56 protein-coding genes, 2 tRNA genes and 1 riboswitch (1 of these 59 running past the window's edge) are annotated in these 57,671 nt (G+C 27.1%); of the genes, 51 read left to right on the top strand and 7 right to left on the bottom strand.

The genetic code is table 11. The features are described 5' to 3' along the window. From QZ321_RS10805 to prfB, 6 genes are all read left to right on the top strand, one after another. Positions 1–439, top strand: partial view of an ATP-dependent RecD-like DNA helicase gene (locus QZ321_RS10805; RefSeq protein ID WP_291748124.1) — the 3' portion only. The gene continues 1,790 nt to the left of window position 1, outside the view; the window shows 439 of its 2,229 coding nt (coding positions 1,791–2,229); its start codon lies off the left edge, out of view; it ends in the stop codon at positions 437–439. Between the two features lie 21 nt (positions 440–460). Continuing rightward, positions 461–1,438 carry a hypothetical protein gene (locus tag QZ321_RS10800; protein ID WP_291742445.1) on the top strand — a complete coding sequence of 326 codons (978 nt, stop codon included), beginning with the start codon at positions 461–463 and terminating at the stop codon, positions 1,436–1,438. Continuing rightward, complete coding sequence (locus QZ321_RS10795; RefSeq protein WP_291742448.1) at positions 1,426–2,100, top strand: ComF family protein; 675 nt, start codon at positions 1,426–1,428, stop codon at positions 2,098–2,100. Before QZ321_RS10800 ends, QZ321_RS10795 begins: the two co-directional genes overlap by 13 nt. 434 nt (positions 2,101–2,534) lie before the next feature. After that, on the top strand, positions 2,535–3,062 hold the full coding sequence (raiA, locus tag QZ321_RS10790) for a ribosome-associated translation inhibitor RaiA (protein ID WP_291742450.1): 528 nt from the start codon (positions 2,535–2,537) through the stop codon (positions 3,060–3,062). A 302-nt stretch (positions 3,063–3,364) separates the two neighbouring features. After that, positions 3,365–5,878: a preprotein translocase subunit SecA gene (secA, locus tag QZ321_RS10785; RefSeq protein ID WP_291747418.1), complete on the top strand. Its 2,514-nt coding sequence runs from the start codon at positions 3,365–3,367 to the stop codon at positions 5,876–5,878. Between the two features lie 51 nt (positions 5,879–5,929). After that, positions 5,930–7,031 (top strand): peptide chain release factor 2 gene (gene prfB / locus QZ321_RS10780; protein ID WP_291747415.1). Its coding sequence is split into 2 segments (ribosomal slippage): positions 5,930–6,007 and positions 6,009–7,031, totalling 1,101 coding nucleotides; the frame shifts between segments, so codons are not numbered across the junction. A gap of 21 nt (positions 7,032–7,052) precedes the next feature. Here the strand turns inward: prfB and QZ321_RS10775 are convergent. Together QZ321_RS10775 and QZ321_RS10770 are read right to left on the bottom strand one after the other, a co-directional pair. Beyond that, on the bottom strand, positions 7,053–8,570 hold the full coding sequence (locus tag QZ321_RS10775) for a M28 family metallopeptidase (protein ID WP_291747412.1): 1,518 nt from the start codon (positions 8,568–8,570) through the stop codon (positions 7,053–7,055). Positions 8,571–8,639: 69 nt separating this feature from the next. Further along, positions 8,640–8,972: a hypothetical protein gene (locus QZ321_RS10770; protein ID WP_291747409.1), complete on the bottom strand. Its 333-nt coding sequence runs from the start codon at positions 8,970–8,972 to the stop codon at positions 8,640–8,642. Between the two features lie 143 nt (positions 8,973–9,115). Between QZ321_RS10770 and QZ321_RS10765 the strand changes: the two genes are divergently transcribed. Both QZ321_RS10765 and QZ321_RS10760 read left to right on the top strand, forming a co-directional pair. Then, a complete protein-coding gene (locus QZ321_RS10765; RefSeq protein WP_291747407.1) occupies positions 9,116–11,278 on the top strand; it encodes a Tex family protein in 2,163 nt (720 codons plus the stop codon). Between the two features lie 90 nt (positions 11,279–11,368). Continuing rightward, a riboswitch (FMN riboswitch) is annotated at positions 11,369–11,483 on the top strand. A 220-nt stretch (positions 11,484–11,703) separates the two neighbouring features. Further along, positions 11,704–12,288, top strand: coding sequence for an ECF transporter S component (locus QZ321_RS10760; protein WP_291747404.1), 585 nt, complete (start codon positions 11,704–11,706; stop codon positions 12,286–12,288). 22 nt (positions 12,289–12,310) lie between these two features. Here the strand turns inward: QZ321_RS10760 and rimI are convergent, their stop codons facing one another. From rimI to tsaE, 3 genes are read right to left on the bottom strand one after another with little or no spacing between them, the layout of a single operon-like run. After that, complete coding sequence (rimI, locus tag QZ321_RS10755; RefSeq protein WP_291747400.1) at positions 12,311–12,757, bottom strand: ribosomal protein S18-alanine N-acetyltransferase; 447 nt, start codon at positions 12,755–12,757, stop codon at positions 12,311–12,313. Next, positions 12,741–13,457 carry a tRNA (adenosine(37)-N6)-threonylcarbamoyltransferase complex dimerization subunit type 1 TsaB gene (tsaB, locus tag QZ321_RS10750; RefSeq protein ID WP_291747397.1) on the bottom strand — a complete coding sequence of 239 codons (717 nt, stop codon included), beginning with the start codon at positions 13,455–13,457 and terminating at the stop codon, positions 12,741–12,743. The genes rimI and tsaB overlap by 17 nt, the downstream gene beginning before the upstream one ends. Further along, positions 13,454–13,915 carry a tRNA (adenosine(37)-N6)-threonylcarbamoyltransferase complex ATPase subunit type 1 TsaE gene (gene tsaE, locus QZ321_RS10745; RefSeq protein ID WP_291747394.1) on the bottom strand — a complete coding sequence of 154 codons (462 nt, stop codon included), beginning with the start codon at positions 13,913–13,915 and terminating at the stop codon, positions 13,454–13,456. The genes tsaB and tsaE overlap by 4 nt, the downstream gene beginning before the upstream one ends. A gap of 133 nt (positions 13,916–14,048) precedes the next feature. Here tsaE and QZ321_RS10740 point away from each other — a divergent pair. The 4 genes from QZ321_RS10740 to licT all read left to right on the top strand — a co-directional run bounded on the left by QZ321_RS10740 (position 14,049) and on the right by licT (position 17,591). Continuing rightward, a tRNA-Trp gene (locus QZ321_RS10740) sits at positions 14,049–14,122 on the top strand. A gap of 156 nt (positions 14,123–14,278) precedes the next feature. Then, positions 14,279–16,423 (top strand): DNA helicase RecQ, encoded by a 2,145-nt coding sequence (gene recQ / locus QZ321_RS10735; protein ID WP_291747391.1) that lies wholly within the window; start codon positions 14,279–14,281, stop codon positions 16,421–16,423. 67 nt (positions 16,424–16,490) lie between these two features. Beyond that, positions 16,491–16,564: transfer RNA gene (locus QZ321_RS10730), tRNA-Trp, on the top strand. Between the two features lie 154 nt (positions 16,565–16,718). After that, positions 16,719–17,591, top strand: a complete 873-nt coding sequence (gene licT, locus QZ321_RS10725) for a BglG family transcription antiterminator LicT (RefSeq protein WP_291747388.1) — start codon at positions 16,719–16,721, stop codon at positions 17,589–17,591. A 22-nt stretch (positions 17,592–17,613) separates the two neighbouring features. Here the strand turns inward: licT and QZ321_RS10720 are convergent, their stop codons facing one another. Beyond that, the gene (locus tag QZ321_RS10720; RefSeq protein ID WP_291747385.1) at positions 17,614–18,459 is read right to left on the bottom strand and encodes a phosphatase; all 846 of its coding nucleotides are present in this window, start codon (positions 18,457–18,459) and stop codon (positions 17,614–17,616) included. 144 nt (positions 18,460–18,603) lie between these two features. On the opposite strand from QZ321_RS10720, the gene QZ321_RS10715 reads away from it, so the two are divergent. The 33 genes from QZ321_RS10715 (at position 18,604) to QZ321_RS10555 (ending at position 50,125) form a co-directional block, all read left to right on the top strand. Then, a complete protein-coding gene (locus QZ321_RS10715) occupies positions 18,604–19,554 on the top strand; it encodes a PD-(D/E)XK nuclease family protein (protein ID WP_291747382.1) in 951 nt (316 codons plus the stop codon). A 67-nt stretch (positions 19,555–19,621) separates the two neighbouring features. Beyond that, on the top strand, positions 19,622–19,876 hold the full coding sequence (locus QZ321_RS10710) for a hypothetical protein (RefSeq protein ID WP_291747379.1): 255 nt from the start codon (positions 19,622–19,624) through the stop codon (positions 19,874–19,876). Positions 19,877–20,027: 151 nt separating this feature from the next. Next, a complete protein-coding gene (locus tag QZ321_RS10705; RefSeq protein ID WP_195986300.1) occupies positions 20,028–20,210 on the top strand; it encodes an alpha/beta-type small acid-soluble spore protein in 183 nt (60 codons plus the stop codon). A gap of 462 nt (positions 20,211–20,672) precedes the next feature. Beyond that, complete coding sequence (locus QZ321_RS10700; protein WP_294196797.1) at positions 20,673–22,469, top strand: DNA mismatch repair protein MutS; 1,797 nt, start codon at positions 20,673–20,675, stop codon at positions 22,467–22,469. Positions 22,470–22,520: 51 nt separating this feature from the next. Further along, a complete protein-coding gene (locus QZ321_RS10695; protein WP_291743707.1) occupies positions 22,521–23,426 on the top strand; it encodes a 3'-5' exonuclease in 906 nt (301 codons plus the stop codon). 106 nt (positions 23,427–23,532) lie between these two features. Continuing rightward, complete coding sequence (locus tag QZ321_RS10690) at positions 23,533–23,952, top strand: CBS domain-containing protein (RefSeq protein WP_291743709.1); 420 nt, start codon at positions 23,533–23,535, stop codon at positions 23,950–23,952. A gap of 111 nt (positions 23,953–24,063) precedes the next feature. Further along, positions 24,064–25,206 (top strand): 30S ribosomal protein S1, encoded by a 1,143-nt coding sequence (rpsA, locus tag QZ321_RS10685; RefSeq protein ID WP_291743712.1) that lies wholly within the window; start codon positions 24,064–24,066, stop codon positions 25,204–25,206. A gap of 69 nt (positions 25,207–25,275) precedes the next feature. After that, complete coding sequence (locus QZ321_RS10680; RefSeq protein WP_291743714.1) at positions 25,276–26,727, top strand: aminoacyl-histidine dipeptidase; 1,452 nt, start codon at positions 25,276–25,278, stop codon at positions 26,725–26,727. A 367-nt stretch (positions 26,728–27,094) separates the two neighbouring features. Next, a complete protein-coding gene (locus QZ321_RS10675; RefSeq protein ID WP_291747373.1) occupies positions 27,095–27,892 on the top strand; it encodes a hypothetical protein in 798 nt (265 codons plus the stop codon). A gap of 268 nt (positions 27,893–28,160) precedes the next feature. Further along, positions 28,161–28,727 (top strand): Maf-like protein, encoded by a 567-nt coding sequence (locus tag QZ321_RS10670; protein WP_291742401.1) that lies wholly within the window; start codon positions 28,161–28,163, stop codon positions 28,725–28,727. Positions 28,728–28,763: 36 nt separating this feature from the next. After that, positions 28,764–29,453 (top strand): DNA repair protein RadC, encoded by a 690-nt coding sequence (gene radC / locus QZ321_RS10665; protein ID WP_291742398.1) that lies wholly within the window; start codon positions 28,764–28,766, stop codon positions 29,451–29,453. Positions 29,454–29,470: 17 nt separating this feature from the next. Further along, positions 29,471–30,490 (top strand): rod shape-determining protein, encoded by a 1,020-nt coding sequence (locus tag QZ321_RS10660; RefSeq protein ID WP_291742395.1) that lies wholly within the window; start codon positions 29,471–29,473, stop codon positions 30,488–30,490. Next, positions 30,490–31,332, top strand: a complete 843-nt coding sequence (gene mreC / locus QZ321_RS10655) for a rod shape-determining protein MreC (RefSeq protein WP_291742392.1) — start codon at positions 30,490–30,492, stop codon at positions 31,330–31,332. The genes QZ321_RS10660 and mreC overlap by 1 nt, the downstream gene beginning before the upstream one ends. Positions 31,333–31,336: 4 nt before the next feature. Beyond that, positions 31,337–31,828, top strand: a complete 492-nt coding sequence (gene mreD / locus QZ321_RS10650; protein WP_291747370.1) for a rod shape-determining protein MreD — start codon at positions 31,337–31,339, stop codon at positions 31,826–31,828. Beyond that, positions 31,825–34,731 (top strand): penicillin-binding transpeptidase domain-containing protein, encoded by a 2,907-nt coding sequence (locus QZ321_RS10645; protein ID WP_294196794.1) that lies wholly within the window; start codon positions 31,825–31,827, stop codon positions 34,729–34,731. The genes mreD and QZ321_RS10645 overlap by 4 nt, the downstream gene beginning before the upstream one ends. Before the next feature lie 258 nt (positions 34,732–34,989). Beyond that, the gene (minC, locus tag QZ321_RS10640) at positions 34,990–35,637 is read left to right on the top strand and encodes a septum site-determining protein MinC (RefSeq protein ID WP_291742383.1); all 648 of its coding nucleotides are present in this window, start codon (positions 34,990–34,992) and stop codon (positions 35,635–35,637) included. Positions 35,638–35,652: 15 nt separating this feature from the next. Continuing rightward, positions 35,653–36,450, top strand: a complete 798-nt coding sequence (minD, locus tag QZ321_RS10635) for a septum site-determining protein MinD (protein ID WP_291747366.1) — start codon at positions 35,653–35,655, stop codon at positions 36,448–36,450. Between the two features lie 14 nt (positions 36,451–36,464). Further along, entirely contained in the window at positions 36,465–36,734 is a 270-nt protein-coding gene (minE, locus tag QZ321_RS10630) for a cell division topological specificity factor MinE (RefSeq protein WP_291742377.1), read from the top strand. Positions 36,735–36,896: 162 nt separating this feature from the next. Then, positions 36,897–38,033, top strand: coding sequence for a rod shape-determining protein RodA (gene rodA, locus QZ321_RS10625; RefSeq protein WP_291742374.1), 1,137 nt, complete (start codon positions 36,897–36,899; stop codon positions 38,031–38,033). A gap of 96 nt (positions 38,034–38,129) precedes the next feature. Continuing rightward, positions 38,130–38,519 carry a hypothetical protein gene (locus tag QZ321_RS10620; RefSeq protein ID WP_291747363.1) on the top strand — a complete coding sequence of 130 codons (390 nt, stop codon included), beginning with the start codon at positions 38,130–38,132 and terminating at the stop codon, positions 38,517–38,519. A gap of 51 nt (positions 38,520–38,570) precedes the next feature. Further along, a complete protein-coding gene (locus QZ321_RS10615) occupies positions 38,571–39,434 on the top strand; it encodes a site-2 protease family protein (protein ID WP_291747360.1) in 864 nt (287 codons plus the stop codon). Between the two features lie 149 nt (positions 39,435–39,583). Further along, the gene (locus QZ321_RS10610; RefSeq protein ID WP_291747358.1) at positions 39,584–41,443 is read left to right on the top strand and encodes a TIGR03960 family B12-binding radical SAM protein; all 1,860 of its coding nucleotides are present in this window, start codon (positions 39,584–39,586) and stop codon (positions 41,441–41,443) included. Then, the gene (locus QZ321_RS10605) at positions 41,427–42,128 is read left to right on the top strand and encodes a TIGR03936 family radical SAM-associated protein (protein WP_291747423.1); all 702 of its coding nucleotides are present in this window, start codon (positions 41,427–41,429) and stop codon (positions 42,126–42,128) included. The genes QZ321_RS10610 and QZ321_RS10605 overlap by 17 nt, the downstream gene beginning before the upstream one ends. Positions 42,129–42,140: 12 nt before the next feature. Then, positions 42,141–43,586, top strand: coding sequence for a ribonuclease E/G (locus QZ321_RS10600; RefSeq protein WP_291739674.1), 1,446 nt, complete (start codon positions 42,141–42,143; stop codon positions 43,584–43,586). A gap of 128 nt (positions 43,587–43,714) precedes the next feature. Beyond that, on the top strand, positions 43,715–44,026 hold the full coding sequence (rplU, locus tag QZ321_RS10595) for a 50S ribosomal protein L21 (protein WP_133014022.1): 312 nt from the start codon (positions 43,715–43,717) through the stop codon (positions 44,024–44,026). A gap of 9 nt (positions 44,027–44,035) precedes the next feature. Beyond that, entirely contained in the window at positions 44,036–44,410 is a 375-nt protein-coding gene (locus QZ321_RS10590; protein ID WP_291739676.1) for a ribosomal-processing cysteine protease Prp, read from the top strand. Between the two features lie 5 nt (positions 44,411–44,415). Then, a complete protein-coding gene (gene rpmA / locus QZ321_RS10585) occupies positions 44,416–44,715 on the top strand; it encodes a 50S ribosomal protein L27 (protein WP_042399852.1) in 300 nt (99 codons plus the stop codon). 155 nt (positions 44,716–44,870) lie between these two features. Next, positions 44,871–46,157, top strand: coding sequence for a GTPase ObgE (gene obgE / locus QZ321_RS10580; protein ID WP_291747356.1), 1,287 nt, complete (start codon positions 44,871–44,873; stop codon positions 46,155–46,157). Positions 46,158–46,171: 14 nt separating this feature from the next. Then, positions 46,172–46,477, top strand: coding sequence for a ribosome assembly RNA-binding protein YhbY (yhbY, locus tag QZ321_RS10575; protein WP_291739678.1), 306 nt, complete (start codon positions 46,172–46,174; stop codon positions 46,475–46,477). Between the two features lie 2 nt (positions 46,478–46,479). Further along, entirely contained in the window at positions 46,480–47,088 is a 609-nt protein-coding gene (gene nadD / locus QZ321_RS10570) for a nicotinate-nucleotide adenylyltransferase (protein WP_291739679.1), read from the top strand. Position 47,089: 1 nt separating this feature from the next. Then, positions 47,090–47,665: a bis(5'-nucleosyl)-tetraphosphatase (symmetrical) YqeK gene (gene yqeK, locus QZ321_RS10565; RefSeq protein WP_291739681.1), complete on the top strand. Its 576-nt coding sequence runs from the start codon at positions 47,090–47,092 to the stop codon at positions 47,663–47,665. A gap of 52 nt (positions 47,666–47,717) precedes the next feature. Next, positions 47,718–49,073 carry an LCP family protein gene (locus QZ321_RS10560; RefSeq protein ID WP_291747353.1) on the top strand — a complete coding sequence of 452 codons (1,356 nt, stop codon included), beginning with the start codon at positions 47,718–47,720 and terminating at the stop codon, positions 49,071–49,073. A gap of 152 nt (positions 49,074–49,225) precedes the next feature. Continuing rightward, complete coding sequence (locus QZ321_RS10555; RefSeq protein ID WP_291747350.1) at positions 49,226–50,125, top strand: RluA family pseudouridine synthase; 900 nt, start codon at positions 49,226–49,228, stop codon at positions 50,123–50,125. Between the two features lie 51 nt (positions 50,126–50,176). Here QZ321_RS10555 and QZ321_RS10550 read toward each other — a convergent pair whose 3' ends face one another. Beyond that, positions 50,177–51,487 carry a D-alanyl-D-alanine carboxypeptidase gene (locus QZ321_RS10550; protein ID WP_291747347.1) on the bottom strand — a complete coding sequence of 437 codons (1,311 nt, stop codon included), beginning with the start codon at positions 51,485–51,487 and terminating at the stop codon, positions 50,177–50,179. Between the two features lie 152 nt (positions 51,488–51,639). Here QZ321_RS10550 and QZ321_RS10545 point away from each other — a divergent pair, with 152 nt between their 5' ends. From QZ321_RS10545 to QZ321_RS10520, 6 genes are all read left to right on the top strand, one after another. After that, the gene (locus QZ321_RS10545) at positions 51,640–52,350 is read left to right on the top strand and encodes a helix-hairpin-helix domain-containing protein (protein ID WP_291747345.1); all 711 of its coding nucleotides are present in this window, start codon (positions 51,640–51,642) and stop codon (positions 52,348–52,350) included. Between the two features lie 125 nt (positions 52,351–52,475). Then, positions 52,476–53,147, top strand: coding sequence for a hypothetical protein (locus QZ321_RS10540; protein WP_291747344.1), 672 nt, complete (start codon positions 52,476–52,478; stop codon positions 53,145–53,147). 43 nt (positions 53,148–53,190) lie between these two features. After that, a complete protein-coding gene (locus QZ321_RS10535) occupies positions 53,191–53,472 on the top strand; it encodes an RDD family protein (protein ID WP_291739694.1) in 282 nt (93 codons plus the stop codon). Positions 53,473–53,624: 152 nt separating this feature from the next. Further along, entirely contained in the window at positions 53,625–54,980 is a 1,356-nt protein-coding gene (rlmD, locus tag QZ321_RS10530; RefSeq protein WP_291747342.1) for a 23S rRNA (uracil(1939)-C(5))-methyltransferase RlmD, read from the top strand. Positions 54,981–55,143: 163 nt separating this feature from the next. Next, positions 55,144–56,790: an RNA-binding domain-containing protein gene (locus QZ321_RS10525; protein WP_291747340.1), complete on the top strand. Its 1,647-nt coding sequence runs from the start codon at positions 55,144–55,146 to the stop codon at positions 56,788–56,790. A 298-nt stretch (positions 56,791–57,088) separates the two neighbouring features. Next, the coding region (locus QZ321_RS10520) for a restriction endonuclease subunit S (protein WP_294196781.1) at positions 57,089–57,671 on the top strand (583 nt) is incomplete at its 3' end.

The raw sequence follows: 57,671 nt of genomic DNA, 5'->3' as shown, positions 1-57,671 counted from the left end.
TAATTACTCTTTAAAGTGGAATAGAATAGGTGGATATGGCGATAATGAAGGTGTAGGAATATTTAATGGAGATATGGGATTCATAGAATCTATTGATGAAGAAAATAACACTATAACTGTTATTTTTGATGATGAAAGAAGAATAGTGTACGATAATGTATATGTAGAAGAATTGGAACTAGCCTATGCAATAACTATACATAAAAGTCAAGGGAGTGAATTTAAAGTAGTAATTATACCAACTTTTATGGGCTCAGCTTTTTTAATGAATAGGAATATATTATACACTGGAATAACTAGGGCGAAAGAGCTTGTAGTGGTTGTTGGAAGCCAAAAGGCACTAAAGTATATGGTTGATAATACAAATAGTATGGAGAGGTATTCATCATTGAAGGAAAGAATTTTAGATATTGTATCTGATGATAAAATAAGTGAATAATAAGTAAATGGAGTTGATACTATGAATTATAAAGAATTAAGTAATGCTTTTAAAAAGATAAATAAATGGTATTCAAAAAGAACTAAAGTATTAACTTTAAAAACAAGACCTTTTAATACTATTGATATTTTTTCTAATATAATAAATAAAATTGTACAAGAAAATGGAAAAGTTTTATATGTATTTTGTAGTGAAGAAAAAGAATTTGTAAAAGAAAAAATTAATTATATAAATAATCTTATAGATAGAGATACAAATATAAAAAGGATAGAAAATAATTTAAATTTTATAACGATAAGTGATATTAAAAATGTAAACGAAAATTATGACTTAGTTATAGTTGATGATATAACTTTATTTTCTAAGATAAGCAATGAATATATTAGAGAATCTATAGAAACTATATATTGGAAAACTAATAAAATCATAATTTATTCAACTGAATATATATTTCCAATAGGTGAAAAGTTGGATTTACCTTATATTATTTCAGAAGAGCCTATGATAGAACCAAGACTTATGAGTACTAGAATAAGATTAGAAGAAAATATACCATTATCTTTATTTGAGTATTTTAAATGGTTTAAAGAAAATAAAAGAATAGTATTGATTGTAGTGCCATCACTAGAAAAATTAAATAAGGTTTATAATCATTACTATCAAGTTTTAAGAGAATTAGATATTAGAGTTATTAGATACACCAAAAATCAAAATTTTGATTTTTTAAAAGAAATTATGAATGGATATAGTGATTCATTATTTATAGTTACTAATAATTATGGTCAATATATAAATAATATTGAAAATGTAAATATAATATTACTATTTGCTGATGATATTTATTATTCCTATAAAAAGATAGTTTATATGTGTGCTTCAATTAATAAAACTAAAGAAATTCAATCAGAATTTATAATGGTTTCTAAAGATACTTCAGAGGATATGGATAACGCAAAAAGTATTACTAGGGAATTTAACAGGAGTCTATGGGAAAAGTAATAAATAAAAATATAAATTTAAAGTATTTTAATAAAATTGCATTAAATATATATAATGCAATATTAGATATAATTTACCCACCAGAAGAAAAATGCATAGTTTGTGGAATAGATGGCTTTATAGGATTATGTCCACAATGCAAAAATAGCATTAAAAGAGCTACTAAAAAAGAAAATAGTTTATCTTATGGATTTTATGGGGGAGTAATAAAAAATTTGATTTTAAAGTTTAAGTATGAAAATAATTTTACTGCAGGAAATTTACTATCTAATTTTTTGATAGAAATGGTAAAGGAACAAGATATTAATGCAGATATTATTTGTTATGTACCTATGACTAAAGCTTCTGAAAAAAAGAGAGGATATAATCAGTGCAGATTAATGGCAAGAAATCTAAGTAATGATATTAATGTACCTATAAGTAATTGTCTTAAAAAGATAAAGGATACAAGAGAACAAAAAACCTTAACAAAAGAAGAAAGAATGATAAATGTAAGAGGAGCATTTAAAGTTATTAATTCTAAAGATATAAAAAATAAAAATATTATATTAATTGACGATGTTATGACTACAGGGGCTACTACTGAGGAATGTAGAAATATATTAAAAAAATCAGGAGCAAAGAAAATTATAGTATTGACAATTGCTAAAAGCAATATATAATAGTAATGTAAAGTTAGGTCTGTGGATGAAAGTCGATGCCAGTCGCAGGCGAAACGATCCACGTAAGTTAAACAAAGTTTTAATGAGCATGGTGCGGTATAGAAGTAAGTCCTGCCAGTAGAGATACTGAGAGTGTTAGTAGTGAGAGGTTAATTCCGGGTAGCAAAAGCTCCAGCAGGCGAGTGTGGGGTCAAAATCCAGGTCAGCTAACTTTATAAAAAAACATCAATTCGTATGAATTGATGTTTTTTATTTTTAATAATGAGATAATCGAAGATATATGGAGTTATGTAGAGTAAATAAGTTTAAATTTTCAGTAAATTTATAAAACAAGCTTTGAGGAATAATTTTACAAATGGTAAAATATAGATATAGATTAATATATTTAAAGTCTTAAATAGTATAAGTATAACTTAAAGAGAGGGGCTGACCTTATGAGAGTAACTGTAATAGGAAAGAACATTAACGTGACACCTGCACTAAAGGAAATAGTGGAAAGAAAGATTTCAAAACTAGATAAGTATTTTGAACCTGACGTAGCGGCAAGAGCCACATTAACTGTTCAAAAAAATAGCCAAATTTTTGAGGTGACAATACCATTTAATGGTGTTATTTTAAGATGTGAAGAATCAACAGATGATATGTATAAGTCTATTGATTTAGTAGAAACAAAACTAGAAAGACAAATTAGAAAACAAAGAACTAAATTACAAAGAAGAAGTAATGAATCTTTAAGATTTAATAATTTTGATGAAGTTGCATCAGAAGAAGATGATCATGGAGAAGTAGTAAAAGTTAAAAAGTTCAATATAAAGCCAATGAGTACAGAAGAGGCTATATTACAAATGGAGCTTGTTGAACATAATTTCTTTGTTTTTAAAGATTCTGATACAGATAATGTTAATGTTGTATACAAGAGAAAAGATGGAAATTATGGGCTTCTAGAGCCAGATTATATTTAATTGAATATAGATAAGGGGAATGTTATAAACATTTCCCTTATTTTTTATATTAAAACAAATGATTTTTAAATGTTTTATTTAGAATTAAGTCTTATAACTTTTATATCTTATATTTTTAAAATATTATAATAGCTTTAAGTATAGTTGTTTTGGTTGAATTATAAATACTATAAATGGTATAATTTATTAAGCGAAATATTAAAGGGGTAGCTTATACAATTAGAATTTAGATAAATTGATTAATAATCGCACATCTATAATTTTTTATTGATGTTTATGATTATGTTGAAAGGAAATATATTATGGGATTTTTAGAAAAACTTTTCGGAACATATAGCGAAAGAGAAGTTAAAAAACTTCAATCGATTGCAGATAAAATAGAAGCTTTAGATGAGTCTATGCAAAAGTTAACAAATGAAGAACTTCAAGCTAAGACTTTAGAGTTTAAAGAAAGAATAAAAAATGGAGAATCTTTAGATAGCATATTACCAGAAGCATTTGCAGTTTGTAGAGAAGCTTCAAGCAGAGTTCTTGGAATGAAACATTTTAGAGTTCAGTTGCTAGGAGGAATGGTTCTTCATCAAGGTAGAATAGCTGAAATGAAAACAGGGGAAGGGAAGACTCTTGTTGCAACATTACCAGCATATCTTAATGGATTGACTGGAAATGGAGTTCATGTAATAACAGTAAATGATTATTTAGCAAAGACTCAAATGGAAGAAATGGGAGTGCTTTATAACTTTTTAGGTTTAACTACTGGTTGCATAATACATGGAATAACTCCTGACCAAAGAAGAGCAGCTTATGCTTGTGATATAACATATGGAACTAATAATGAATTTGGATTTGACTATTTAAGAGATAATATGGTTATACATATGGAAGAGAGAGTTCAAAGGGGACTTAATTTCTGTATAGTAGACGAAGTAGACTCTATTTTAATAGATGAGGCTAGAACTCCTCTTATTATTTCAGGAATGGGAGATAAATCTACTAAATTTTATAATGTTGCAGATAACTTTGTTAAAACATTAGTAAGTGAAAAAGATTTTACAGTAGATGAAAAAGCTAATGCAGTTTTATTAACTGATGATGGAGTTGTTAAAGCTGAAAAATATTTTGGCATAGAAAACTATGCTGATTCACAAAATTTAGAGTTACAACACTATGTTACTCAAGCTTTAAAGGCTAACTATACAATGAGAGCTGATAAAGACTATATGGTTAAGGATAACGAAATAGTAATTATTGATGAATTTACAGGAAGACTTATGGAAGGTAGAAGATATTCAGATGGTCTTCATCAAGCAATTGAAGCTAAGGAAGGAGTTAAGATTCAAAGAGAATCTAAAACTTTAGCTACAATAACATTCCAAAATTATTTTAGAATGTATAGTAAATTATCAGGAATGACAGGGACAGCATTAACTGAAGAAAATGAGTTTAGAGAAATATATAACTTAGATGTTATAGTAATACCAACTAATAGACCAGTTCAAAGAATTGATAATTCTGATATGGTTTATAAAAATTCCGTTGGAAAATATAAAGCTATAGTTGAGGAAGTAGTAAAATCACATGAAAAGGGTCAACCAGTTCTTGTTGGTACTGCTAGTGTTGATAAATCAGAATATATTTCTTCTTTATTAAAAAAGAGAGGGATTAAGCATCAGGTTCTTAATGCTAAATATCATGCTCAAGAAGCCGAAATAATTTCTCATGCTGGAGAATTAGGAATGGTTACTATTGCTACTAATATGGCAGGTAGAGGTACTGATATTAAGCTTGGAGAAGGAGTTATAGAAGCTGGTGGATTAAAAGTTCTTGGTACTGAAAGACATGAATCAAGAAGAATAGATAATCAGCTTAGAGGTAGATCAGGGCGTCAAGGTGATCCTGGTGAATCAATATTCTTTATATCATTAGAAGATGATTTAATGAGAATATTTGGTTCTGAAAGAATTCAAGGAGTTATTGATAAATTAGGTCTTGAGGAAACAGAAGCCATAGAAAGTAAGATGGTTACTAAAGCTATAGAAAATGCTCAAAAGAAGGTTGAAGGAAATAACTTTGATATAAGAAAAAATCTTTTAGGTTATGATGATGTTATGAACTTACAAAGAGAAGTTATTTATAGACAAAGAACAGAAGTTTTAGAGGGTAAAAATTTAAAAGAACAAATTCAAGGAATGATAGAAGAAGTTATTTCTGATTCCGTAAATTCACATTTAAGTGGAGAAGTTCAGGATATAGAATCTGAAATTAAAACATTGCTTCAATATTTAGAAGAAATTTGTATGCCACATGGTGTTGTAACTGTTGAAGAATTAGCTGATTTATCAAATGAGCAAATAAAAAATAAATTAATTGAGACTGTTCTTAATATATATAAAGGTAAGGAGCTTGAGTTTGGTGAAGAACAATTAAGAGAAATTGAAAGAGTAGTTCTTTTAAGAGTTGTTGACCAAAAGTGGATGGCACATATTGATAATATGGATCATCTAAAACAAGGAATGGGATTAAGAGCTTATAAGCAACAAGATCCAATACAAGCATACCAAATGGAAGGTAGTGCAATGTTTGAGGAAATGATTGAAGGAATTAAACTTGAAACTGTTAAATTCTTATTCCATGTAAGAGTTGAAAGACCTGTAGAAAGAGAAAAGGTTGCTGAAGAAACATCTGCAACTCATGGAAATGATGACAAAAGTTTAAAGAAAGAACCAATTAGAAATGATAATAAACTTGGAAGAAATGACTTATGTTCATGTGGAAGTGGCAAAAAGTATAAGAACTGTTGCGGTAGGGAAGTATAATAAAAAAGTGTCTGAAAAGGCACTTTTTTCAATGAATTAAGGGGTGATATTTTGTTAATTAAGTTAGAACAAGAGCTAACTAAAGTTAGTGGATTAAAAGAAATATTAAAAGAAATGGGGGCTTCACTTTGACAAGGAAAGCCTAGAAAAAAGATTTAAAGAATTAGAGCTTCAAATGCAAGAAAAAGGTTTTTGGGATGATATAAAAAGGGCTGAAGAAGTTACTAAAGAAAGCAAGAGTATTAAAGATAAAATAGAGAGATATGAAGCTTTAGTAAATAGATTAGATGATGTTGAAGTGTTAGCTGAACTTGCAGAAGATGATGAAGAAACTATAAATGAAGTTATTACAGAAATTAGAGATATAGAAAAGCTTATAGAAGAGTATAAGATAGAACTTCTTTTATCAGGTGAGTATGATAAAAATGATGCTATTTTAAATCTGCATGCTGGTGTTGGTGGAAGTGACGCTAATGATTGGACACTTATGCTTTTAAGAATGTACACAAGATGGTGTGAAAAAAAAGGATATAAAGTTGAAACACTAGATATACTTGAAGGTGATGAAGCAGGAATAAAAAGTGCTACATTAAGAGTAAAAGGTGAATTTGCATATGGGTATTTAAAAGCAGAAAAGGGTGTTCATAGATTAGTAAGAATATCTCCATTTAATGCAAATGGGAAGAGACAAACTTCTTTTGCATCTATAGAAGTATTGCCAGAGCTTACAAAGGATCAAGATATAGATATTAGATCAGATGATTTAAAAATAGATACCTATAGAGCAAGTGGGGCTGGTGGACAACATGTAAATAAGACAGAATCAGCAATAAGAATTACTCATATACCTACAGGAATTGTAGTTCAATGTCAAAGTGAAAGAAGCCAGTTTTCAAATAAGGATACAGCAATGTCTATGTTAAAATCAAAGCTTATAGAACTTAAAGAAAGAGCTCATAAGGAAAAGATAGAGGATTTAACTGGTGAGTTAAAGGATATGGGATGGGGAAGTCAAATAAGGTCATATGTATTCCATCCATATAATATGGTTAAAGATCATAGAACAAATGAAGAAACATCAAATTTAAATGCTGTTATGAATGGAGAAATAGATCAGTTTATAACAACTTACTTAAAGAGTATATCAAAATAAAAAAAGTGCATTGCACTTTTTTTATTTTGATATTAATTTAAAGTTTTTAATAGCTAGTATTACTATTGAAAATCCAAATATAAGAGTTACTGAAATAGAAGCTTTATATCCATTAGAAAAAAATATACAAGAAGTTATAATAGATATTAATGCAACTAATCCAAAAATTCTAGAACCATTTTTATCAGTTATAATTTTACTTTTATCAAATAATCCCCAAGCAATTAATATAATTAAACAGATAGATATAAAAATCATTGAATTGGAACTATAAATAAATCTAGTAAATGTACTATAGCAAGATGATTTAATTTCTTCATCAATTATGCTATATACAGTATCAATAGCATTAGCATCTATATAATCAATAGTATCGTTTGGAGTATGAATTCTTGTTTTGTCACTATGACAAAAACTAACCGCATCTATGTTCAAATTATTAAAACTTGCATGGTCGCTAGAATCTTCATATATAATTTCATAACTCACATTATTAGCTTCACATATTTCTCTTAATGAATTTAATAATTCTGAATTTGTATTTTTAAATTTAATTCCTTGCATGAAGGTTATAGGATAATCAGCACTACCAATCATATCTAAGTTAATTACTTTTGAATTTTTTATATTAAATAAATTAGCTTCTGCAAAAGCTTTAGATCCAAGAAGACCAAATTCTTCAGCATTTAAGGCAGCAAAAATTATATCCCTTTCTGGCTTTCCATAAGTTGCAAAACTTCTACTAAGTTCTAATAAAAATGAGGCTCCAGAAGCATTATCTAATGCACCTGAATAAGTATTTCCTAAACCGTCTTTTCCAAGATGATCATAATGGGCAGTTATTATAAATGGATCTAATTTAGAGTTTGAACCCTTGATTACACCAATAATATTTGATATTGTTTTTTCTTCCTCTTCAAATGGAATGTGAAGAGATATTTTTTTTCCTTCTTTTAAACTATTAGATATTTTTTCAAAGGCATTATTAGATACCATTATTACTGCATCTTTTGCAAAATCACTAAAAAATGAGCTTCTAAATGAAAAATTATTATTCTTAGGAACATATATTAGAAATTGTCCATCATCACAAGTTACTTCCATATATGCTAAATAAGATTTTATATTATCTTCTTTTGAAAAGGTAAATGTATTGTTTTTAAAATTAATCATATCTTCTTTAAAATCAATACCATATTTTAATTCTTCTTCAGTTTCTCCGTTATATTCTATCTTTAGATAGGGGGAGGTATTTGTTATAACTGGACAAATAGTATTGAAGCCTTGTGAGTAATTATTATCATTGTTTAATGAGGTTAAATTGCTATCTATGAACCTATTTTTTATTATTTCTCCAGTCATTGAATTTTCTATACTTCCAGCAAGTCTCCCACCAAGTATATCTGAGGATAAAACATAAATATTACTTAAAACATTTCTAGAATTAAAGGGTGAATAAGTATTATTAAGGTATATTGTAAATAGTAATATAAAAGAATTAATTAATAGTAACGGAAAATATATAAGCTTTTTTTTCATAAAAAAATACCTCACTAATAGTATTATATTAAATACTATTAAATGAGGTTTTGCATTATGATAATAAACTTATGCCTTATTTTGAATAAGTTCAAATAAACATTGAAATAATGAAAATAAAATACAAATATAAATTAAAATATTAAGTTGATTATTAAGAACAGAAAGTATACCACCAATTATTATGCTACATAATGTAACTATATTTATAAATTTAATAAGATTTGATTTACCTGTTAATATTTCTTTATTAGCAATAAATAAAATCATTATAAGAGTTAAAAATATAAATATTTTTTCGAGATTAGCAGAAAATTCAATAACATAAAGTTGATTTAGACATAAAAGAGTAATAAGAACTACAAGAAGAATATTTATGAAATTATTAACAAATTTATTCAAATAAGGCACCCCCTTAATAAATACATATGGAAGATATTTACAATTAGATTATACTATTACCTTTACTTAATATCAAGTGTGTAAAGTTATGTTATACTAATTATTAGAAATAAATTTATAAAAAATTTTCATAGGAGAGAAGTATGGTAAATATAGAAGAAAGACTAGTTAGAGAGTTAGAAATAACTTTAAAGCAAGTTCAAAATGTAATTAAACTATTAGATGAGGGAAATACAGTTCCCTTTATATCAAGATATAGAAAAGAGCAAACAGGTGGGTTAAGTGATGATGTTTTAAGAAAGTTTTTTGAAAGATTAACTTACTTAAGAAATTTAAAGGAAAGAAAAGAAGATGTTTTAAGATTAATAGATGAACAAGGAAAATTAAATGAAGATATAGTTAAAGCTTTAGAAAAAGCAGATACCTTAACAGAGGTTGAAGATATTTATAGGCCTTACAAACAAAAGAAGAGAACTAGAGCAACTATAGCTTTAGAAAAAGGCTTAAAACCATTAGCTGATTTGATTTTAGAAGGAAGATTTAAGGAAAGTATAAAAGAAGAAGCTAAAGTTTATATAGATGATGAAAAGAAGGTACTTAATGAAGAGGAAGCTATAAATGGAGCTTTAGATATAGTAGCAGAGATAATTTCTGATGATGCAGGGTTTAGAAAATGGATAAGAGAATTTGTAATGAGGGAAGGAAAAATTGAATCAAAGGGATCAAGCGAACTTCCAACACCTTTTGAAATGTATTATGAATATAGTGAAGATATAAGTAAAATTCCTGCCCATAGAATATTAGCTATAAATAGAGGAGAAAAGGAAAAGATATTATCTGTTAAAATAGTATCTAATGAAGAGAAAATAATATCATATCTTCAAAATAAATTGTTAAAGAATAATAATAATACTGATGAATATTTAAAGCTTGCAATTAAGGATTCTTTTAAAAGATTAATATATCCTTCAATAGAAAGAGAAATAAGAAGTGAACTTACAGATAAAGGTGAAGAAGGTGCAATATTAATATTTAAAGAAAATTTAAAGGCACTTTTAATGCAAGCACCAATAAAGGGAAAAGTAGTTATGGGGTATGACCCAGGATTTAGAACGGGTTGTAAAGTTGCTGTTTTAGATTCTACAGGTAAATTCTTAGAAAAGGCTACAGTATATCCAACTTTACCTAAGAATGATATAGAAGGTACAAAGAAAATATTAAAGAAGCTTATATATAAATATAATGTAGATGTTATTTCTTTAGGAAATGGTACTGCATCTAGGGAGTCGGAAGAAGTAATTTCCGAAATGATAAATGAAATTAAAAAAGAAAGCGGTAAAGAAATAGCTTATGTAATAGTATCGGAAGCAGGAGCATCTGTTTATTCGGCATCAGAACTAGCTGCTAAAGAATATCCTGATTTAGATGTTACTATAAGAGGTGCTATCTCTATTGGGAGAAGACTTCAAGATCCTATGGCTGAGCTTGTAAAAATAGACCCTAAGGCAATTGGAGTTGGTCAATATCAACATGATGTTACTCCAAAAAGATTAGATGAATCATTAACAGGGGTAGTTGAAGATTCTGTTAATAAAGTTGGTGTTGATTTAAATACAGCAACACCATCTCTTTTAACTTATATTGCAGGTGTTAATGCAGCAATTGCAAATAATATAGTTGCATATAGAGATGAAGTTGGAGGATTTAAGAGTAGAAAAGAATTACTAAAGGTTAAAAGATTAGGTCAAAAAGCTTATGAACAATGTGCAGGATTTTTAAGAGTAATGGAGAGTAAAGAACCTTTAGATAATACTTCAGTTCATCCAGAATCATACTTAGTAGCAGGAAAGCTTATTGAAATATTAGGATATACTAAAGAGGATTTAAAAAATAGAAATCTAAATGATATAGAAGAGAGAGTTAATTTAAGAGGATTAAAGAATCTTGTTAATGAGCTTGAAGTTGGAGAATTAACCTTAAAAGATATAATTAAAGAGTTACAAAAACCAGGAAGAGATCCAAGAGAAGATATGCCAAAGCCAATTTTAAAAACTGGTGTTATAGACTTAAAAGATTTAAAATCAGGAATGGAGCTTATGGGAACTGTAAGAAATGTATCAGACTTTGGTGCCTTTGTTGATATTGGTGTTCATCAAGATGGATTAGTTCACAAGAGTCAAATGGCAAATAAGTTTGTTAAACATCCATTAGATATAGTAAAGGTTGGAGATATAATTAAGGTCAAGATTATGGAAGTTGATGAAAAAAGAAAGAGAATTTCATTAACAATGAAAGACATTGATTAACACTAAAAATAAATTTTAAATTAATTTATTTAATAAAAAATATAAAAACACTATTGAAATATACAAAATTTAGTAATATAATAAAAGAAAAAATATCTTCAGGGCAGGGTGAAAGTCCCTACCGGCGGTATAGCCCGCGAGCAATTTTTGCAGATTCGGTGTAACTCCGAAGCCGACAGTAAAGTCTGGATGAAAGAAGGTAAAGGTTAAATTATATAAATATATTATTGATAATAGTTTTATGATTTTAAAAAGAATTCATAATTCTATTAAGGTGTATTTATTATTAGTTTTGTTTTAATGCCCTGATGTTTTTAACATCAGGGTTTTTTTAATGTATCAAACATTATAAATAGTAAAAACTATTATCAAATATATTTTAATTTAACTAGAGCCCCAGGGGATAACTTTTGGGAGGGAAAAATATGAATTCATCAAAAAATCTAAACAAAATGATTAAAATTTCTTTATTATCAGCTATTGCAGTAGTATTAATGTATTTTGATTTTCCTATAATACCTGCATTTCCATGGCTTAAAATTGATTTAAGTGAATTACCAGCATTAATGGGGGGATTTGCTTATGGGCCAGTTGTAGGTGGAATAATAGTTATATTAAAGGTATTTTTAAGATTTTTAATAAAGGGAACAGAAACTGGATTTGTTGGAGAAGCTGCCAATATAATAGTTGGACTTGCGTTGGTTGTTCCAGCAGCTTGGTTATATCATAGAAATAAAAGTAAAAAGACAGCTATATTAGGTATGGTTATAGGTGCATTAGTGATGCAAATTTTAGGTATAATTTCAAATGTATATTTCTTATTACCTGCATTTGGAATGAAATTAGAAGGAACTGAATTAATGAATTATATATTCCTAGGATTAATACCTTTTAATGGGGTAAAGGCATTAATAGTTTGTATTGCAACATATTTATTATACAAAAGAGTATCTCGTGCAATATTTAATGTTGATAGTAATTTTGGAATAAGAAAAAAAGAAATAGCTTAACAATAAAAAGAGGATAGGATTTCTATCCTCTTTTCCACATTATAATGGCATTTTCACCATTGTCTGAATAATATCCTTTTCTTATTCCTTCTTCTTTAAAATCAAACTTTTTATAAAGGTTTTGGGCAGGAATATTTGATTCCCTAACTTCTAAAGTTATGTCATTACAATTTAGAGATTTACAGATATCAAGTAAATTTAATAATAAATTTGATGCAACACCATGTTTTCGATACTTTGGATTTACAGCAATATTTGTAATATCACCTTCTCCAACAACTATCCATACACCAACAAATCCAATGACCTCATTAGTTTCTAAATCTTCTGCAATTATATATTTTGCTAAAGGATTGTTTAATTCATTAGTAATAGAATCTAAAGTCCAAGGTATAGCAAAACATTCTTTACTAAGATTATATACTCCATTAATATGAACATCTTTCATAAGACTATAATTTATTTTCATTTTTCATAGCCAACCTTTGTTCAAGTTCTCTTTCTGCTTGAGGCTTTTTAATATAAAGTGGAGCAGAATTTATATCATCAATTTCTCCATGTTTAATTTTTTCCATTCCAAGCTCTCCAAGAGAAGAAGCTCTAATTATGCTTAAATGATTTGGAGCAAACTCACAATTGTTAACATTTTTAATTAGGAATTCCTTGTGTTTAGATACACCATCACCAGTAAATATAACTTTTTCACCTTTTCTATTTAATATATCTGAAAGCTCAGTTAATTCTAAAGCTGTACATTCAAGTATTTTAACTAATTTTCCATTTATATTTCTATAAAGACCAGTATAAACGCTATCTCTTAATGCATCCATAATTGGACATATTATTCCATCAAATGTTATTAAAGAATTAGCTAGTGCATCTAAACTTGAAATAGAAACATAAGGCTTATTAGAACCAATGCTTAATCCTTTAACAGTTGCCATCCCAATTCTAAGTCCAGTAAATGATCCAGGACCTTTAGAAACTACAAAACCGTCAACTTCACCTATATCTATTTGACAGTCCTTTAATAACATTTCTATTTTTTCCATTAGTATAACAGAGTGTTCTCTTTTAAAGTTTAAAGTATATTCACCAAGTATAAATTCATCTTCAAGAAGAGCAACTGTAGTTACTAAAGATGAGGAATCTATGCTTAAAACTATCATATTTTTAACTCCTTTATATAATTATATTTTTCTCCATATGGAGTTAGAGTGATTTTTCTATAATCTTCACCCTTGTCTAAATCTTTTTCTATATAAATATGTAAAAAATCTTTTGGAAGTATTTCTTCTATATAATTTGCCCATTCTATAATTGAAACTGCATCAGAGAAAATATAATCATCGAAGCCTATTGCATATATTTCATCAGGATCTGATACTCTATATACATCAAAATGATTTAATTTTAAACGCCCAGAATCATATTCATTTACAATAGTAAAGGTAGGGCTTGTTATATAATCAGTTATTTCTAATCCTTTAGCTATACCTTTAGTTATGTGAGTTTTTCCAGTTCCTAAATCACCAGTTAAGCAAATTATATCTCCAGAATTTAATAGTTTACCAAGATCTATTCCAAGGTTAGTAGTTTCCTCCACGCTATTAACATAAAAAATCATGTTAAAATCCTCCCTTTTTTAATTAACTATTTTATATTTTATCCAAAAAGTAAGAAAAAGAAAAGAATAATAGAAAAATAGTAGAAAAAATATTGATTTTATATATAAAGTAATATATAATATATTTGTACTTAGGGGTATCGTATATCGGTAGTACAGTAGTCTCCAAAACTATTAGGCTAGGTTCGATTCCTAGTACCCCTGCCAAAAAAAGCTAGTAAGATTTTCTTACTAGCTTTTTTTATTTATTTTATAAAATGATTTTTAATAATAGTTGTGATATTTTACAAAAATAATTATTACTTGAATAAAGAGACTTTTAAAGTTAATAATTAAAATAACTTAGGGAGATAAGGAGTTTTTATGGATAGGGCATTAAATGTTTTAAAGCAATATTATGGGTATAGTTCTTTTAGAGAAGGCCAAGAAGAAATAATAAGACAAATATTAAGTGGAGAAGATGTTTTAACTATTATGCCTACAGGTGGAGGTAAATCAATTTGTTATCAAGTACCTGCAATATTATTAGAAGGTATAACAATAGTTATATCACCACTAATATCTCTTATGAAAGATCAAGTAGATAATATAAATAATTTAGGAATTAAATCAGCTTATATTAATTCATCATTAAGTAATTTTGAAATAAATAATATTTTAGATGAAGCAGCAAGAAGTGAAATAAAAATATTATATGTTGCTCCTGAAAGGTTAGAGTCTCAAAATTTTTTAGAACTTATATCTAGTATTAATGTTTCAATGATTGCCATAGATGAAGCACATTGTGTATCACAATGGGGACATGATTTTAGAAGTAGTTATAGAAAGATAAGTAGAGTGATTTCTTTATTAAAAAATAGACCAATAGTTGCTGCATTTACAGCAACAGCTACAAGTGAAGTTAGAAGTGATATAATAAATTTACTTGAATTAAATAATCCTAAGATATTTATATCAGGGTTTGATAGAAAAAACCTTAAAATAATAATAGAAAAAGGAGTAAATAAGAAAAATTATATTTTAGATTATATAAATAATAATAAAAACGAATCGGGAATAATATACGCATCAACTAGAAAGGAAGTAGATAATTTATATGAATTATTAACTTCAAGAGGATTACAGGTAGAAAAATATCATGCAGGACTTAATGATGAATATAGAAAAACAGCTCAAGAGAATTTTATATATGATAAGAGTAATATAATAATTGCTACAAATGCTTTTGGAATGGGGATAGATAAACCTAATGTTAGGTATGTAATACATTATAATATGCCTAAAAATATTGAAGGGTATTATCAAGAGATAGGAAGGGCAGGAAGAGATGGTGAAGAAAGTGAGTGTATAATGTTATTTTCACCTAGAGATGTTCAAACACAAAAATACATTATAGAAACTGCCACGGAAAATATTATAAGAAAAGAAAGTGAGCTTTCAAAATTACAAACTATGATAAATCTTGTATATACTCAAGATTGTTATAGAAAATTTATATTAAATTATTTTGGAGAACAATATGATAAAAATTGCAATAAGTGTAGTAATTGTGAATTGGCTGGAGAGTTAAGAGATAAAACTATAGATGCACAAAAGGTTATTTCATGTATTTATAGAATGAATCAAAGATTTGGAATTGGAATGGTTATAGATGTACTTAGAGGTTCTAAAAATAAAAAGGTATATGAGTTAGGATTTGATAAACTATCAACTTATGGTATAGTGAAAAATTATACTAAGGATGAATTAAATGAATTTATTAATATGTTAATTTCCCATGAGTATTTAAATTATAATGGTGAGTATCCAGTTTTAACATTAAATAAACAATCTATAGAGATTGTAAGAGGAGAAAGACAAGTATTTGTTAAAGAACAAGTTATTAATAAGACTAAAACAGAAGAAAATGAATTATTTATAATATTAAAAAAATTAAGACTAGATATTTCTAAAGAAGAAAAAATTCCACCATATATGGTATTTGGAGATTCAACTTTAAAGGAGCTTAGTAATAGAATGCCAATAACAAATGAACAGTTTTTAGATATAAATGGTGTTGGTAATTCTAAGCTCAATAAATATGGTGAAATATTTATTGAGAAAATTAAGGAGTATATTGAAAAAAATAATATAGAAGTATCTTGGAGTTTTATAAATAATAAGAATAATACTTTAGTTAATAAAGATTCAAGTGAATTAAAAGATGAAAAGAAAAAATCTTATGAAGTAACCATAGATTTTATTAAAGCTGGTAATTCTATAAAAGGTATTGCTAAGGAAAGAAAATTATCTTTATCTACAGTAATGAATCACATTGAACAATATATTGCTGAAGGTAATGATGTTAATTTTAATATATGTTTAGATGAATTTTTTAATGAAGATGAAGAGAAAATAGTTTTGGATGCTATAGATAAAGTTGGATATAATAAATTAAAAAGTATAAAGGAAATAGTTCCTAATAAAATAACTTATGATACTATAAAAGCAGTAATATTAAAAAAATAATTAACAGCAATTAAGAATATTTTAGTTGACAATTGTTATGTTAACATGATATGATATCCATTGTTGAAGGGGTATCGTATATCGGTAGTACAGTAGTCTCCAAAACTATTAGGCTAGGTTCGATTCCTAGTACCCCTGCCAAAAGACTTAGCAATTTAGCTAAGTCTTTTTTTGTCTAATATATATTGAGATTAATTGACAATCAAATGTTTAAGATGTTAAAATTAGGATATCCTAAGTTGAAATTAGTCTAAGTTTAGTCTATTTTTTACTACCATAAGAAAGGGGCAAATATATGATAGTTGAGAAAGTTTTAAATAATAATGTAGTTGTTTCAATAGATCCTACAACTAGAAAAGAGATAATTCTTATGGGAAGTGGGATAGCGTTTAATAAAAAACCTGGTCAGTTAATAGATACTAAAAAAGTTGAAAAAACATTTATAGTAGATGATGAAAATTTAGGAAATAAAATTAAGAAGTTAATTAATCAAATTCCAGAAGGAATATTTGAATTAGCAGATGAGATAATCAATCATGCACAAACTGAGCTAAATATTGAACTAGATAAGCAAATTTACGTTTCTTTAGCTGATCATATAGCTTTTGCCGTAAAGAGATTTAAAAACGGGATTACTATAAAAAATGAATTATTAAATGAGATAAGAAGAGTCCATAGAAGTGAATTTAAAGTTTCATTATGGGCAGTTGATCATATAAATAAAAGTCTAGATATTAATCTTCCAGAAGGTGAAGCTGGATTTATAGCATTGCATTTTGTAAATGCAAGTTATAAAGAAACTACAATGAAATCAGTAGAATCAACTAAAATAATAAAGGATATATTAAATATAATTAAATATTATTTCTCTATAGAATTAGATGAGGATGATTTGAATTATGATAGATTATTAACTCATTTAAAGTATTTTGCAAAGCGTATAGTTAATAATAATAAACAAAATAGCACCGATTCTGATTTTGTAAAAGTTATATCAACTTCTTATCCAGAAGCATATGGGTGTGCATTGAAGATAGGAAAATATATAGAAAATAATAATAATTATGACGTAAATGAAGATGAACTAGTATATTTAACTATGCATATACAAAGAGTTATATCGGTAGCAAGAGAAAAAACAATTAAAAAAACTCCTAAGCTAATTTAATTTTAGGTTAGGAGTTTTTTATTTAATTTTGATTAATCCAAGTTGAATAAGATGTAGCATAATTATCAGATTTATTTTTTGAAACATAATCATAAAAATCTTCTAAAAATTCAAATTGACGTTTATTATCATGAAGATTAACACCACCAGCATTATATTGATATGAAACTATTTGATCTAATGATAAATTAGTGGTATTCATTAAAATTTGATACATAGACATAAATGTAGTTGTTCTACCTTCTCCAGCATCACAATGAAAATGAAGGTGTAAATCTGAAGGTTTTGTTTTAACAAATTCAATAAATTCATCTACAATTTCAGCTGTAGGAGCACCATTATCTTTTACTGCGTATCTTTTATATTGCATACCAGCTTGGGTTACTACGCATGATTCATTACTTATAAAATCAACAGTTATTTCTTTAAAAAGAATACCTGATTTTTTATGAATATTTAATGAATTATTTAATTTTATTTTTGATAAAAGAGCATCTTCTGTTTTTAGTGTTTGATTTGTAGTAAATCCATTATTTAAATCTTTATTAGGATCATAAAAACTTATAGCATAATTATTAACTAATCCATGAGATTCTTGTCTTAAGTCTACAATACATATATTTGGTTTGTTTATAGATTTTTTTAAATTAGTTGCTTGTTCAGCAGTAAATTCAGAACTTCCTGAAATATCTAAACTAGGTATATGTCTAAATCTATCAGGTAATCCTGTAGTTGAAGTATTATCTCTAACTATTAAAGTATGATTTTTTCGATTTGATAGTGCGTCTAAGGGTGAAGCAGAAATTAAATTAACGCTTAAAAGCATTAATGAAATACAAGTAAGTACTTTTAAAACAAATTTTTTCATAAGTTAAATCTCCTTAATTTTATTTAGTTTATTAATATCTTTCGTATTAAGTATTAAATTTATTCTTATTTATTAAATATGTGTTTATACAATTAACTTGATATGGTAAAAATATTAATATATAGTTAAATTAGGAGAAAAGTAATGCGTAGCAGTTATCAAGAAAGAAAATATCCTGAAAAATCATGGTCTATCTCAAAAATGAAAACTTTAGAAAATTGTGAAAGAAATTATTATTACACATATTATAAAAGTCATAATGGATGGATATATACAAGTTCAGATGAACAAAAGATGGCGTGGCGGCTAAAGAAACTAACTAATCTATGGATTTGTTTTGGTGAAGTAATTCATAAAGAAATTAGAGGTATTATTAATATTTGTAAAAAGGATAAAACCAAATTTATGTCAGCTACGAGATTTAATGAGATTGCTTTAAATAAGCTTAGAATTATAATAAAAGAAAGCATACAAAAATATAATACAAAGGATTGGGATGAATATCCTAATGGTACAATGCTTCAAGAATATTATTATGGAGATAGAATATCAAAAGAAGTTGGGAATGAATTAAAAGAAAGATTAATTAATTGTATAAATAATTTTTATGTATCAAAAAGTTTTGAAGATATTTTAAAACCAGAAACAGTAATAGTAGAAAATGATGAAGATGTATTTAATAGCATTATTTATAATAATTTAAAAGTATATTCTAAGATAGATTTATTATACAAAGATTATGATGGATATTATGTAATAGTTGATTGGAAAACAGGTAAATATTCTGAAAGTGATAAAGAGCAATTATTAGTTTATGCTTGGTATATAATGGAGCAGTATAATGTTCATTATTCTAGAATTAAAGGAAGAATAGAATATCTTTTAGATGGACATGCAAAAGAAATAACATTTAAAACAGAAGATATTGAGTTTATAAAAAATAAGGTTTCTATAGATTTAAAAATAATAAATAGTTACCTAGAAGATGTAGAATTAAATAAACCAAAATCAAAAGATATGTTTCAAAAATCAATAAATAAACTTAAATGTAAAAGTTGTAAATATAGATTGTTATGCGAGGATGATTGTGTTTAAAAGTTTATAATTTGGATATAACTTATAAAAGAATTTATTAAAGTAGATTTAAGTATAGAGGTGAAATATGAGTTTTATTCAAATTCAATTTATAATTTTTTTTAGTATAATTATTTGTTCAATTATTGGTGGAAAAAAAGCATCATTAATAGCAAGCGCAGTTTGGATTTTAGAAACAATAGCAATTTATAATACTAGTAAAATAAACTATATGCAACTTATATCAGTTTCATTATCTTTTCAAATAGGAATTTTATTAGCTGTATTTAGAGATTTCATAGTTAAAAGAATTAAAAAAGTAAGAAGTAAAGAAGTAAACTAGCCTTATCTATAATTATGAAATAAAGGAATTATTTACTTGTAATATAAAAACCTATATTGGTTAATATAATAGTGTAAACAGAAACAACTTAAATGTGAATGATTTAAGTTTAGTTTACAAAATTACCGCTAAACCAGAGGAGGAATCGATTATGTCAAAAACATTAGTTCCAGAAGCAAAACAAGGATTAAGTGCATTCAAGAACGAAGTTGCATCAGAAATGGGAGTTCCATTTACAGATTATAATGGTAACTTAACATCTAGACAATGTGGTTCCGTTGGTGGTGAAATGGTTAAAAGAATGGTAGAACAATACGAAAGTGGATTAAAATAAACACCATTAACTACCACAATCAGACGGGTTAAAGGAAACAATACTTCGAGAGGGTGAGTACTGTTATGGGTGATATACCACCTGAAATTTAATCTATCATTCAAAAAGGAAAGAGAGATATTAAAGTAGATTTTATCTACGATAATATCTCTTTTTTTTTTATTTATATAAATTTTTAGAAAATTTTAGGAATCTTTATAAATAAGGCAATTTATGCTAAAATATGAACTGAAGTTAGGAAAAATATATATTTAAAAAGCGTAGGTATTTAAAATAATTCTATAATTATCATATTTATTAGTTTAAAGTAACTTATTTAATTTGTAAAATTATTAATGTAAAAAATAATATAAAGTATAAGTATATTTAAATTAATAACTTAAAATATAATTTAATATGGATTAAATGGCAAAAATAGTCTAAACTTAAAAGTGTAAATTTATTTAAAGAGGTAGTAAATATATGAAAAATTCCTTGAGTTACTATAAAAATAATATAGAGAAAATTAATGAACAGTTAAAAAGTTTAGAAAAAAAACTTATAGCTTTTTCTATTATACGTTTTATTATTGTTATTTTAGGATTGATAGCAATGTATTATTACTATAAGCAAGATAGTATAGAAGGTTTAGGGGTTAGTTTTCTTTGTGCCTTATTTGTATTCCTAATAATTGTATTTTTTCATAGTGAAAGAATAAATTTAAAAAAAAGATTACTGACTATGCTTGAGTATTATGAAAAAGGAATAAAGAGATTAGATAATACTTGGAAGGAATTTAGTGATATTGGTGAAGAGTTTATTGATAAAAATCATAGTTTTTCAAGTGATCTAGATATTTTTGGTAAAAAGTCTTTATTTCAATGGATAAATTTAACTAGAACTAAGTTTGGAAGAAAAAAATTAGCACATAAGATGATGTTAAATGATTTACCTACAAGATATGAAATACAAGATAATCAAGAAGCAATAAAGGAATTATCTAAAAAGAGAGATTTTTGTGAAAAATTATATTTTGAAGCAACTATACAAAATAAGAAGAAAGAAAATATAGAAGAGCTATTAAAATGGGATAAAAGTGAGGAGAAAAATAGTTTTACAATAAAGTATGTATCTTATATTTTTATAGCTATAACATTAATTCTTATATTCCTAACAATTATTGGGCGTTTTCCAGTAACATATTTATTATTGGATTTAATGATAAACTATTTAGTTATTAAATTATTAACTAGAAAATTAAGTAGTGTAATAGATACATTTATAAACAATAAAAGAGAAATAATTAAATATAGTAATTTATTAGGACTTATACAAGATGAAAGCTTTGAATCTAAAAAGTTATTAGAGCTTCAAAAAGATTTATTAGGCTCTAATATAAATTGTAAAGCGGAAATGAAAAAGTTAAGGAATATAGTTAATTGGTTAGGGGATAGCACTTCTAATGCATATTATCTTATAATAAATGTATTTTTAATGAGTGATATTTTTATTCTTTGCAATTTAGAAGAGTGGAGAATTAAAAATGGTTATAAATTAGAAAAGTGGCTAGAAATTATGGGCGAAATAGAAGCATTAGTAAGTTTGTCAACTTTAGCATTTGAACATCAAGCTTGGAGTTATGCTAAAATATCTGGAGTAAATGAAATTGAAGCAAGAGGTTTAGCTCATCCACTATTAGGAGAAAGAGCAAAAGTTAATGATTTTAATCTTTGTGGTAATGAAAGAGTAGCTTTAATAACAGGATCTAATATGTCTGGTAAGAGTACGTTTTTAAGAACTATAGGGTTTAATATGATATTAACTTATTTAGGATTACCAACTTGTTCAAAATTTTTTAAATGTGGAATTAGTAATATTTATACCTGCATGAGAACTCAAGATAATTTAGATGAAAATATATCTTCTTTTTATGCTGAAATATTAAGGATAAAGTTAGTTATTGAAGCTGCTAAGTCAGGGAAAAAAGTATTTTTTTTATTAGATGAAATATTTAAAGGAACTAATTCACAGGATAGACATGATGGAGCAAGGATTTTAATAGAGCAACTTGTTAAGCTTCAAGCAGTTGGATTAGTATCTACACATGATTTAGAGTTATGTAATTTAGAGCAAGAAAAAAGTTGGTTGGTTAATTATAACTTTAGAGAGTATTATAAGAACAATAAAATTAATTTTGATTATATTCTCAGAAGAGGAAAAAGTGAAACACAAAATGCAAAGCATCTTATGAAGTTAGCTGGCATTGATATTGAAGATTAATTTGCTAATTTGACTTTAGATATTTGTCATTAGTAGAAGGGTGGGGGAATTTTGGCTTTTATAATAATAGATTTAGAATTTAATAATTTAAGTGGAATACATAAGTGTATTCCTAACGTTTATAATGAATATCCAAATTTGAAAAAGCTGGATTTATCAAATGAAATAATAGAAATAGGAGCAGTTAAACTAGATGCTCATATGCAACCTTGTGAAGAATTGAAAGTTTTTATAAAGCCATCAGTTATTCCGGTAATAAATCCTAAAATATTAGATATAACAAAAATAAATATAAAAGATATAGAAAATGGTGTTCATTTTATAGAGGGTCTTAATAAGCTTAAAGGTATGGTCAATGAAGGTGATATAATTTGTTCATGGGCAAAGGATGACATAGTAGAAATAATAAAAAATGCAAATTACTATGGATATAGTGATTTAAGTTGGATTAAAAATTATTTAGATATTCAAGAGTATGTTACAAAGATATTAGGTTATAAAAAGTCTTTAAGCTTAAAAAATGCTTTAAAAGCATTAAAAATAAAAGTAAATGAAGGTACATTACATGATGCATTAAATGATGCTATATATACAGCGCATGTGTTTAAGAATTTATATAATTCTAGGGCAATAAAAAAATATATAATAGAAGATGTTTATAATATGCCAGCTTTAGAGGTTACTTCTTTAGATGGAATAGAACTTAATTATGATAAAATAAATCAAATGTGCCCTAAATGTCAAAAAAAGATAGAAGTTGATTATCCTTTTAGCCCAGTAGGGTGGAGATTTATATCTCTTGGAACTTGTACAAAATGTAATAGTAGAATATTAAATGAGCTTATTGTAAGAAAGAGCTTATGTGGTGAAGAGATATATAAAGAAGTTGCAACAGTAATAGATGAATATGATTATTTACGATATGAAAATAAATTAAAACATAAAGTTTATAATTAAAATATACTACATGAATAAATTATTAAAATTTAATGATAATATAACAATTATATTTTATATATGATAAAATGAAGAAGAAGTATTATTTAAAGGAAGGAAAGAGGATATGAATATTGCATTTCTTTTAACTCCTAAAAATGAGGTAATTTACGAATATATAGATGCAACAATGAGGCAAGTTATTGAAAGAATGGAGCATCATGGTTACACAGCAATACCACTAATAGACAAGCTGGGGAGATATGTTGGAACTTTAACTGAAGGAGATTTGTTGTGGAAATTAAAGAATACTGAAAATCTTAATTTTAAAAATACTGAAAATGTTAAAGTTAGTGAAATAGCTATAAGAACAAAGCATAAAAGTGTTTCAATTAATGCAGATGTTGAAAGTATTATTAGACTAGCGACAACTCAAAATTTTGTACCAGTAGTTGATGATGAAGGTACATTTATAGGAATAATAAAGCGTAGTGACATAATAAACTATTGTTATAATTCAATTAAGAAAAACAAGGAAATATTATAAAATTTAAATAAAGCTACTCTTCAATGAGTAGCTTTTTTTGTCTTTTACTTGTATAAAATTTGACAGTGACTTAAAATTAATAAGAGATATTTTTACAAAGGAGTGGATATTATGACAGTTGAATTTAATGAAAATTCAATGGGAGATCTTTTGAAGGAGTTTGATGTTAAAAGAATTAATTCTGGAGATATATTAAAAGGTCAAATTATTGATGTTAATGAAAAGGAGGCAACAGTTAATATCAATTATGCATTTGATGGAATAATATCAAAGGAAGAATTAGCTTTAGGAGATGTTTCACCACTAGATGTTGTTAACCCTGGAGACATATTAGATGTATACGTTATTTCACCAAATGATGGTGAAGGTTATGTTAAGCTTTCTAGATTAAGAGCATTACAAATTACAGAAAAAGAAGATTTAAAAAAAGCATTTAAAAATGAAGAACCTATAAAAGTTTTAGTAAAAGAAGAAGTTAAGGGTGGATTAGTTGCATATTATGGGTCAATAAGAGTATTTATCCCAGCTTCATTAGCTTCAAGAGAAAGAATAGAGTTAAGCAGTTTATTAGAAAAAGAAATTGAAGTTAAGTTAACAGAATTAGATTTAAGAAACAGAAAGGTCGTTGCTTCTAGAAGAATATTAGAAGAAGAAGTTTACCAAACTAAGAAAAAGGAACTTTGGAAAAACTTAAAAAGTGGAGAAAAAAGACAAGGTACAGTTAAGAAAATAATTAAAGCTGGTGCTATTGTAGATATTGGTGGAATTACTGGATTAATTCATATAAATGATTTAGCTTGGGAAAGAGTAAAAAGAGTAGAAGATATAGTAAATGTTGGAGATAATGTTACTGTATTTGTTGGGGATGTTGACATAGAACATGAAAGAGTGTCTTTAATATTAAAAGATGTAGATAAAGAACCATGGAAGGTTCATGCTGACAGTATAAAAGCTGGTGATATTATTGAAGGAAAAGTAGTTAAGTTTATGTCATTTGGAGCATTTATAGAATTATTTTCAGGTATTGAAGGTTTAGTTCATATAAATGAAATTACAGATGAAAATATAGCTAAGCCATCTGATGTTCTTGAAATAGGACAAATGGTTAAGGTTAAGGTTTTAGATGTTAATAAGGAAAATAAGAGAATTTCATTAAGTATTAAAGATGCTATTGAAACATCAAATGAATATTTACAATATAATGATAATGATGACGATGTTACATTAGGAGATTTATTTAAAGATCTATTTTAATATATAGATACAATAACCTAATTAATATATAATTACTATAAGACAATTAAAGAGCAAGGAGACTTAAGTATGAAAGTTTTACAAAATTTAGAGCCAAAAGCAGTTTTTGAATATTTTGAAGAGATTTCAAATATTCCAAGAGGTTCAGGAAATGAAAAAGAAATAAGTGATTACTTATTAAATTTTGGGAAGAGCTTAGGGCTTGAATCAATTCAAGATAAAGCATTAAATGTTATTATTAAAAAGCCAGGAACAAAAGGATATGAAAATGCTCCTACAGTTATTATTCAAGGTCACATGGATATGGTTTGCGAAAAGAATAATGGTGTAGAACATGATTTTGAAAAAGATCCATTAAAATTAAGAATAGTAGATGACTATATATATGCAACAGATACAACATTAGGAGCTGATAATGGTATTGCAGTTGCTTATGCTATGGCAATATTAGCTTCAAATGATATTCCACATCCACCAATAGAAGTATTAATTACTACTGATGAAGAAACAGGAATGTCTGGAGCAATGGCTATTGATAAAGAAAATATTGATGGTAAAATATTAATAAATTTAGATAATGAAGAAGAGGGATATCTTTTAGTAAGTTGTGCTGGTGGAGTAAGAAGCACAGGAACTATTAATATAGAAAAACAAGATATTAAAGATAAAGCTTTAATAAAAATAAACATATCAGGTCTTAAAGGTGGTCACTCTGGTATGGATATAATTAAAGAAAGAGGAAATTCAAATAAAATTTTAGGTAGAGTTCTTAAAGGATTATCAAGAGAAGTTAAATTTAATATCATTAGTTTAAATGGTGGATCTAAAAATAATGCAATTCCAAGAGAAGCTGAAGCTATTATTTCTACAAGCATTAATGATGAAGAAACAGTTATGAATGTAATAAAAAATTGGAATGATATAATAGCAAGTGAGTTAAGAGCTCAAGATCCAGGAGTAAAAATTGAAGGTTCAATTGCTAGTGAAAACTTAGAAAAAGAATTTACAGATGAATCTACTAGTAAAGTTCTTGATTTATTATACTTATATCCAAATGGAATAAATTCAAAGAGTGTTGATATAGATGGATTAGTAGAAAGTTCAACTAATTTAGGAGTTTTAACTACTAATGACACAACAGTAGAATTTGATTCAGCTATAAGAAGCTCTGTTCCATCATTAAAAGAGGAAATAGTTTTAAGAAGCAAAACTATAGTTGAACTTTTAGGAGGAGAATTTACTACTACATCAGATTATCCAGCATGGCAATATAACCCTGATTCACAAATAAGAGAAATATGCCAAAGGGTTCACAAAGAGCTTTACGGTAAGGAAGCTGAAATTGTAGCAATTCATGCAGGAGTTGAATGTGGATTATTTAATGAGAAGTTAGGTAATCTAGATATGATAAGCTTTGGGCCAAATCTTTATGATGTTCATACTCCAGATGAGCACATGAGTATTTCATCAGTTAAAAATTGTTATGAATATTTAAAAGCAATACTTAAAGAAATTAAATAATTATTAAATAAATTTATATCAAAACAATTTTTATATAGATTATTATTAAAAATTTATTTGATTAAAAGGAGTTGTATTTCTATTGAATTAAAAATTTCAATAGGATGCAGCTCTTTTTTGTTTATTAAAAATAATAATTTTTAAATGTTAAAGTTAATTAAATTATATTTAATTTTGTAAATAAAAGCATACTTAATAAATTTTAAACTTTAAAATTATAAGCTAATATATTTTAAGTAAACTTTAAGACAGTTACTTTGTTTTGAAGGTAAAAATTATTTTATTATGTATATAAATAATTCTTAATGAATATATTGTAATGTAATAATTAAAAACATAATAATTTATTGATAGGGAGGATGAGAAAGTGAGGTATACAAGATATAACTATAAGAAAAAGAAAAATAATGACCTTTTAAAACTTATTTTATCTTTTGTTGGAACTAGCATATTTGTAATAATAGTCGGGGTATTACTTGCAAATGTCATAGTTCATTTTTTACCATTAAATAATGCAGGGACAACAGATGATGGAAATAAAAATGAAGTATCACAAGCTAATAATTTAGAAGAGGCAAATAATAAAGTTTCAAATGATGCTGAAAGTATTCCAGTAAACGCTGAGGTAAATAAGAAAAATCAAGAATCAGAAAATGCTCAAGGAAATATTAATACTAGTTTTACAGCTATTCAATGCGGTTATTTTGCTCAAGAAGGTAATGCGAAAGATTACTTTAATAAAATATCTAATGAATATGGGGCATTTATATATAATGACGCCGATAAATTTAAAGTTTTAGCAGGTATTTATAAAGGGGATGAGGGGCAAGCAACTATAGATAGATTAACTTCAAGTGGAATTGAATGTGCTAAGGTTGAATTTGATTTAAATGGAATTAATGCTATTGAAAGTCAAGTTGCTGGAATATATGATGGATATTTAGATATATTAAATACTGCATTTAAGGATGATGTAAAGTCAGTAGACACTACTGATTTTAAAACATGGGTTGGAAAATTGGATGATATAAAAGAAGGAGATAAAAAAGAAGTTTTGTCTGACTTAAAAAAACATATTAATGAATTAGGTTCTGAAATAGTCAAAGAGGATGTTTCCAATGAAATACAATATTTATATAAAGTTTTATTAAACTTTAAGAAATAGAAAAAAAGAATGAATAAATATCAATAAATGTAAAAAAATATATTAAAAATTAAGTATAATTTATAGAATTTTCTACAAAAAATTCATATATAAAAAGAGGAAAATGCTTGTTTGAATACCTATTAAGTGATAAACTATATTAGAAATAAAGATAGGTTACAAGTATTTACCTCTTTTTATTATGTTTTAAATTAAATTTTAAAGTCAGGTGCAAGACTAACGTTAAATTGGGAATAATATTTAATAAATGACTGTAGGGTGTGATATTTTGAAAGTTATATTAGCATCTGCTTCAGAGCGTAGAAAAGAGTTATTATCTAGAATAGTAAGTGATTTTGAAGTTAGAGTTAGTGATTTTGATGAAGATTCAGTACAAGTTAATAATGACATAGAAACATATGTTAAATCATTATCTCAAGGAAAAGCTAAATCAGTTGCAGCAAACTGTAGTGAGAATTCTATAATAATAGGTGCTGATACTATAGTTGTTATAGATAATAAGGTTCTCGGAAAACCAAAAGATAAAAATGATGCTTTTAGAATGCTTAAAGCACTAAGTAATAATGTGCATAGAGTATATTCTGGAGTAACAGTTATTAATAACAAAACAAAAGTAATGAAAAGTGAATGTTTATATACAGAGGTTTATTTTTCAGAGCTTTCAGATGAGGAAATATGGAAGTACATAGACACCGAAGAATGTTTAGATAAAGCAGGAGCTTATGGAATACAGGGCTTTGGTGGAATATTCGTTAAGAGGATAAATGGATGTTACTACAATGTAGTTGGTTTACCATTAAACTTACTAAACAAAATGATAAAAGAAATTTTATAATTGGGGAGATGGATATTATTACTTAAAGGAGTGCTTATGGCAGAAAATATAAAAGTAAGTGATATACCATTAAACGAAAGACCAGTTGAAAAGTTACTTCAGTTTGGAGTAGAAAGTTTAAGTAACGAAGAGCTATTAGCTATATTACTAAGAACAGGTACAAAAGGAGAAAACGTCATAGCTTTAAGTAGAAGATTATTAATTGAGCTAGATGGTTTAGACGGGCTTTTAAATGTAAGTTTTGAAAAGGCAAGTAAAATTAAAGGTATTAAAAAAGTTAAAGCTTGTCAGATAATTGCAATGATGGAGTTATTTAATAGGTTTAGGACATTAAAGTCTCAGAGAGAAAATTTTAAAATATCATCTCCGAAAGATGTTTCCACATTATTAATTAATGAAATGTGCAATTTTAAGCAAGAAGTATTTAAGTTAATACTATTAAACACTAAAAATATTGTAATAGGAACTAAAGATGTATTTAAGGGAACTTTAAATATGTCTGTAGTACATCCAAGAGAAGTTTTTAAAGAAGCAATTCAAAGAGGAAGTGCAAGTATAATAGTTTGTCACAACCACCCTTCAGGAGATCCAACTCCTAGTAAAGAAGATATTAACATAACTCTTAGATTAAAAGAGTGTGGGAAAATTATGGGAATTGAATTGTTAGACCATATTATAATTGGTAATAATAAATATATTAGTTTAAAGGAAAAAGGAATTATATAATTGAAAGGGGAATTCATATGGGATTTTTCATTAGTAACAAAGATATGGGAATAGATTTAGGAACAGCTAACACGCTTGTTTTCGTTAAAGGAAAAGGAATTGTGTTAAGTGAGCCTTCAGTTGTAGCAATAAACAGTAATACAAGAAAACCTCTAGCAGTTGGTCAAGAAGCAAAGCTTATGATAGGTAGAACACCAGGAAACATTGTTGCAATAAGACCTCTTAAGGATGGAGTTATAGCAGATTTTGATGTTGCTCAAACTATGCTTAAAAAATTAATAGAAAAGGTAACAAGTAAAAGTGCATTTACTAGTCCAAGAATAATAGTATGTTATCCATCAGGAGTAACAGAAGTTGAAAGAAGAGCTATTGAAGAAGCTGCAAAATTTGCTGGAGCAAGAGATGTTGTTTTAATGGAAGAACCAATGGCTGCTGCCATTGGAGCAGGACTTCCAGTTGGAGAACCTACAGGAAGCATGATAGTTGACATTGGAGGGGGAACTACTGAAGTTGCGATTATTTCATTAGGAGGAATAGTAACTAGCAAATCGTTAAGAGTTGCTGGTGATGAATTAGATCAATCAATAATAGCATATGTTAAAAAAGAATTTAGCTTAATGATTGGTGAAAGAACAGCAGAACAAATAAAAATGGAGTTAGGATCAGCATATAAGATTGATGAAGAAAATGCTTCTATGGATATCAAGGGAAGAGATATGATAACTGGTCTTCCAAAGATAGTTACAATAACAGAGGATCAAATAAGAGAAGCATTAAAGGAGCCAGTATATTCAATTATTGAATCAATAAAGACTACATTAGAAAAAACTCCACCTGAATTATCAGCTGATATAATGGAAAAAGGAATAATGTTAGCTGGAGGCGGAGCTTTACTTAAAGGACTAGATAAACTAATAAACCAAGAAACAAACATGCCTGTTCACATTGCTGAGACACCATTAGATTGCGTTGTTTTAGGAGCAGGAAAGGCACTAGAAAATTTTGATGAATTAAGCAAGAATCAAAGAGGTCAATAATGAAACCTTTTAAAAATAAACTGGCAGTAACTATTGTGGTACTGTCAGTTGCCTTTTTAGGCATAATTATTTTCAGTTTAAAAAGCAATTCAAATATTATATCTAGTGGTGCAGGTAGTGTTATTAGTCCATTACAAAAGATAATCTATAGTGCAAATGATAAATTAAATGGATCTTTAGATTTTTTAATTAATTTTTCAAAAGTAAAACAAGAAAATAAAGAACTTACAGATAAAAATGCAGAGTTAGAAAATAAGTTAGTTGAATATAACAGAATGAAGGAAGAAAATACAAGATTAAGAGAAATGTTTAATTATTCCGAGGCACATAAAAACTATAATTATTTAGGATGTAATATAGTTGGATATAGTGGAGGAAATATTTCAAATGGATATATAATCGATAAGGGTACTAATGATGGAATAAAGAAGGATATGATAGTAATAACTCCAGCTGGATTAGTTGGAAAGGTTACAAAATCAGAAGGTAATCATTCCATAGTTCAAACTATATTAAATGAAAATATTGCAGTGGCTTCTATGGTGGAAAGTACTAGGGAAACAACAGGAATATTACAAGGTGCTACAAGTAATAAAAATAAAAATTTAACTATATTATCAAATATTCCAATTGAATCTGAGATAAAAGAGGGAGATGTAATTTTAACTTCTGGTCTTGGAACAATGTATCCACAAGAAATTAGAATTGGAGAAGTGGTTTCAGTAGAGGTAGATAGTGTTGGAATTATGAAAAAGGCTGTTGTTAAGCCATATGTAGATTTTAATAAATTGGAAGAATTATTTATTGTAATTCCTAAAGAAGAAATTGGTATTAGGGAGTAATGGTATGAAGAGAGTATATTTAATAATTATTTCATTAATTTTATTAATAATAGATAATACATTATTGCCATATTACTCAATAAATGGAGCTTTTCCAAGTTTATTATTTGTATTTGCTATAGCTTATTCAATTATAGTTGGTGAAGAAGAGGCTGTATTTATAGGAATAATTACTGGTTTTTTGCAAGATATATTTTTCTTTTCAGGATTTGGGGTAAATCTATTTTTAAATATGCTTTTATGTTTTTTATGTGCAAAAATAGGAGAAAGTATATTTAAAGAAAATAGACTAGTAGTAGTATTGACTTCTCTTGGTATTTCAATATTAAAAGTTTTAGGTGTAGTAATTATATTTAAGTTGTTTTCGCAAAAAATAAATATATCTATAGCATTAATTTCATGTGTATTAAATGCTATTTGTATGATGCTTTTCTATACTTTAATATTAAAAACTTTAGATAAATATTTAGACAGAAATACATGGAGGTTTAAATGATAGATAATAAACCTAAAAAAGATAAAGAAAATTCAAGATATTCTGTTTTGTATATAATTATGTTTATAATGATGGGAACAATTATTGTTAAGTTATTATATCTTCAAGTATACAAATATGATGATTATAAAGAAAGAGCTGATGTAAGCTCGACTAAATTTATTTCAGAGGAAGCTCCAAGAGGAAATATATATGATAGTGAAGGAAATGTTATTGCAACTAATAAGCAAACTTATACTTTAACTTATATGGAAACTGAAGATTCAACTAAAGAATTTTACAAAACCATGGATAAAATATTTAAGATATTAGAAAACAATGGTGAAATTTTCCAAGATGATTTAGCTCTTAAAGTTGATGATAACGGAAATATCTATTTTGACTTTAAAACAGATAATGAATCTAACAGGAGAAATCTTGAAATAAGATTTAAAAGAGATAGAGGATTAAATGAAGATATAGAAAAAGATAAGTTTAAAAATAAACAAGGTGATTATACAGATGAAGAAATAAAAGAAGTTAATGATGCCCTTATGGAAATATCTGCAGAAGATACTTTTTATTATCTTGTAAAATCATATGATTTATATAAGCTTTTATTACCAGAAAACTATACTTCAGAAGAAGCAACGGAGTTGGCTAAAAAATATAAAAATTCAACTGGAAGGGAAATATTAGATGACTTATTAAAGGTATATCCTATACAGCAATTAAGAAGATATATTGTTATAAAGGATGCTATAAAAATGGGAAGCTTTAGTGGATACTCTAATATAACAATAGCAAGCAATATAAATAGAGATACTGCATTTATTGTATATCAACAATTAAATGATTTACCAGGTATAAATGTTAGCTTAAAACCAGTTAGATATTATCCATATGGTAGATTAGCATCATCTGTTGTAGGATATGTATCATCAATAAGTAGTTCTCAAAAGGAAAGTTATGAATTGAGGGGATATGATACATCTACGGACTTAATTGGTGTATCTGGAATTGAATCATCTTTTGAGGAACAACTAAAGGGAACGAAGGGTGGAACTACTGTTAAGGTAAATTCTCAAGGAAGAACAACAGAGGAACTATTTAAATTAGAATCTTATCCAGGAAATAATGTTCATTTAACAATTGATAAAAATATACAATATGCTGCTGAAGAAGGATTAAAAGATCAAATTCTTAAACTACAAGGGCAAGGATTAACAAGTGCAACTAGAGGAGCTGTTGTAGCTATAGAGGTTAATACTGGAAGAGTTTTAGCTATGGCAAGTTATCCTAATTTTGATCCTAATGATTTTGCAATTCCTAGTGAATTAAGTACAGAAAAATATAATGAATATTTCAATCCAAATTATGAACTATTTGGTACACAACATATTCAAAAAAGTGGTGCAAAGGGAAGTTTAGATGAACTTTTCCCTATAAATGAATATGGAGTTAGGGAAGATAATTACGATTTGTATCCAAGATCAATGTTTAACTATGCAACCCAAGGTTTAGTACCTCCAGGGTCAACATTTAAGCCATTAACATCTGTTGCGGGCTTAAGTGATGGAGCTATAACTGAAAATGATACTGTTAATGATGTTGGAGTTTGGAGTAATGAGTATACAGGTAATCAAGTTTTAGAAAACTTTCAAAAGATAGGAAATGGGATTACTGATGTAAGAAAAGCACTTGAAGTGTCATCTAACTATTTCTTTTATGAAACTGCTATTAGATTATATGTTAAAAATGGTGCAGATATAAATGCTCTTAACTCTATTGCAAATTACGCTTGGAGATTTGGTTTAGGAGCAGAACAAGGAAAAGCAGCTTCTACAGGCATACAAATATATGAGAACTTTGGGCAAACATATAATTTTGTTTCATGGAGAAGAACATTAGCTTCAAATGCTAAATATAGCTTAGTGCCAGCTCTTGAAGAAGGTGTATACTATGGTTATACATTTGTGCCATTTGATATTAGTGATGTAAGCACTGACCCGGATGAGTTAAAGGAATTAAAAACTAGTTTAAAAAATAATGTAAAAGAAACATTACTTAAAGTTGGAACAAAAGAACAAATTTCTAGTCAAGATGAATATGCTGAAAGTATAATTGATACTGTAAAGAGTATAATGAAAATATCAGATAAATATAAAGAAAATGTAGCTAATTACGAAGCGGCAAATAATAAAAAAGTAGATATAGATTCACAAGCAAAAACAGTAGCTAATGCAATTGCATATTTTACTATAACAAATCAAACATCAGAAATAAAATCTCCAATAAACTTAGTTCAAGATGCTATTGGACAAAGTATGAATGCCTTCACACCCCTGCAAATGGCAAACTATGTTGCTACATTAGCAAATGGTGGAACTCGTTATAAGGTTTCTATTGTTGATAAAGTTACATCACCAACGGGAGAAATTATTCAAGAGTTTAATCCTGAAGTTATAGAAAGTAATCCGATTGATGCAAATATATTAAATGTTATTAAAGATGGAATGAGAAGAGTTAATACTTCACCAGCTAATTCAACCAACCATGCTTTATTTGCTAATTTCCCTATTGCAGTTTGTGGTAAAACAGGAACTGCCGACTTTGGGACATCAGAACAATATGATTTTCAAGGAAGAAAGGCATATGCAAATTATATAAGTTTTGCACCAATGGATAATCCTCAAATCGCAATATTTTCAACTATTTATGATGGAAATAGAGGTGCAAATAGTGCATATATTCATAAAGGAATATATGAAGCTTTCTTTAAAGATGAATTATTAGCTATGAATCCCAATTATGGAGCAATTTCAGAAACGTTTAAAAAATATATTTTAGATGCACCAGCAAATAATAATCAAGAATCATCAGAAGATGCAAATCAAGGTGAGGAACCTAAGGCTGAAGAATAGATTAAAATATAGAAATTTATTAAGGTTAGTAGTTTTATAAAAATAAGAGAGGTTAAAATAGCCTCTCTTATTTTTATAAAAAGGCTTATATAACTTTACTTAAATAAAGAGTTAAAGTACAATTAAATAATGCAGATATTAGCAAAACAAGTATTATTTTATATAAATAATAATGCTTTTAAGTAAGTTATGTTTTAAAATATAGTTATATGATATAATTAAAAGTAAATTGACTTTTAAATTGGTGGAGGATAACCAATGAAGGATGAAAAAATACAAATAAAAGGAAATAAAGACGGAGTAAATATCATAATAGATATGGATAAATTTATAAGTTTTGATAATATGCTTGAAATATTAATATCTGACTTATCAAAAAATAAAGGTTTTTATAAAAACTCTATATTAAAAATAACATTCGATCTTAAACGTATTAATAATAGTGAAATAATTAGATTAAAAGAAGAATTATTTCAAAGTATAGATATAAAGGATTGTATTTTTGATGATATTAATAAAGTTAAAGAAAATAAGTCAGTTAAATTTTTTAACGGAATTAATGAAGGAAAAACCAAATTTATCAAGAAAACAATAAGGGGAGGGCAATCTATTGATTATTTTGGAAATATAATCATAATAGGTGACATTAATAGTGGAGCTGAAGTTTCTGCTGGTGGTAACATTATAGTTCTTGGAGAAATTAAAGGACATGTTAGAGCTGGAGTTGGAGGAAATGATAAAGCAATAATAGCAGCGTTTTTTTTACAACCAGAATTAATGCAAATTTCAGATATATTGACTGTATCACCAAATGACGGATTAAAGCCATCTTATCCAGAAGTTGCACAAATAAATGATGGTTATATAGTAGTAGAACCATATTTACCAAATAAATATATATACTAAAGTGGAGGGATTTACATGGGAATTTCGATTGTTGTTACATCAGGAAAGGGTGGTGTAGGAAAGACTACGACGACAGCAAATTTAGGAACTGCATTAGCGGCGTTAGGAAAAAAAGTTGTTGTAGTTGATGGAGATACTGGTTTAAGAAACCTTGATGTATTAATGGGATTAGAAAATAGAATAGTTTATACAATAATAGATGTAATAGAAAATAGATGTAGATTAAAACAAGCATTAATAAAAGATAAAAGATACAATAATCTTTTTTTATTACCAACAGCTCAAACAAAAGATAAAGATGATATAAGAGCACAAGATATGTTTGATTTAGTTAATAAACTTAAAGAAGAATTTGAGTATGTTATAATTGATTCACCAGCTGGAATTGAACAAGGATTTGAAAATTCTGTTGTTGGTGCTGATAAAGCAATTGTAGTAGTTAATCCGGAAATTACTTCAGTTAGAGATGCGGATAGAGTAATAGGAAAGTTAGATGCAAAAGGATTAGAAGATCATACTATAATAGTTAATAGATTAAATTACGAAATGACAAAAAAGGGAGATATGCTTGACGTATCAGATATTATAGAAACTTTATCTGTTAAATTATTAGGCGTTGTACCTGATGATAAGTGTATAACTATTTCAACTAATAAAGGAGAACCAATAGTATTAGATGAAAAATCTACTTCTGGTCAGGCGTTTAGAAATATAGCTAAAAGACTTACTGGGGAAGAAGTTCCATTAATGAAGTTAGGTACAGAATCTACTGGATTATTTTCAACTATAAGAAGAATTTTTAAGAAAAATTAGGGGGATAAAGGCATATGGATTTATTAAGGGTATTTTCTAACAAAGCTACACCAAAGGAAGTTGCTAAAGACAGATTAAAGTTAATACTTATTCATGATAGAGGTGATTTGTCTCCTGAAATTTTAGATAAGATAAAGGGAGAAATACTAGAAGTTATTTCTAAATATATAGAAATTGATGCTAATGATGTAGAAATATCATTAAACAGAAGTGATGATATTGAGGGAGAAGCTTCACCAGCATTAATTGCCAATATTCCAATAAAAAATATAAAAAGTAGATAATATATAGAGAGATTGTTAAAAATAATAACAGTCTCTTTTTTATTAAATTAATTAATAATTCTTAAAAGTTTATGAATTTTATATATAGTAGTAGAATTATTTATAGAGAAAAATTATGAAATAGGATATAATAAGTGAGGATAAATTCAAGGAGGTAAAATTATGGTACCTTTATCAAAGTTTAAGTTGAATTTAAAAAACTTAAAAAAAGTAGATAAATTGATGTTTATATCTATAATATTAATAACTATGTTTGGAATAGTAAATATTTATCTTGCTAAAAAAGCATCTGTGGGTGGAATGATATTCCCAATAAAACAATCGATATTTTTTATAGCAGCAATATTATTTTTATATTTTATATTATCAATAGATTATTCTATAATCAAGGCATTTACACCAATATTTTATTGGACATCAATAGCATTATTAGTTTTAGTTTTAATAATTGGAGCTAATATTAATGGAGCTCAAGGATGGATAAGACTAGGACCACTATCATTTCAACCAGCAGAATTAGCAAAGATTGCAACTGTTATGATGATGGGAAAGAAGTTAGAAGATTTAGATGGAGAAATAAATAATTTAAAAAACTTCTTTGTACTAGCTTTTTATGCAATAATACCCGCAGGACTTATAGTAATTCAACCAGATATGGGAATGACAATGGTATTATTTTTCATGGTTTTAGGTGTTTTCTTTATAGGTGGATTAGATAAAAGAATAATTATAGGTGGATTAGGTGCTTTAATAGTAGGAATTGTATTAGTATGGAATTCAGGATTAATACATGATTATCAAAAAAGAAGAATAACATCATTTAGAAATCCAGAAACAGATACATCAGGTTCAGGATATCATTTAAGGCAATCACTTATAGCAATTGGTTCAGGAGGATTTCTTGGGACTCTTGATTCTTTGGCTAATGATGGGACAGGTGGATATGCATCCCAATATGTACCGGAAATACAAACAGATTTTATATTTAGTCAAGTATGCCAACAATGGGGAACTTTTGGAGCTATTTGTTTATTATCTTTATATGGAGTTCTTATATCTAGAATGATAAATATAGCACGGACAGCAAAAGATATGTTTGGAAGTATATTAACTACAGGAATGATTTCATATTTCTTATTTGCAATATGGCAAAATATTGGAATGACCATAGGTTTAATGCCTATAACAGGAATAACCTTGCCTTTAGTTAGTTATGGTGGAAGTTCGTTAGCAACAACTATTATTTCCCTTGGGATGGTTCTTAATATAGGTATGAGAAGAAAAAAGATAAATTTTTAAATAATTTAAATATGCAATGTATTGTATTTATAATACATTGCATATTTTTTTGTTTATAAAAATATAATCTAATAAGAAATTTTTTAGGAGGAAAAAATGAGGAGTTATAGTAATCAATACAAAAAATACTATCAAGAATTACAAAGTAAGAATCTAGGAAAAAATTCACCTGTTTATAAAAGAAATACATTTGAAGCTGTATATGAAAGTGATATGAAAAAAAATAAAAAGAAAGATTTTTTTTCAAGCATGGCTAATGTTTTTATTTATCAATTGGTTGTTGTTATATTCATGTTTATGGCAGCATTTTATTTGAAGTATTCTCCAAATGAACAAAACTCTTATAAAAATGTAAAAGCAGTAATGAATGATAAAACTTATAGTATTGAAAACCAAGAAATTGAAGTACTTAATTTTTCAGAGATATTAAATAAGATAAGCAATTACATAAAGACAAGCTTAAATGGAGGAAAAGCTGATTTTTAAAATAAAAATTAAGGAGGCAGCAATATAATGTGAGTCTATAAGGGTGGTGTAATGGATAGATGGAAAAAGGGGTTTTTAGCTGAAATTATATTATTTTTTATACTTATTAACTTAAATGAATCAATTATTTTAGCATTTATAAGTATTTTTCTTCATGAAATATCTCATATAATTGTAGCTAAAAGGAATGGCTGTAAATTTAATAACTTCAAAATTCATATATATGGTACAAGTGCTGAATTTATAAATATTGAGGAATTATCTAAGAAAGAAAAAATTCAAATATATTTAGCTGGACCATTTATGAATTTAGTTATTATATGTATATTTTTTTTTATCAGTCTAATAACTAATAATAATATAGTAAGTAAAATGATTAACATTAATTTAAATTTATTATTTTTTAATATTCTTCCTGCGTATCCTTTAGATGGTTCTAGGATATTAGAGATTATATTATCTTCAAAAATATTATTTAAAGAAGTTATAGATATAATTTCTAAAATTAGTTATATGATAGCATTTGGACTAATTGCCATATCATTAATTATATTTATGTATAATGATGGTATAAATATTAGTTTAATTATTGCTGCAATAATAATCTGTTTAATAACTAAAAGTGAAAAAAAATCAGCAATGTATATATTAATGGGAAATATATTTATAAAAAGAAATAAGCTATTAAGAAATAATTATATTGAAAATAAAAGTATATCTGTGTATTACAAAATGGGTTTAGTAAATGTTATGGCAATTATAGATAAGAATAGATTTAATTCTTTTTATGTTTTAGATGATGATTTAAGACTTTTGTTCATAATGTATGAAGATGAACTTATAGAAGCGTTAAAACTTTATGGAAATATTACATTAGAGGAATATTTTAATATAAAAAACAAGAATTCGAATTAGTTTACTTTTTTATTAGTAGTATGCTAGAATAGCATTTAGATAGTTAGTAATTAGAAGTTATAAATTAATAGTTAGTGAAAAAAATTCGGCATAAGCTGAATTTTTTTCACTAACTTTATAGCTATTAACTAAGTTAAAGGAGGAAGCTTATGAATAAAATAACTGATGATATTTTATGTAAAGTAGAAAAGCCATCTAGATATGTAGGGGGAGAATTAAATCAAGTTATAAAAAATCCAGAAGATGTTAATATAAGATTTGCATTTTGTTTTCCAGATGTATATGAAGTGGGAATGGCTCATTTAGGAACAAGAATTTTATATCATACTATAAATGAAAGAAAAGATACATATTGTGAAAGAGTTTTTGCACCATGGCCAGATATGGAAGCATTAATGAGAGAAAATGACATAAAATTATTTACTTTAGAAACTAAAACTGAATTAGATAAATTTGATATGCTTGGATTTACTCTTCAATATGAAATGAGTTATACAAATATATTAAATATGCTTGATATGTCAGGAATAACAATAAGAGCAAGTGAAAGAGGAGAAGATGAGCCAATAATTATGGCTGGAGGTCCTTGTGCATACAATCCAGAACCTTTATATGATATCGTTGATTTCTTCGAAATTGGTGAAGGTGAAGAAATGATGAATGATGTTTTAGAGGTTTACGCAAAACATAAAGCAAATGGGAAAGTTAATAAGAAAGAATTTTTAAGAGAAATTTCAAAGATAGGTGGAATTTATGTTCCAAGTCTTTATGATGTTACATATAACGAAGATGGTACTATAAAAGAGTTTAAGCCTAAATATGATGATGTACCAGCTAAAGTAAAAAAGAGAATTGTTAATGATTTTGATTCAGTAGCATTTCCAGATGAAATGATAGTTCCTTATACTGAAATAGTACATGATAGAGTTGTATTAGAAACTGCTAGAGGATGTACTAATGGGTGTAGATTCTGTCAAGCTGGTATGATATACAGACCAGTTAGGGAAAAGACTACTAATACTTTATTAGAACAAGCTAGAAAAGCTCTTAAAGCTACTGGATATGATGAAGTATCGTTATCTTCTTTAAGTATTTGTGATTATTCTAATATACAAAATTTAATATCTAATTTAATTTTAGAACATGAGCAAAATAAAGTCGGAATAGCACTTCCATCAATAAGAGTTGATGCTTTTTCGGTAGATTTAATTAAGGAAATTCAAAAGGTTAGAAAGACAGGATTAACTTTTGCTCCAGAGGCTGGTTCTCAAAGAATGAGAGACATAATAAACAAGGGGTTAACTGAAGAAAGAATTTTAGAAGCAGCTAAAAGTGCCTTTGAATCAGGATGGAGTACTATTAAATTATACTTCATATTAGGATTACCTTATGAAACAACTGAAGATGCAGCTGGAATTGGTGAATTAGCAGAAAAAATGGCTGATGTTTATTTTGGAATTCCAAAGGATGTTAGAAATAAGGGATTAAAAATTACAGTAAGTACATCTATTTTAGTTCCAAAACCATTTACTCCATTCCAATGGGCTCCAATGGCTAGACCAGAAATAGTTGCTGAAAGAATAAAAGCTGTTAGAGATTCAATAAAATCAAGAAGTATAGTTTATAACTATCATGAGCAAGAAGTTTCATTTATGGAAGCTGTATTTGCAAGAGGAGATAGAAGAACTTGTGACGTCTTAATAAAAGCATTTGAAAAGGGTGCTAAATTTGATGGATGGTCAGAATATTTTAATATGGATATATGGAATGAAGCTATTTCAGAATGCAATTTAGATCCAGAGTTCTATGTTTATAGAGAAAGAGATTATGACGAAATTCTTCCATGGGACTTTATAGATATTGGAGTTAATAGAAAATATCTTGAAAGAGAAAATGAAAAAGCAAAAAAAGCTGAGCTTACTAAAAATTGTTTAGAAGGCTGTACAGGTTGTGGAATAAATATAAACTTTAAAGATGGGAAGTGTTTTGAAGGTGCGATACGTAATTAAATTTACTAAGGGTGAAAATATTAAATTCATTGGTCATTTAGATTTAATGAGAACTATTCAAAGAATAATAAAAAGATCAGGATTACCAGTTGAATATTCGAAGGGATTTAATCCCCATATGTCACTATCAATAGCACAACCACTTTCAGTTGGAGTTTATTCAGATGGTGAATATTTAGATTTAGTTTTAACTAAATCTATTGGAGTAGGAGAGGTTTTGGAAAAACTAAATGAAAGTACAACAGAATCAATTAAGTTTTTACATGCAACTCCTGTTGAAATAATAGAAAATGTTAAGAGATTACCACAAGCTATGGCTCTTTTAGATGGAGCAAGATATACAATTAAGGTAAAACTTAATGGAACTTCTAAAGTTGAAGAAGAAATGATGAAAACTTTAAATGAGGATAAATGGGAAATAGTTAAGAAAACTAAAAAAGGTGAAAAGCTTACTGATATAAAACCTTTAGTTAAAGAATTTAAATATTGGGTAAAAGATAATGAATTAATTTTAAATGTATTAATAGCAACAGGAAGCAGAGAAAATCTTTCAGCTGATCTTTTAGTAACTTATTTAAAAGGGAAAATATCAGAAATTAATGATAACTCTTTTGTAAATATAAAAAGAGAAGAGATGTATATATTAAAAAACAATAAGTATGTTCCTTTATATAAGGGGATTTAAGGTAGTTTTAATATGAGAGAAATTTTCGTTGAAAAAAGAGAAAGTTTAATTAGAATTGCCGTAAAAGAAGAGGGTGAATTGATGGAGTGCTTAGTTGAAGAGGACTCCATTGAGCCACAAATTGGAGAAGTTTATAAAGCAAGGGTTAAAAATATAATTCCAGGAATTAATTCTGTATTTTTAGATATAGGTTTAGAAAAAGAAGCCTATATGTATTATAGCGAAGAACTAAAAAGGTTAGGAATAAAAAAAGGCCAAGATTTATTAGTAGAGGTTTTAAAAGAACCTTTAGGAAATAAAGGGGCTAAGGTTAGTAATAAAGTAACTGTATTAGGTAAGTTCATTGTTTTAACAATAGGAGATGAAGGAATAACCTTATCTAAGAGAATTTCTGATGTAGAACAAAAAAGAAGATTAACAACTTTAATAACTCCTATTAGAGGAATTGGAATCGTATTTAGAACGGAAGCAGAGTTTGCAACTGATGAAGAATTAAAAGAAGAACTTGAGTATCTTTTAAATAAAAGAGATGAAATGGAAAGAAAACTTAAATATTCTAAATCTATAGGTAAGGTTAAATCAAATAGTTTAATTACAAGGTTTTTTGAGGAATTAAGCAATAAAAAAACAAAGGTTATAGTTGATAGTTTAGAGTTTTTAGAGCTGATTAAAAGTTTAATTAATGATAAAGAAAATTTTGAGTTTAATTTATATGAAGGTACAAGAACTTTATTTGATTATAGTGGAATAGAAAAGGAAATAATTAAGCTAAGGCATAAAAAAGTTAATATTCCTTGTGGTGGATATATTGTAATAGATAAAACGGAAGCTATGTATGTGATAGATGTTAATAGTGGAAAAAACACAAAGGGTAGAGACTTTAATAAAACTATAATGCAAACTAATTTAGAGGCTGCAAAAGAAGTTGGAAGACAAATAAGATTAAGAAATTTAAGTGGAATAATAGTTGTTGACTTTATAGATATGAGAGATGAAAAACAAAAGATTCCTGTACTTAAAGAACTAAAAAAATCTTTAGAAGCAGATAAAGGAAATGTTAAGATTTTTCCTTTCACAGAACTAGATTTAATTCAAATAAGTAGAAAAAGAAGAGGAAAATCTATTTATGAGTATTTAGAGGAGCCTTGTATAAAATGTAAAAGCAATGGATTTCTTTTAAAATTATCATATATAGAAACTCTTATTAGAAATGAAATTATAAAATGTTCAAATGAAAATTCTATAAAGGATTTTTATATTGAAATTGATAAAAACTATGAAGAGAATGTAAAAGGTGACTTATTTAAATTTTTAAAAAGCATTGATGGATTAGATAAAGAAATTTATTTAAACTTTGTTAATGACATAGAAGGCTATAAAGTTGAGCCACTTATATTCTCAAACCAAAAAGAAAATTACCAAAAATACAAGATAAAAACAATTGAAAAAGTAAAATAAATTTCTTTACAAAATGTATTTTTATATGATAAAATGTCATATGTAAACCGCACATAACGGGTTTTAATAAAAACAAAGTTAAATCTTTGTACCTAAATTGGCGAGACCGTTTAAGAGGAGGTGTTTTAATGTACGCAGTAGTATTAACTGGAGGAAAACAATACAGAGTTCAAGAAGGAGACGTAATATACGTTGAAAAATTAAACGCTGAAGTTGAATCAACAGTAGAATTAACAGAGGTTTTAGCTGTTTCTAATGGAGAAACTTTAACAGTTGGTGCACCAGTAGTTGCTGGAGCTAAAGTTGTTGCTAAGGTAGCTGCTCAAGGAAAAGCTAAGAAAATCACAGTTTTCAAGTATAAGCCAAAGAAGGACTACAGAAAGAAGACTGGTCACAGACAACCTTACACTAAATTAGTAATCGAAAAAATCGAAGCTTAATTGTAAGTTATGATTAAGGTTATTATATTTAAGAAAAAACATATATCTCTTGGCTTTAAGATAGAAGGTCATGCTTTATCAAGAGAAGAAATTGAAAATACTACAGGTGATTCATATGATATGATTTGCAATAGTGTTTCAGTATTATCTCAAAGTACTGTAATAGGTATGCAGGAAGTTTTAAAACTACCAATAAAGTATGAAATAAATGATGGATTTTTATCATTGAGGTTAACTAATCTTAAAAAAGAGGATATTGAGAGAGGACAGGTATTACTTTTAACCTTTGAAAAAAGTTTAGAAAGTTTAATGATGTCCCTTGAAGCTAGTTTTGGTAAAAATAGACGAAATAAATATATAAAAATAAAATTCGAGGAGGTGTAAAGAGTATGTTAATGATGAACCTTCAATTATTTGCCCACAAGAAAGGGGTAGGTAGTTCAAAGAATGGTAGAGATTCTGAATCTAAGAGATTAGGAGCTAAAGCTGCAGACGGAGAATTCGTTTTAGCTGGAAACATCCTTTACAGACAAAGAGGAACTAAGATTCACCCAGGTTTAAACGTTGGTAAGGGTGGAGATGATACTTTATTTGCTAAGGAAGACGGAATCGTAAGATTTGAAAGAATGGGAAGAGACAAGAAGAAAGTTTCTGTTTACCCAGTAAGCGTTGAAGAAATAGCTGAATAATTATATTTTATATAGGTAAAAGCACCCGTAAGGGTGCTTTTATTCTTGTAATAAATATCTTTTTTATATATACTATTATAAAATATATATGTTAAGGAATAATAAAAATGAATTATCATGTTTAACATTAAGAAGTTACAAGGAGGTTAGTAACTATGTTTATAGATAGAGCCAAGATATTAGTTAGATCAGGTGCAGGTGGAAATGGTGCTGTTACGTTTAGAAGAGAAAAATATGTTCCACTTGGAGGACCAGATGGTGGAGATGGAGGAAAAGGTGGTAGTGTTATATTTACAGTAGATACTGGATTAACAACACTTTTAGATTTCAAATATAAGAAAAAGTTTATAGCAGAATCAGGAGGAAATGGTTCAGGTTCTAAATGCTATGGTAAAGATGGAGAAGATTTATACATAAGAGTTCCAATGGGAACTATTATTAGAGATTTTGAAAGTAATAAAGTTATTGCTGACCTTTCTCATAAAGATGATACATATGTTATTGCAAGAGGTGGTAAAGGTGGTAAAGGAAACTGTAAGTTCTGTACACCAACAAGACAGGCGCCACACTTTGCAGAACCAGGTATGCCAGCAGAAGAAAGAACTTTAATGCTTGAGTTAAAATTACTTGCAGATGTTGGATTAGTTGGATTCCCTAATGTAGGAAAATCAACTTTATTATCAACAGTTACAGCAGCTAAACCTAAAATAGCAAATTATCACTTTACAACTTTAAAACCAAATTTAGGTGTTGTTAAAGCAGAAGGAATTAATTCTTTTGTTATGGCTGATATTCCAGGAATAATTGAAGGAGCGGCAGAAGGTGTAGGATTAGGTCTTGATTTCTTAAGACATATAGAAAGAACAAGATTATTAATACACGTTGTTGATATATCTGGGGTTGAAGGAAGAGATGCTTTTGAGGATTTTGTTAAGATAAATGAGGAACTTAAAAAGTATTCTGTAAAGCTTTGGGATAGACCTCAAATTGTTGTAGCTAACAAAGCTGATATGCTTTATGATGAAGAAGTTTTTGAAGATTTTAAGAAAAAAGTTAATGAATTAGGCTTTGATAAGGTATTTAAAATGTCAGCAGCAACTAAAGCTGGGGTTGATGAAGTTATTAAAGAAGCTGGTAAGATGTTAACAGAAATTCCAATAATGGAATTAGAAATACCAGAAGAAGAAAGATATGTTGAAGAAGAAAAGAAATTTACTTATGAAATCAACATTGAAGAAGGTGAAGAATTTAACACATATGTTGTTACAGGATCATTTGTTGATAGATTACTTGCATCTGTAAATATTCATGATGCAGACTCATTAAGATACTTCCATAAGGTACTTAATAATAAGGGTGTATTACAACAAATTAGAGAGATGGGTGTACAAGACGGAGACATGGTTAGATTAAATGACTTCGAGTTTGAGTACATATTATAGGAGGATTAAATTAAATGATAACAGGAAAACAAAGAGCTTATTTAAGAGGGCTTGCAAATACAATGTCACCAATATTTCAAATAGGTAAAAATGGTGTTGAAGAAACATTTTTAAGACAATTAGAAGAAGCTTTAGAAGCAAGAGAGCTTATAAAAATAAAGGTTTTAGAAAATAGCGGATTAGCAGCTAGAGAAGTTTCAGATGAAATATGTAAGCTTATAGGTTGTGAAGGAGTTCAGGCTATAGGAAGTAAAATTGTATTATATAAAAAGTCTGAAAAGAAACCTAAAATAGAATTACCACAAGGAAAAAATAAATAATTATGAAGAGATATGGTATGATGGGTGGGACATTTAATCCTATACATTCAGCACATTTATATATTGCATATGAAGCAAAGGAAGCTTTAAACTTAGATAAAGTTATATTTATGGTTTCAGGAAATCCACCTCATAAAAAAGAAAGTCCAGTTATAGATTCTAAGTATAGATATGATATGGTTAAAATGGCTATAAATAATTATCAAGGTTTTGAAATTAGTGATTATGAAATTCAAAAGCAAGGGTATAGTTATACTTATGAAACATTAAGATATTTAAAAGGTGATGAAGAAGATATTGAGGTCTTCTTCATTGCTGGTGCTGATTCTTTAATGGATATAGAAAAGTGGAAAAATCCTGAACTTGTATTAGGAAATTGTACATTTGTAGCTTTTAATAGAGGAGAATATACAAAGGAAGTTCTTGAAGGACAAAAGAAAAAATTACAAGAGAAATATAATTGTAATATAATTTTATTAGACGTAATTAATTTAGATATTTCTTCTTCTATGATTAGAGAAAAAATATTAGAAGGAAAAAGAGTAGATTTTTTTATGCCAAATGAAGTAATGGAATATATAAAATATAATAATTTATATAGAGGAGATTAGAATGTGGGGATTAGATGAAATAAAGGATTATTTAAGAAGCAACTTAAAGCCAGCTAGGTATGGGCATGTTTTAGGTGTAGTTAATACAGCTATTAAACTTGCAGAAACTTATGGTGAGGATAAAGAAAAAGCTGAAATAGCAGCTCTTTGTCATGATGTTGCAAAAAATATGAGCAATGAAGAATTAAGAAAAATAATAGAAGATGAAAATATTATTTTATCAATAGACGAAGAAAATACTAAAGAGTTATGGCATTCAATAATTGCTCCTATAATAGCTAAAAAGGTTTTTGAAATAAAAGATGAAGAAATTTTAAATGCAATGAGATGGCATACTACAGGAAAAGAAAATATGACCAATCTTGAAAAAATAGTTTATTTAGCTGATTTAATAGAACCTTCTAGAAAATTTGAAGGGATAGATGAAATTAGAGAAGTAGCTTATAAGGATTTAGACTTGGCTATGTTAAAAGCATTAACTCATACTACTATATATTTATTAAATAAAGGTTGTGCAGTTGACATAAATTCTGTTAAGGCACGAAATTATTTAGTATATAATACTAATAATAAATAAATTTAAATACTATTAAATTTTTATTATTATATATAAGGTAAGGGGCGGGATAATGGCAATCAATAAAGATAATAGAGGGGGCAATGGTAGGAGAATCTCTAATAAAATAAATAGAGGAGATTTAACCCCTAAAGAACAATTAAATATAAAAAGGAAATTAAGAAAAAAAGAAAAAAGGTCTACTATTATAAAAAGGGCTATTTTAGCTTTAATTTTAACAGTATTAATATTAGTAACATTAAGTGGAATATATTTATTTTCTTTTATTTCATCTTTAAATAATAGTGATGTAATAGCAGGTGTTAAACCAAGAGCAAATGAAACAGTAAATATATTATTATTAGGTATGGATATAGGAGATTCGGAAAATATTTCGAATACTTCAGCTAGAAGAACTGATACTATGATACTTTTAAACTATAATCCACGTACTGATAATATAAAGGTAGTTTCTATTCCAAGAGATACTTTAATTGAAGTAGAAAATGCACGTGATGGTGAAGGTAATTATATTCCTTACTGGAAGATAAATGCTGCTTATGCTTTAGGTGGGGAAGAAGAAGTTATAGAACAAGTTGAGGGATTATTAGATATAACAGTTAATTATCTTATAGAGATTGATTATGCTGCATTTAGAAATTTAATTGATGCTGTTGGTGGAGTAGAAATGTTTATAGAGAGGGATATGTACTACGATGATGATGCACAAGACCTTCATATAAATTTTAATAAAGGTGAGACAGTATTATTAGATGGACAAAAAGCAGAGGAGTTCTTTAGATGGAGAAAAAACAATGATGGTACAGGTCTTGCTGATGGAGATTTAGGAAGAATTAAAAATCAGCAAAAGTTTATATCTGCATTAATAGAAAAATGTACTAATCCAATGATAGTTACTCAAATACCAGATATTTTAAAATCTATAAAAGAAAATGTAATAACTAATATGCCTGGTACAGAGATGATAAAGTATGGATTAAAAATGATAAGTAATTCAGGAACATCTATGAATACATTACAAGGATATAATGAAAGAATATATGGACAAGACTTTTTAGTCGCAGATTCTTCATATAATAGAAGTATAATAGAATCATTAAAAATTACTAGTGAAGCAGATAATAGTGAAGAAAAAAAGACTTCTTCTATTATGGTTTTAAATGCAACTAGGGTAAATGGATTAGCAGGTAATTTAAAAACTGAGTTAGAAAAGTTAGGATATGCTACTATAAGTACTGGAAATTATGAAAAAAGTAAAGAATCAAGCATATTATCAAATAATAAAGACTTAAGAAAGTTATTAAGTGAAGATACAGGTATTAAAAATCTTTCAAAAAATAAAGAGTCAGAATATCAAGATTATGATGCAGTAATAATAATTGGTGAAGATTACTTAGAGTTTAGGTAAAATTTTAGAGTTAAGAGTATAGAGTTAAGAGTTTAATTTAAAGTTATAGTGACTTTAAATATAATTTGTTATAAATTATAATAATAATTTAAGCAGTAATTCTTAATTTTTCATTCTTAACTCTTAATTATTTAATGGAGGTAAAATTTTTTATGAGTACTTTAGAAAAATGCGTTGAAAAAAGCTTTGAAGGAAGAAAGATAAGAGAATATCTAAAAGAAGAAATGGGATTATCGTCAAGGCTTATAAGAGGAGCTGCACTAGATAAAAGAATAATAGTAAATAATGCTCCTGTAAGAATGAATTATGTTTTAAAAGAAAATGACAACATACTTATTAAATTGAATAAAAAAGAAACTCAAAATATTGAACCAGAAAATATAGATATAGATGTAGTTTATGAAGATAGTGAAATCATAGTTGTAAATAAGGGACCTAATATGGTAGTACATCCAACTAAAAGATATCAGTCAGGAACTTTAGCAAATGCATTATTATATTATTTTAAAGAAACTAATCAAGATTGCATAGTAAGGTTAGTTAGTAGATTAGATATGGATACATCTGGACTCATAATAATAGCTAAAAACCAATATGCTCATATGGAATTATCTAATGATATGCAAAAAAATGAAATAGAAAAAAGATATTTAACTTTAGTACATGGTCATATGGAAGCAATGGAAGGGACAATAGATAAGCCAATTTATAGACCAGAAATTGAAGGAAATATGAGAAGGGTTGTAGATGAAAGAGGACAAAGAAGTATTACTCACTATAAAGTAGTTGAAAGATTAAAAGATGCTGATTTAGTTGAGTGCTTATTAGAAACAGGTAGAACTCATCAAATTAGAGTGCATTTATCTTCTATGGGTCATCCTATTTATGGAGATACCTTATATGGATATGAATCAGATTCAGAGATTATTAAAAGGCAAGCACTTCATGCATATGGTTTAAACTTTAAGTCCCCAAAAACTAAAAAAGAACTTAATTTAAGAGCGGAACTACCAAATGATATAAAGGCTTTATTAGAAAAATTAAGAAGTTAAAAAAAGGAGTTAAAATAAACTTGTACAATAGTTTATCTTAACTCCTTTTAATTAAAATTTATGTTTATTTCTTATATAAGAACGTCTAGCTAAAAATCTTCTTTTTCTTCTTTTATGTCTGTTAATTAATATAAGTATTATAAATAATATTAGTATTGTAAGAATAGTAACTATTCCAATAATTAAATATTTATTAGAGATAAATTTTAAAATAGAGTTTTTAACCATAAGTTTAGTTGTATATTCCCTATCTATACCACTAGCTAATTCGATATTAGAAACCTTATTATTATTAATTGAAAGTGTAGCATCAAATAAAACTTCATCTTTTTTTATTGACGTAGTGCTTAAATCTTTATCAGTATAATTTACAGATATTTTAGGATTAGTTACATTTTCACCACCTCCTATATTAAAGGTATAATAAACATCTTCTGTTGAAACTAAAGGAATAGAAGTAGATTTATCTATAAAATAATCATCTAATTTATCACCTTTAGAAATTACCTTTTCTGTTTTAAAATTATCAAAACCCCAATCAAATAATTGTCCTACACTTGTATATAATCCATCTTTATCAGTTGCATTTAAAAATGCACCAACTATAATTTGATTATCTTTTTTAGCTACAGCTGTATATGAATGATTTGCAGCTATTGTATATCCGGTTTTACCACAATAAGCATATTCATATTTATATTTTGAGTCTTCATTAAGCAAGTGATTTTTATTAATTGCCCATTTTTCTTCACCGGTTGGATAAGGTTGATTTTTATAAAGATAAGAAGGTGTTCTAGCTATTCTAACAAAATCTTTATTTTGAGAAGCGTATGCCATTATTAAAGCTAAGTCATGGGCTGTAGTTAAATGACCTTCTTCAGTTAATCCACTTGGATTTTTAAAAGTAGTGTTAGTTGCACCAAGCTCTTTAGCTTTTTTATTCATAAGTTTTGCAAACTCCTCGTTTGAGCCAGATATATGTTCAGCAATAGCTTCAGCACAATCATTTCCAGATAAAAGAAGTAATCCTAAAAGTAATTCTTCCATTTTGTAAACTTCACCTTTAACAATTCCAAGTCTAGAACCGTCAGCTAATGGTGGTTTTTCACCTATAGTTACATCATCATCTAATTTGCATTTCTCTAATGCAATTATTGCCGTCATTACCTTAGTGGTTGAGGCAGGCATGTACTGAAAATTAGCATTTTTTTGATAAAGTACTTTTCCTGTAGTTGCATCCATAAGATAAATACCTTCGGAATAAAGGTTAGGTAATGCAAAAGGGCTTATTGTTGTTAAATTTGTTAGTATGCTTGTAAGTAAAAACACCAAAGCAAACATTTTGCATAATAATTTTTTCATAAATTTCTCCCTTAAATTTCACATGTTATATGTCTTAAGTTTATCAAAAAAAAGATATAATTCTATAGATAAATTATTTATAAAGTTTAGATATAAAATTTATGTTAATAATTATAATGAAATTAACAAGAAAGGAGAAGAAATAAATTCTAATGGAAAATTTAAAAGATAAGAAAACTATAGGGATAATAATAATTCTTGTGATAATAGCAAGTATAACATTATTAACCTATGGGGGAAATAAGAAAAATGTTTTTAAGGATGAATATATGAACAATATTTTTATAGATGAAGAAGGAATTGATTTAGAAGAAGAAATAAATATAGATTATTCAAAAAAGGATGAGGATAATAATACAGAAACAAATACTAAAGAAAGTAAAACTAATGAGACTTTAGAAACAAGTTCTACAAATTTAATAGTAGTTGAAATTAAAGGTGAAGTAATGAATCCAGATGTTTATACCTTAAATGAAGGAAGTATAATTAAAGATTTAATTGATGCAGCAGGTGGATTAACACAAGAAGCTGATATTTCAAAGATAAATAGAGCTAAAGAAATAAAGAATCATGACTTAATAGTAATTAAAAATATACATGATATTACTGTAGAGGGGGAAGAGGAAGTACAACATGAAGAAGATTCTGAAACAACCAAAGAAAGTAGCGATGGAAAGATAAGTATAAATAATTCTGATTTAAATAAGTTAAAAGAAATTCCGGGAATAGGAGAAGTAAAGGCTAATGCTATAATTTCATATAGGGAGGAGCATAAAGGATTTAAGTCTATTGAAGAAATAAAAAATGTTGATGGAATAGGTGAAAAGACGTTTGAAAAGCTAAAAGATAGTATTAAATTATAAACTATAATGTTAATTTTGCGATAAATATATTGACAAATGCTTTTAAAATAGATGTAGTTAATGTTATAATTAATAAGATTTAGGAAAACATATTATTAAAAAATAATAGTGTAAGGGGGAAGAACATGAAGAAGAAGGCAATATCTTTAGCATTAGTTGCAATTTTAGCTATTAGTGCGGTAGGATGCTCAAGCAACAATGGTGAAGGAAAGTCAACAAATGATAATCAAAAGAAAATAGTTGAAAATGTAGATATACTTCCAGGAACATGGTCAGAAGATTATACTAGAGAACAAGTTAAAGAACTTTATGAAAGATCATTAGCAAGTGTAAAATCAACAGCTAAGGGATATTCACTAGAGTATAATGTTACAGAAGATGAAATAAAAGAAGAAAATGGCGAATCAATTAATGATACTTACATATATTTTGATATTCCAGAAGCAGAAAGATTAGAAAGTTTATACTTTGGTTTTAAACAATATGGGTCAGATTTAGCAAATGGAAAATTAGAAATGAAATTAGGATATAAACTTGATAAAAAGATCATATTAGAAGCTGGAAAGTTTGAGTTTGAAAATTTATCATTATCAGCCTTTTCACAAGCATTTACTGGAGATTATGAAAGAGATTATACCGAATTAAATAATCAAATATATGATGCAATTAAAAATGGTACAGATGAGGGTATAGAAACCATAACAAATAATGTTGATGGATTAAAAGAAACAGTAACAATAACAAAAGATTTTTTACTTTATAAATTAGAAAGTAGAGTATATAACTTTAAGAAATAATAAGCTTTAATTATAAATATAAATTTTATGGAGGTAAAAGTTGGTGGATAACAATGAAGAAATAATAGATGCTAAAGCTGATAGTAAAATGATGCACTATACAAAAGTTATTTTAAGTGGAGTTTTAGATCAAATATTTGCTATAGGTTTATCATTAATAGCATTTGGTATATTTGATTTAGCTTTAAGAATTTTTGGATATAGAGTAGCTTTAAGAGAAGAAGTATTTATGATTATTTATGTAATAATTAATGTATTATATTATCCAATTTTACATGAAGTTTTAAAGGGAAAAACTTTAGGAAAAAGGTTCATATTTAGATAATTAAAAAAGACATCTCTATAATAATTTATAGAGGTGTTTTTATTTTGCTTATAATGTATAATACTAATAGTTAGAAGCTAAAAGGGTTTTTAAGACTTTTATTTTAAAAGTTTAAATTTAATAAATAATTAATTTTTAGATTGGAGCGTAAGATGAAAAGAGGAAGTCAGTTAACATTAAAAATAAACAATATAAAGTTTCCTTCAACTGGAATTTCGGAATGTGAAGGAAAGAAAATTTATGTAAAAGGTGCTTTTCCGGGGCAAACAGTAAAAGCTACTGTTAAGAAAAATAGAGATGGATATGCAGAGGCTAAGCTTGTAGAAGTTATTGAAAAAGCTGAATATGAAATTAATCCACCATGTCCTCACTTTGGAATATGTGGAGGATGTAGTTCTCAAAATTTAACTTATGAAAAGCAATTAGAGTTATTAAGTGAGGAAATTTGTGAACTTTTTGAAGAAAAAGATTTACCAATGGGAATGTATCTTGGAGTAAAGGGAAGCGAAAACTGCTTTGAATACAGAAATAAGATGGAGTTCACTTTTGGAGATTTAGAAAAGGGTGGAGAACTTACTTTAGGAATGCACATGAAAGGGAAATCTTTTGGTGTATTAACTGTTGATAGTTGTATGATTGTTGATGAAGATTTTAGAACGGTTCTTAAAACAACTGTAGATTATTTTAGAAAAACAGGATTACCTTATTATAGAGTAATGAGAAGAGAAGGGTATTTAAGACATTTAGTTATTAGAAAAGCTACTAATACTGGTGAATTTATGGTTAACTTAGTAACTACAACTCAAATTGATTTTGATTTAACAGAATACACTGAATTACTTAAATCTCAAAATTATAAGGGTGAATTAGTATCTGTATTACATACTGAAAATAATTCTTTATCTGATGCAGTTGTACCTGAAAAGGTAAATGTATTATTTGGAAGAGATTACATAGTTGAAACTTTACTTGGTCTTAAATTTAAGATATCACCATTTTCATTTTTCCAAACTAACTCTAAGGGAGCAGAATCACTTTATAGTTTAGTTAGAGATTTTATGGGAGATGGTGAAAATAAGGTTGTTTTTGACCTTTATTGTGGAACTGGTACAATTGGTCAAATTGCTGCACCTAATGCTAAAAAGGTTGTTGGTCTTGAACTTATTGAAGAAGCTGTTGAAGCTGCAAAGGAAAATGCTAAGCTTAATGGTTTAAGTAATTGTGAATTTATAGCAGGAGATGTTGCTGAAACTATTAAAAAGGTTAAGGATAAGCCGGATATAATTATATTAGACCCACCAAGAAGCGGAGTGTCTCCTAAGGCTTTAGATTATGTAATTAAGTTTAATGCTCCAGAAATAATTTATGTTTCTTGTAATCCAAAGACAATGGTTGAAAATTTAGATGTATTATTAGCTCATGGATATAAGGTTGATAAGAGTACAGTTAAGGATATGTTCCCAAATACACCACATGCTGAGACTGTTGTTAGATTATTTAAAAGATAAATATAAAGTAGGAATTACAATAGATTTTGTAGTTCCTTTTTTATATGGTAAGATATTAAATAATAAGAAATAATGATATATAAATTCTATCAACAATTTTAGAAAAATGTTGATAGAGTTTGTTGATAAAAATTTAAATAGTAATATAAAAAGAGGTGAGAGTATGGACAATGATATTAAAGATATAATTGCAAGAGGGGAAAGTATTGATGTAGAGTTTAAAAGTTGGATAAGGGTAAAAGAAAAAGAATTAATGAAGATTCTTACTAAAGAAGCTGTAGGATTAGCAAATACTAAAGGGGGAGTAATATTAGTTGGAGTTGAGGATAACGGAGAAATAACTGGATGCGAAAACTATAATACGCAAAATATCTTAGAGAGTATATATGATAGAACAATTCCAAAGCTATTTAATAGTATTGAAGAGGTAAATGTAGATGATAAAATAGTTTTGGTAATAACAGTTGAAAAGGGAGATTGTATTTATGCTACATCGGCAGGTGAAACTTACAAGAGATTAGGTAAAAATACAAAACCAATGTACCCAAAAGATTTTCCAACTAATGAATATGCAAATGTAAATAATGATTTTTCAAATTTAATAATAGAAGATTCAACGGAAGATGATATAGATACATTAGAGGTATATAAATTAAAAGAAAAGTTAAGAGCTAGAGACCAACAATCTACTTTGCCTAATATGGATGATAAGGCGTTTTTAAAAGACTTACATTTACTTAAAGAAAAAGATGGGCAAACAAAACTTACTATTGCGGGGATGCTTTTTGTTGGTAAAGAAGCTTCAATTAATAGGTGTATACCACAGGCTGAAATAATATATTTACATTATAGTGACTCTAATACAACCGAATATGATAAAAGAATAGATTTTAAGATGTCTATAATTTCAGTATTAGATAGATTAACTGAAATCATAGAGGCGAGTAATTATATAAGTAATATACAAATTGGATTATTTAGAATGGAAGTTAAGGATTTTCCTACAAATGTCTTTCAAGAGGCTCTTCTAAATGCAATTTGTCATAGAGATTATAGGAGTAATGGAGCTATTTACGTTAAACATTATTCAAGTAAAATACTAATAGAAAACCCGGGTGGGTTTCCTAATGGAATAAATGAAAATAATATAATAACACATCCATCAGTTTCGAGAAATAAACTTATTGCAGAAACATTACAAAAGTTAAAATATGTTCAAAGATCAGGTCAGGGAGTAGATATAATTTTTAGGGATATGATATTTTTAGGTAAGTCAATACCTACATATAGTATTTATAGTGATGCAATAACATTAACACTTAAAAGTGATCTTGAGGATAAAAACTTCACTAAATTTCTAATGGAAGAGCAAGATAAGAAACAAATTATTTTTAATACTAGCCAAATAATATTATTGAAATACTTAAAAAATAATAAAGTGATTACAATAAAAGATGCATCTAAGTATTGTCAATTATCACCACATGATACACAAGATGTAGTAAATGAGTTAAGAGCTTATGGGTATGTAGAATCTAACGGATTTAAAAAATATATTCTTTCAGAGAAAGTTTATTATGGATTAGGTGATGATGTTGGATATATAAAAGATAAAGATGTTGAATATATAAGAGCAAAAGATATGGTGGAACAATATTTAAGAAAAAATGAATCTATAAACAACTCAAAAATGAGGGAACTTTGTGGATGTGACGATAGAAAAGCAAAGTATTATATAGATAAAATGGTAAAGGAATCTATGATAGAGCCTAGAGGAGAAAGAAGATATAGAGTGTATATAAAGAAATAGCGTATCAACATTCTATCAACAATTTATATTATATTGTTGATAGAATGTTGATAACAGTAGAGGTATTTGTTGATAATTAATATAGTAACTACATTACATCTGTATTTATATTTTGTTCACATACAGCACACACTGAGACTGTTTTTAGGTTAATTAAGTAATTAATTGATACATGAATTTAATAAAGTATATAATTATATATGAAATAGTGGTGGTAGGAATTTATATGATAATAAAAGAGATAACAAGCTAGTGATAGAAGCAAAAAAGTTGCTATTGATGATTGGAGAGTAAGGGTATGAAAAAATATAAGATAGGAGAACTAGGTAGTGTTTTTACTGGAAATACTCCAAGTAAAAGAAATAATGAATTTTATGAATCAGATGATATTATGTTTATAAAGCCAGATATATTAAGCTTTGATATTATAGATATAAAACAATCTAATGAATATTTATCTGAAAAAGCAAGAAAAAAAGCAAGAATAATTCCTAAGGGGAGTTTATTAGTTTCTTGTATAGGAAACATAGGAAAATTAGGAATAAATATTGAAGAGGTTGCATTTAATCAGCAAATAAATGCAATTGTACATAATAATAAAATAACTTCTTCAAAGTATTTAGCATACTTATTAAAATATAACCAAAAAAAATTAGAATCTATAGCAAATGCTCCTGTTGTTCCTATAATAAATAAAAGTCAATTTTCAGATTTTGAATTATTAATACACGAAGAGTTAGAAATTCAAAGAAAAATAGTAGAAATATTAGATAAGGCACAAGAATTAATAGATAAAAGAAAAGAACAAATAAAAGAATTAGATGAGTTAGTTAAATCACAATTTATTGAGATGTTTGGTGATCCAATTACTAATCCAAAGA

Source organism: uncultured Clostridium sp. (assembly GCF_910588715.1).
In the GTDB taxonomy this organism is placed as follows: domain Bacteria; phylum Bacillota; class Clostridia; order Clostridiales; family Clostridiaceae; genus Clostridium.
Note: the sequence above shows the minus strand (reverse complement) of the source record. Positions and strands in the feature narration are given on the sequence as shown.

Bases quoted from the DNA above. Each gene is read 5' to 3' on its own strand.
- QZ321_RS10800 (WP_291742445.1), top strand. From the start codon at position 461: ATGAATTATAAAGAATTAAGTAATGCTTTTAAAAAGATAAATAAATGG.
- QZ321_RS10795 (WP_291742448.1), top strand. From the start codon at position 1,426: ATGGGAAAAGTAATAAATAAAAATATAAATTTAAAGTATTTTAATAAA.
- raiA (WP_291742450.1), top strand. From the start codon at position 2,535: ATGAGAGTAACTGTAATAGGAAAGAACATTAACGTGACACCTGCACTA.
- secA (WP_291747418.1), top strand. From the start codon at position 3,365: ATGGGATTTTTAGAAAAACTTTTCGGAACATATAGCGAAAGAGAAGTT.
- QZ321_RS10775 (WP_291747412.1), bottom strand. From the start codon at position 8,570: ATGAAAAAAAAGCTTATATATTTTCCGTTACTATTAATTAATTCTTTT.
- QZ321_RS10765 (WP_291747407.1), top strand. From the start codon at position 9,116: ATGGTAAATATAGAAGAAAGACTAGTTAGAGAGTTAGAAATAACTTTA.
- QZ321_RS10760 (WP_291747404.1), top strand. From the start codon at position 11,704: ATGAATTCATCAAAAAATCTAAACAAAATGATTAAAATTTCTTTATTA.
- rimI (WP_291747400.1), bottom strand. From the start codon at position 12,757: ATGAAAATAAATTATAGTCTTATGAAAGATGTTCATATTAATGGAGTA.
- tsaB (WP_291747397.1), bottom strand. From the start codon at position 13,457: ATGATAGTTTTAAGCATAGATTCCTCATCTTTAGTAACTACAGTTGCT.
- tsaE (WP_291747394.1), bottom strand. From the start codon at position 13,915: ATGATTTTTTATGTTAATAGCGTGGAGGAAACTACTAACCTTGGAATA.
- recQ (WP_291747391.1), top strand. From the start codon at position 14,279: ATGGATAGGGCATTAAATGTTTTAAAGCAATATTATGGGTATAGTTCT.
- licT (WP_291747388.1), top strand. From the start codon at position 16,719: ATGATAGTTGAGAAAGTTTTAAATAATAATGTAGTTGTTTCAATAGAT.
- QZ321_RS10720 (WP_291747385.1), bottom strand. From the start codon at position 18,459: ATGAAAAAATTTGTTTTAAAAGTACTTACTTGTATTTCATTAATGCTT.
- QZ321_RS10715 (WP_291747382.1), top strand. From the start codon at position 18,604: ATGCGTAGCAGTTATCAAGAAAGAAAATATCCTGAAAAATCATGGTCT.
- QZ321_RS10710 (WP_291747379.1), top strand. From the start codon at position 19,622: ATGAGTTTTATTCAAATTCAATTTATAATTTTTTTTAGTATAATTATT.
- QZ321_RS10705 (WP_195986300.1), top strand. From the start codon at position 20,028: ATGTCAAAAACATTAGTTCCAGAAGCAAAACAAGGATTAAGTGCATTC.
- QZ321_RS10700 (WP_294196797.1), top strand. From the start codon at position 20,673: ATGAAAAATTCCTTGAGTTACTATAAAAATAATATAGAGAAAATTAAT.
- QZ321_RS10690 (WP_291743709.1), top strand. From the start codon at position 23,533: ATGAATATTGCATTTCTTTTAACTCCTAAAAATGAGGTAATTTACGAA.
- rpsA (WP_291743712.1), top strand. From the start codon at position 24,064: ATGACAGTTGAATTTAATGAAAATTCAATGGGAGATCTTTTGAAGGAG.
- QZ321_RS10680 (WP_291743714.1), top strand. From the start codon at position 25,276: ATGAAAGTTTTACAAAATTTAGAGCCAAAAGCAGTTTTTGAATATTTT.
- radC (WP_291742398.1), top strand. From the start codon at position 28,764: ATGGCAGAAAATATAAAAGTAAGTGATATACCATTAAACGAAAGACCA.
- QZ321_RS10660 (WP_291742395.1), top strand. From the start codon at position 29,471: ATGGGATTTTTCATTAGTAACAAAGATATGGGAATAGATTTAGGAACA.
- mreC (WP_291742392.1), top strand. From the start codon at position 30,490: ATGAAACCTTTTAAAAATAAACTGGCAGTAACTATTGTGGTACTGTCA.
- mreD (WP_291747370.1), top strand. From the start codon at position 31,337: ATGAAGAGAGTATATTTAATAATTATTTCATTAATTTTATTAATAATA.
- QZ321_RS10645 (WP_294196794.1), top strand. From the start codon at position 31,825: ATGATAGATAATAAACCTAAAAAAGATAAAGAAAATTCAAGATATTCT.
- minC (WP_291742383.1), top strand. From the start codon at position 34,990: ATGAAGGATGAAAAAATACAAATAAAAGGAAATAAAGACGGAGTAAAT.
- minD (WP_291747366.1), top strand. From the start codon at position 35,653: ATGGGAATTTCGATTGTTGTTACATCAGGAAAGGGTGGTGTAGGAAAG.
- minE (WP_291742377.1), top strand. From the start codon at position 36,465: ATGGATTTATTAAGGGTATTTTCTAACAAAGCTACACCAAAGGAAGTT.
- rodA (WP_291742374.1), top strand. From the start codon at position 36,897: ATGGTACCTTTATCAAAGTTTAAGTTGAATTTAAAAAACTTAAAAAAA.
- QZ321_RS10620 (WP_291747363.1), top strand. From the start codon at position 38,130: ATGAGGAGTTATAGTAATCAATACAAAAAATACTATCAAGAATTACAA.
- QZ321_RS10615 (WP_291747360.1), top strand. From the start codon at position 38,571: ATGGATAGATGGAAAAAGGGGTTTTTAGCTGAAATTATATTATTTTTT.
- QZ321_RS10610 (WP_291747358.1), top strand. From the start codon at position 39,584: ATGAATAAAATAACTGATGATATTTTATGTAAAGTAGAAAAGCCATCT.
- QZ321_RS10600 (WP_291739674.1), top strand. From the start codon at position 42,141: ATGAGAGAAATTTTCGTTGAAAAAAGAGAAAGTTTAATTAGAATTGCC.
- rplU (WP_133014022.1), top strand. From the start codon at position 43,715: ATGTACGCAGTAGTATTAACTGGAGGAAAACAATACAGAGTTCAAGAA.
- QZ321_RS10590 (WP_291739676.1), top strand. From the start codon at position 44,036: ATGATTAAGGTTATTATATTTAAGAAAAAACATATATCTCTTGGCTTT.
- rpmA (WP_042399852.1), top strand. From the start codon at position 44,416: ATGTTAATGATGAACCTTCAATTATTTGCCCACAAGAAAGGGGTAGGT.
- obgE (WP_291747356.1), top strand. From the start codon at position 44,871: ATGTTTATAGATAGAGCCAAGATATTAGTTAGATCAGGTGCAGGTGGA.
- yhbY (WP_291739678.1), top strand. From the start codon at position 46,172: ATGATAACAGGAAAACAAAGAGCTTATTTAAGAGGGCTTGCAAATACA.
- nadD (WP_291739679.1), top strand. From the start codon at position 46,480: ATGAAGAGATATGGTATGATGGGTGGGACATTTAATCCTATACATTCA.
- yqeK (WP_291739681.1), top strand. From the start codon at position 47,090: ATGTGGGGATTAGATGAAATAAAGGATTATTTAAGAAGCAACTTAAAG.
- QZ321_RS10560 (WP_291747353.1), top strand. From the start codon at position 47,718: ATGGCAATCAATAAAGATAATAGAGGGGGCAATGGTAGGAGAATCTCT.
- QZ321_RS10555 (WP_291747350.1), top strand. From the start codon at position 49,226: ATGAGTACTTTAGAAAAATGCGTTGAAAAAAGCTTTGAAGGAAGAAAG.
- QZ321_RS10550 (WP_291747347.1), bottom strand. From the start codon at position 51,487: ATGAAAAAATTATTATGCAAAATGTTTGCTTTGGTGTTTTTACTTACA.
- QZ321_RS10545 (WP_291747345.1), top strand. From the start codon at position 51,640: ATGGAAAATTTAAAAGATAAGAAAACTATAGGGATAATAATAATTCTT.
- QZ321_RS10540 (WP_291747344.1), top strand. From the start codon at position 52,476: ATGAAGAAGAAGGCAATATCTTTAGCATTAGTTGCAATTTTAGCTATT.
- rlmD (WP_291747342.1), top strand. From the start codon at position 53,625: ATGAAAAGAGGAAGTCAGTTAACATTAAAAATAAACAATATAAAGTTT.
- QZ321_RS10525 (WP_291747340.1), top strand. From the start codon at position 55,144: ATGGACAATGATATTAAAGATATAATTGCAAGAGGGGAAAGTATTGAT.